The following is a 55,084-nucleotide window of genomic DNA, read 5'->3' as shown; positions in this document are numbered from 1 at the left end:
CCCATGCATTGCCCGAACGGACGCCATCGCCGGCAAGCCGGCTCCCACAGTTCGGCGGTGCAACACCGATGATTGTTGTGCCCCCGCCCCCCTGTAGGAGCTGGCTTGCCAGCGATGAGGCCCATAAGCCATGCATCGCCCGAACGGACGCCATCGCCGGCAAGCCGGCTCCCACAGTTCGGCGGTGCAACACCGATGATTGTTATGGCCCGGCCCCCCTGTAGGAGCTGGCTTGCCAGCGATGAGGCCCATAAGCCATGCATTGCCCGAACGGACGCCATCGCCGGCAAGCCGGCTCCTACAGTTCGGTGGTTCGATATCCATTACTATTGTGCCCCGACGAGTGTTGGATGGAAGATAATCCAGATATGAAACTCGTCGTTATTATTAACGCAGCGTTATGTATTGATAAAAATAATTTAATTTAAAGTGTCCGGTTGTTTCTGCTTCAATAGTCTCCTTTCCTTCAAGGCAGGCCATGCCTGCCTGTCGCTTGCCCCTGGTTGTAAAGCTCTGGCAGCCTGGGTCGTCCTGCACTTAATTCTGAAAATAATGTAATCAGCAAGTCATGTTGCTGTTAACCGCTGCTTAATATAATTGCCCGACAATATTTCTGAATTATCAGACCGCGCAGACGGTACTCCCTTTTATATACTTGGAGATTGAAATCATGAAACTGTCTACATTGGTTGTTGCCGGGTTATTGTCCGTCAGTTCTTTTGCCGCCTTTGCCGAAGGCGGTTCCGACCGCGTTATCGAGCGTTGGCAGAACTTCCAGCTCAGCCAGCAGGCCAACCGCGAGCAGGCCGAGCAGAAGACCCTGACAGCCCAGGCGCAGAAGGTCGACGCTTCGTCGACCGAGTCGAAAGAAGTCAAGCAGCAACCTGATACCTGAGCCCAGGCAACTCGGCCGTTCTAGTGTGCAAACGCCTGCCGATAGTCGCCAGGCGTTGCACCGAGGACCTGGCGCAAGCGATTGCTGAAATGGCTGGCGCTGGCAAAACCGCAGGCCAGGGCGATCTCGCCCAGGGGTTGGCTGGTAGCACGCAGCAGTTCACGGGCCCGGCTCAGCCGCCGAGCCAGGACATACTGGTGTGGCGGCAGGCCGAAGCTGGTGCGGAACATCCGCGCAAAGTGGTATTCCGACAGGCTGCACAGGCCTGCCAACTGGCCGAGGCTCAGCGGCTGGTCCAACTGGCTGTCGATGTATTCCGTCAACAGGCGCCGCTGGTACGCCGCCAATCCCCCTTTAACCCGCAGGCCCTGGCGTAGTCCGGCCTGGTTGAGCAGCATATGGCTGAGCATTTCGTGGGCCAGGCTGCTGCCCAGCAGGCGTTCGCCGGGCTCGTTCCAGTTCAGTCGCAGCAGTTGGTGAAAGCGCCGGACCTGCTGTGCATCCTCGAGAAATGTCGCCTCCTGCAAGTGCACTGCCCGCGGTTCGCGATCCAGCAGCGTGATGCACTCCAGGGCGAACTGTTCCTGGCTGATATAGACATGGGCCAGCCGCAGGCTGCCGTTGATTACCCAGCCGGACTGATGCTCGGCGGGCAGGATACAGAGCCGGTCCGGACCGCCCTTGTTGTCGGGACGATCACGGCGAAACGTCCCGGTGCCGCCGGCGATGTAGCAGGACAGGGTGTGATGGCTCGGCGCTTCATAGTCCTGGGCGTCGTGATGATTGCTCCACAGGGCCGCCGACAGTCCGTCACCGAACTCGGCGCTGTGCTCCAGGCGGGAGTTGGGCGAGCGGTTGAGGGCTTGAAAGACTTGCAGGGTATCGAGTGCGGCCATGATCGGTTCTCCAACGTCTCGCATCCTACTCCGTCGACGCCCGGCTGCCAGCCCGTGGGCCGACAAAAGCGCAAGTTTCTGCAAGCGCGGCGCAGGGCAGGGGCCGACACTGGAAGCTGTCCCTGGGAGTACGCACCTGATGAACCTGTTTCTGTACCTGCTGACCGTCCTGATCTGGGGCACCACCTGGATTGCCCTCAAACTGCAACTGGGCGTGGTGGCGATTCCGGTGTCCATCGTCTATCGCTTCGGCCTCGCGGCGCTGGTGCTGTTCGTCGTGTTGCTGCTCAGTCGGCGCCTGCAGCCGATGAACCGGCGTGGCCACCTGATCTGCCTGGCCCAGGGCATGTGCCTGTTCTGCCTGAACTTCATGTGCTTCCTGACGGCCAGCCAATGGATTCCCAGCGGCCTGGTGGCGGTGGTGTTTTCCACGGCGACTTTGTGGAACGCCCTGAACGCCCGGGTGTTCTTCAAGCAGAAGGTTGCGCGCAATGTGCTGATGGGCGGGGCGCTGGGTCTGCTAGGCCTTGGCCTGCTGTTCTGGCCGGAACTGTCCGGGCACACTGCGGGGCCGAACACGGTGCTGGGCCTGGGCTTGGCATTGCTGGGCACGCTGTTTTTCTCGGCTGGCAACCTGCTGTCCAGCCTGCAACAGAAGGCCGGGCTCAAGCCGTTGACCACCAACGCCTGGGGCATGCTCTACGGCGCGACGATGCTGGCCGGCTACTGCCTGTTCCGCGGCATTCCCTTCGAGATGGAGTGGAACACGCGTTATATCGGTTCGCTGTTGTACCTGGTGATTCCGGGCTCGGTGATCGGTTTCACCGCCTACCTGACCCTGGTCGGGCGCATGGGGCCGGAGCGCGCGGCGTATTGCACGGTGCTGTTTCCGCTGGTGGCGCTGAACGTCTCGGCCTATGCCGAGGGCTACCACTGGACTGCGCCGGCCCTGTGCGGGCTGGTGGCGGTGATGCTCGGCAACGTGCTGGTGTTCCGCAAGCCGGGGACTCCGTTGCGGCCGACACCGGCCAGGGTGGCGTGAGTCGGGTTGGAGCACGCCACATCTATGTAGATCAGTTGCGGATCAATGGCTGGATAACCTGACGCTTTCCACGGTGCATCAGGAAGTCCAGGCCATGAGCCAAACGGTTGAACACAGTATCGATACCGGTGACGAGCCCCCGCCGCCGGTCCCCACCGAAGCCGACGAGCCCTTGTTGTCGGCTTTTCTACAGCGCGACGCCGGCCTGCTGCACAGCGAGAAAAGCTGGACGCAGCAGCAGGTGGTCGAGCAATTGGCGGTCTCTTTCAAGGCGGCCATGGGGCCGCTGCATGAAGCCGAGCAACGCACCTGGCTGGGACACTACCGCCAATTCATGGCGGCCAGATCGGTACTGGACGAAGAGAGCCGGACGGTCGTCGACGCCTTCGAAACCGCCGGTGTGGCAAGGCTGCGCGCACGCCTGAAGGAGGTCTCGGGGCTGGACCTCGACCCGCACACCACCTATCTGCACACCGTGATCGACTCGCCGGCGCAGGTCCAGCAGCCCCTGGCTGAAGGCCCACCGGTGCAGGTGGAGTCGTTCGAGCGGCGCATCGGCACGGTGACGGTCTCGACCATGACTCTGTGGCAGGCCGCATGCCTGAATTTCGCCTTCTCCGACTCAAGCTATGCCAACCTCAAGCGGCGCTGGATTTCCCGCGAGCGGAAGGTCGATATCAATGATCGACGTTGGCTGCTCGCTACCGAGGCATTCGTGCGGATCGTCCGCGATCTCGACCTCGGTGCCGTGCTCAAGCCTCATGTTGAGCAGGCCATGCGCGTCGATGGGCCGCTGGATCGGTCGATACTGGCCTTTGCCCAGGCCGAGATTCACTTCGGCCTGTATGACTCGGCCCGACAGCCGGCCGCGACGGGCCTGACCTACCACGCTTTTACCGCCCTGCGGGACGAGCTCTTGATGACACATCCGCGACTCAAGGGTTCCTATGTCGCCCTGCGCCTGCCGGGCGGCCTGATGGCGGGCCTGGACCGGGTAATGGACACCATCGAGAGCAAGCTGTTGCATCTGTTCGCGATCGACTACGAGCCCCTGGAGGCGATTTACCTGCCGCTGCTGATCTTCGAGATCGTCGGGCGGGCGGGGCTCTACAGCTATTGTGTCGACCGTCCGGGCGGTGCCTTGCGCTTCCATGACTCAAGGGCGGCGTTCGAGCGCGACTTCAAGGCGCAGCTGCAAGCCGACAGTGCGGGCCAGCGACTGCGCTGGTTGATCCCGTCGCTGGCCTTCAAGCAGCAGCATCAGTTCTGGCAATGGATCAAGGCGCACAGCAAACCCAAGGGCATTACCTGGTTTTCGACCTTTGCCGATGTCTACGAATGGCTCTGGCCGGAGGACGGTATCCAGGACCTGACCTTCGAGTACGGCCCGACGACCACCGGTTTCAGCCCGGGCAAGGCCCTGGCCGCGTTCTACGCCTGGCGTTATCGCCTGAATACCCAGGCAATCGCGGTAGCCAAGAGCGAGCACGATATGCAGGCGGTGAAGGACGGTTTTCTCGCCGCCATGCACCTGCTGCTGAATGTCCTGATGCTGCCGGTGCCGGGCGGTTTCGGCATTCTGGGCAAGGCGGTGGCGAGCCTGATGCTGGCGCAGTTGGGACTGGAGTTGGTCGACGGCATCGTGGCGACGTTCCAGGGCCGGCCGAAGGCCTTGGGTCAGGCACTGGCCGATGTGGGCACGGCGATCCTGATCGGTGGCGCGCTGGGCTATGCCGGGCATGTCGTCACCCAACGCTTCCAGGCGTTGTCCCTGGAACTGGGGCGTTGGCGCAAGGTGGCGTCGACTGAGGCAGTGACTCCGTTGTGGAAAGTCGACCTGAGCAGCTATGCCGTTTCCACGAAGGGACTGATGGAGCGCTTTGCCGCCGACGAACGGGGTCTCTTCGAAGAGGAGGGGCGGGTGTACGGCGAGGTTCGCGAGCAAGGCCGCTCGATACCGGTCCGGCTTGAATACGACGCTGCCCTCAAGCGTTATGTGGCGGTTGCTGCCGACCCGACGGGATTCCGCCCGCCCATGCGTTATGACCGGGAGGCGCGGCGCTGGGTGCCGGACCTGGATGACAGCCATACCCTGAGCGATGCGCGCTGGCTGGAGCGGATGATGCTCCAGGGCACTGCCGGGGAGGGTAAAGCCGAGATCGTCCTGAGCACCAGTGGTGTGCGTCGCGAGGCGCTCCAGACGGTCTGGTCGGGGGGCTTGCCATCGGCGTCGCTGGCCGAGGCCGTGCGCCGACGGCAGGTCGACGCCGGCTTCGATACGCTGATCGCCAGCAGTGATGCACGACTGGGCTTGCCGGCGGATGCCGAGCGCGCACTGTTCTGTCTGTTGCCACGGCTGGCCGACTGGCCCGAGACGACAGGACTGTTTGTCCATGGACCTGACGGTGAATTGCTGGAGCTGCACGGCCGGCAGGAGCGACCGGGCGACTTCGCGCACAAGGTGGCGGTGCGACGGTTGGAGGACGGTGGTTACGTCGTGCAACCACCCGAGCCGAACCAGACTCCTGCTGTCCTCGCCCATGAAGACGGGGTGCAGTCCCTTATCCTCGGCTTGTTGCCCGACGGTTGTCCGCTCAAGGGCGACTTCCAGCCGTTTGTCCGCCGCCAGTGGAACAGGGCGATCCGGCAACAGCTCATCGCCCTGGCCCGGCTCGAGCGGCATTCGCTGTTCGAGATACTCAGTACCCAGGACGGCCTGCGGCGTTCGATCTCGCTGGCGCCTGCCCGTCACTATCTGTCGCTGGTCGCCCCTGTCCTGCCGCCGCAGGTGCTCAAGCTCCAGGCACTGTACCCCGGGCTGTCGCTGAGCCGGATCGCCGAGTATCTGCGGCGCATGCCCCTGGAGTCACGACAGCGCCAACGTCTCCTGGAACATGGCGAATTGCCCGGCGAACACCTGCGCGGCCTGGCCGATGCCGAGGCCATCACTCGCCTTGGCCGGGCGCTGGATGGCATCCATCAGGCCCGGGCGTCCAGTCGCGATACCGATGCCTGGCTGCAGTTGGCGGCAGAGTTGTTGGTCGAGGAGCAGTTGGGCTCGACCCTTTACCCGCGGGTGCGTTCGAGTCCGACCCACGCCGGTTTCTTCCTGGCGTTGGCGACATTATTCAAGCAACCTGAGGTGGGTCGCTTGGGCGTGGCCGTGGTGACGGATGTGCAGGCCTTGCGCAAGCTGGTCGTGGCAGGCCTGGAAAAACGCCGGGCTGAAGACGGCCGTATCCGTCTGCCGGTCGAGCGTTGCCAGGAAACGCTGACGCTGCCGTCGAGCCTGAAGGCCGATGAGGCGGGTTGTTATCAGCACGAGGGCAATACCTACCTGCCCCTTGAGGGGCGCCTCTACCGCATTGAGAATACCGGGTTGCCGGAGGACTGGCGCATCAACCCCAGCGATTTGCCCGGTGCCTATACACCACGCCTGGAAAACAATGGGGCCAGCGCCTGGTGGCATGAGTTCGAAGAGCCGCTGAAATGGGACGGCCTGACCGCGTTCCGGCGCCTGGGCGGACAGGCCGGGTCATTTTCCGAGGCGATCGCGCGGCAGATCCTCAGTGTCAGTGGGACGTCCGACAGCCTGTTGCGGCAGGCGATTTTCTGCAATCAGCGGCCTCCGGCGTTCCTGGTGGCCGTCATGCGGGACTTCAGGGATCACCTGGATATCGAGTCTCACGTCACCTCGCTGACCTCGCGTTCGGAGGCGGTGCCCGCGTTGCTGGAAATGGCCCTCGATGCGGTCACGGATGCCGATCACCAGTGGCTGTCCATCGCTCCGGAGTTGTCCGGCAAGTCGTTGGTCGACGCATTGCTGCAACGCCTGGAGAATGATCCCCGACGAGCCCGGCAGGTGCTGGTCGACGGCTTGTCCAGGCAACGAGGCAAGCTCGTGGAACCGTTGGCGGATGTGCTTGAACAAGCCTTTCCCCGGTTGCCTGCCGGGGTGGCCGAGGAGATGCTGGAACACAGCCAGGCCTGGCAGCGCACGTTGATCACGCAAACCGGGCGTATTCCCCTGGCGCTGGCCGAAGAAGCACGTTGGTGGAGTGAGGAAGCGACCCTAGGCCGAGCGCTTATGGGCTTGAGTCCCGATGCGCTGGGCAATGCCCGGAGCGATCAGGTCTTGCTCTCGGTACTCAAGCAACTGCCGGGCTGGCCAGGGCAAGTACGGATCGAAATCCGCCAAGCCGCCATCGATGGCCCATTGCTGGACAGCAGCGGCAGCACCGGCGCGGGAAAACGGCGCGTGGTGGTGAAAGTGCCAGACGGCTATGAGGCCTTTATCGTCGATGGCGAACAGGTCTCGCCCCGGGGAGCGTTGCAAAGCGACCTGCTCCTGGCTCTGTCACGACTGGTCCGGGATCTGCCCGCCCGCTTGCCCTGGGGCGGCACACGCGGGCCGGGGGCCGAGTTGAAGGCACTGGTCCAGCAGCAGGCGATTCGCCAACGGGCCGAACTGCGCCAACGGCTCGGCCTGCGCCCGGTCCATGCCTGGACGGCATTGCCCAAGCGCCTGGTCCGGCAACGCGACGGCCGCATCGGTATTGCGCTGAGTGGGCGTGGACCGGGCTTGCCGACGGTGGGCCTGTTTGACCGGCTGAGAAGGCTCTATCGCGGTGCTGCCCATCAGGAGTTGTTCGACGTACTCCAGTCGTTTGGTACCACGAGTGTGCAGCAACGGGCGGCGGTCGAGGCGCTGGAGCAGGACTACATCAGGTTGAAGAGCGAGTTGGCGATCTGGGCCGATGTCCCCCCGATTGAGGGAGGCGGTCACCTTCTGGCACGCAGGATACGCCAGGCAATGGCTTCGAGGATCAGGCGTTGCTGGCGTTGGGAAAGCCGTAACGTCCTGGGTGGCGTGCTGCTGCTCGAAGGTTTTACTGTCGAGCAGATGCCGATGCTCAATGTGAACTTCAAACACGTGACCCAACTGCTGGTTCGCGACATGAACCTGGATATCGGCTACATGAATGCCTTCTTGCGGGCCTTTCCGGCGTTGAGGCATTTGCACCTGAGCGCCGCCCATCTGAAACGGCTACCGCCCGAGGTCGCCGGGCTGCAGGCACTGGAGGAACTCGATCTCCAGGACAACCATATTGTCCTGACCGCGCCGGACGCCCTGCAATTGTCCGGACTGCGGCAATTGAAGTATGTGAATCTGCAAGGCAACCCGCTGAACCTGCTCCCCGACTTCGCCGGCCTGTCGCACCTGCAAATGCTCAACCTGAGCCGCACAGGCATCGACACCTGGCCCTCCGGCGTACTCTTGCTCAAGCACCTGATATCCCTGGACCTGACCCATAACCGGATCCAGCAGGTACCGGATGCCGTGTTGTTGTCCCCGTTGTCCCTCAATCGTGGTGTGAACCTGGGGGGGAACCCCTTGCTGCCGGATACCGTGGCCAAACTGTCGGTGTATATCCGCGAAAGAAAGGGCGCGGGTATTACCTTCGGGCTCACCCTGGACGAGCGTTCGGCACCGGTCGGCATCGAGGCCTGGGGAACGGCGGCGGAACGCACCGAAGGACAGAACGCATGCTGGCAGCGGGTCAGGGACGATCTGGATTCCGAAGAGTTCTTCGATTACCTGGAAAGCCTGAGTGCCCTGGCGACCTTCTTCGATCCGCAGTTTTCCGGTGCGCGCGGTAACCTGACACGGCGTGTTTGGCGGATGATCACGGCGGCGGCCGACAGTGAGTTCTTGTGTGAGCAACTGTTTGTCCTGCAACTGGAGTCCCTGGCGGAGGGCATGCGCCGACTGGATATTTTCAATGAGCTCGAGTTCGCGGTGCTGTGTCACCAGGCCTTCGACGAGGCCGATGAAGCCAGCGCCAAAGCCCGCTTGCTGAGCTTGTTGAAAGGCAAGTTTCGCCTGCGCGTGCTCAGGGACGAGGCTGCTGATCCGGTGATCTACCGGGAGTGTCGGGAACAGCTGGCGGCGTGCCTGGAACTGCCCGACCTGTTCAACGAACCGTTCTACAAGGAGCGGGTACAGCTCGACAGCGCCGAGATCGAAACGATGGTCGAGCGTGTCCGGCAGTTGGAAGCGACGCCGCAGGCGAACGGCCTGCAGCACTACCTGAGGTCGGCCCCGCCCTGGCGCAGATTCCTCGAACTGGCCTACGAGCGGGAGCTTGAGTCATTGTCCGTACAGGCGCGCGAGTCGTGGATCGATGCCGCCACCACGACCGCCCTGGGTGCGCCTGTCGTATGAACCGGCGCCGTGGTTCGTCAGCCCTTCCACACCTGGGGATTGACCAGGTCGTGCGGGCGCACGCCGAGCAGCGCGCTGCGCAGGTTGGCCAGGGCCCGGTTGGCCATGGCCTCGCGGGTCTCGTGGGTGGCCGAACCGATATGCGGCAGGGTCACGGCGTTCTTCAGCTTGAACAGGGGTGACTCGGCTAGCGGCTCCTTCTCGTAGACGTCCAGCCCGGCGCCGCGAATCGTGCCGGCCTGCAGCGCCTGGATCAGGGCCGGTTCGTCCACCACCGGGCCTCGTGAGACGTTCACCAGGATCGCCCCCGGCTTCATCAGGCCCAGTTCGCGCTGGCCGATCAGATGGCGGGTCTTGTCGCTCAAGGGCACCACCAGCACCACGAAGTCGGCTTCGGCCAGCAGCGCGTCTAGGCTGCGGAACTGCGCGCCGAGTTGCTGCTCCAGCTCCGGCTTGCGGCTGTTGCCGCTGTAGAGCACCGGCATGTCGAAACCGAGGCGGCCACGGCGGGCGATAGCCGCGCCGATATTGCCCAGGCCGACGATGCCCAGGGTCTTGCCGTGGACATCGGTGCCGAACAGCTCCGGGCCGATCGTGGCTTTCCACTGGCCGGCCTTGGTCCAGGCATCCAGTTCGGCGGCCCGGCGGGCACTGCTCATGATCAGGGTGAAGGCCACGTCGGCAGTGCTTTCGGTCAGCACGTCGGGGGTATTGGTGAGCATGATCCCGCGCTCGCTGAGGTATGCCACGTCATAGTTGTCGTAGCCGACCGAGACACTGGAGACCACTTCAAGCTTGCCGGCGTTTTCCAGCTGGGCACGCCCCAGTTTGCGGCCGACACCGATCAGCCCGTGGGCGTGGGGCAGGGCTTCCTCGAACTGGGCATTGATATCGCCGAGCTTGGGGTCCGGGACAACCACGTCGAAATCCTGGCGCAGGCGCTCGACCATGGCAGGGGTGACGCGGCTGAAGGCGAGTACGGTTTTTTTCATCGTAAAGCTCATCGAACGGCGGGAATGCCAAGCACGCTATCATTTTTCAGCGGATTTGTGCGGTGGATTCTGCTTTCGCCATCGCCAGCAAGCCGGCTCCCACAGGTCGGCGTTTCGACACAGGTCATCGTCATGCGAAAAAAACTTGTGGGAGCTGGCTTGCCAGCGAAGGCGTCCGGGTAGGCGGTGCGGGGCTCAAGGGTCTCTTCGTGGGCAAGCCCACTCCCACAATGAGTACCGCGTCAGGCGCATATCTTGTGCACGGCGCCATCCTTGTGGGAGCTGGCTTGCCAGCGAAGGCGTGCGGGCAGGCGGTGCAGGGTTCAAGGGGCTCTTCGTGGGCAAGCCCACTCCCACAAAATGAGTACCGCGTCAGGCGCATATCTTGTGCACGGCGCCATCCTTGTGGGAGCTGGCTCGCCAGCGAAGGCGTCCGGGTAGGCGGTGCAGAGTTCAAGGGTCTCTTCGTGGGCAAGCCCACTCCCACAAAATGAGTACCGCGTCAGGCGCATATCTTGTGCACGGCGCCATCCTTGTGGGAGCTGGCTTGCCAGCGAAGGCGTGCGGGCAGGCGGTGCAGAGTTCAAGGGGCTCTTCGTGGGCAAGCCCACTCCCACAAAATGAGTACCGCGTCAGGCGCATATCTTGTGCACGGCGCCATCCTTGTGGGAGCTGGCTTGCCAGCGAAGGCGTGCGAGCAGGCGGTGCAGGGCTCAAGGGTCTCTTCGTGGGCAAGCCCACTCCCACAAAATGAGTACCACGCCAGGCGCACATCTTGTGCACGGCGCAATCCTTGTGGGAGCTGGCTTGCCAGCGAAGGCGTCCGCGCAGGCGGTGCGGGGCTCAAGGGCCTCTTCGTGGGCAAGCCCACTCCCACAAAATGAGTACCGCGTCAGGCGCACATCTTGTGCACGGCGCAATCCTTGTGGGAGCTGGCTTGCCAGCGAAGGCGTCCGGGTAGGCGGTGCAGAGTTCAAGGGTCTCTTCGTGGGCAAGCCCACTCCCACAATGAGTACCGCGTCAGGCGCATATCTTGTGCTCGGCGCCATCCTTGTGGGAGCTGGCTTGCCAGCGATGAGGCGTGGGCAGGCGCCGATGATGTCAGGTCGCGAGCCGTACCTGGCCCATTTCATACGCCGCCAGCTCGGCTTGGTGCGCCGCGAGGATCTCCGGCAGGGAGCCGCGCAGGTACTCGACCCAGGTCTTGATCTTGGCATCCAGGTACTGGCGCGACGGGTAGATCGCGTACAGGTTCAGTTCCTGGGAGCGGTAGTTGGGCATCATGCGCACCAGGCTGCCGTTGCGCAGGCCTTCGATGGCGGCGTACACCGGCAGCACGCCGACCCCCATGCCGCTGGTGATCGCGGCCTTCATCGCGTCGGCCGAGTTGACCAGGAAGGGCGAGCTGGACAGGGTTACCGCTTCCTGGCCGTCGGGGCCGTTGAAGATCCAGTTGTCCAGGGCCGTCACCGGGCTGACCAGGCGCAGGCAGGCATGATTGAGCAACTCGCTGGGCTTGCGCGCGCAACCGTTGGCCTTCACATAGTCGGGCGAGGCACAGACGATGCTGTAGGTGATGCCCAGGCGCTGGGAGACAAAACCCGAATCCGGCAGCTCCTTGGCGAGCACGATGGACACATCGTAGCCTTCGTCCAGCAGGTCCGGCACGCGGTTGGCCAGGGTCAGGTCAAAGGTCACGTCGGGGTGGGTCTTGCGATAACGGGCGATGGCGTCGATCACGAAATGCTGGCCGACCCCGGTCATGGTGTGCACTTTCAACAATCCAGCAGGTCGTGCATGGGCATCGCTGGCCTCGGCCTCCGCTTCCTCGACATAGGCGAGGATCTGCTCGCAGCGCAACAGATAGCGCTTGCCGGCCTCGGTCAGGGCGATGCGCCGGGTGGTGCGGTTGAGCAGGCGGGTTTGCAGGTGGGCTTCCAGGTTGGAGACCGCGCGCGAGACATTGGCCGTCGTGGTGTCCAGTTGCACGGCGGCGGCGGTGAAACTGCCGGCTTCAGCCACGCAACTGAAGGCGCGCATGTTTTGCAGAGTGTCCATGGGGTGTTCTCTGGGGCGATGGCAAATTGTGACACGAAGTAACCAGGTGATGTCAGCTTGTCACAGGCCAGGAACGCTGTCTTTACGGCCAAAGGCTCAGGTCACGGACCAGGCTTCCTTGACCTTGGCCTCATAGTAGTCGTTGATATAGGCCGTCAACATGGCTTTCAAGGCCTCCCGCGCAGTGTGCAAGGTCGTGGCATCCGGGCGGTCATGCGCTGCCTGTGCCGCGCGGATCAACTGATCCACAACTGCTTTTTCAGCGGTTATTTTCTCTCTGATCGCCGCCAGTTCCCGGCTGATCAGCGTAACTTTTCCCGTTTCGGCAATGTTGTTCAGCAGGGCGTCAAAGGCCGGTGCGTGCTTGTCGACGTAGCCGTCCCACCAGGCGATATCGCCGCCCTCGGCCAGTTTGGACAGGGCAATCGGCAGGATCAGGTCCAGGGACTGGCTGCCCAGTTGCTCCTTGAGCAGGGTATTCACCTGGCTGCCGGAGGCGGCTTCCACGGTAACCGGCGTGGGCGTCGAGAAGGCCTGGTTGAAGGCATCCTTTTGCGTGAAGAAGTGCTGGGTCATCAACAGTGCCGCTTCACCGTCCTTGAGCTTCAGCGAGAACTTCGCCGAGGCCCCGTGGGATTGATAGAGCACCGTCCCGCCGATCAGGGCGACGAGTGGGGCGGTGTCGAAATCGCCGACCCCGGCGCTGGCGAGTCCGTTGGCGAGCAGCTTCTGCACGCTTTCCAGGGTGTTGAACTGGCCGGACACGGCGATATCCAGGTAGGTGCCGCACAGGTGCGGGTCATCTTCCTGGACGGACGACAGGCTGATTTTCATCCCGGCATCGAGGCTCACGCCCCACGACAGCTTCGCCTTGGGTTCGACCGCAATGGTCCGGGTCAGGGTGTCTGCCCTGGCCGTGTAGAGCTTCAGGGCGTCTGGACGGAACACTCGCGGGTGCTGTTCCAGCAGTTGACGAATGGTGCTGTCCGCGTCGGTGTCGAGGGTTCCGGCAAGCTTCAGATGGACGTACTGCTCGGTCAGTTGCCGCGACCTCTGGTCGAGTTCTTTATTGACCTGGCGGATCTGCGGTGCGCTCTCGCCGTCCAGCACGGCGCGGGTCAAGCGATGGCTGCTGTCGATGACATGGGCCTGCATCGCGCTGATCAGTTGCTGTGCATCCGGTCCGTACTCCGCCAGGCCGTCCAGGCGCTTTTCGGCGGCGGCCGGGTCGCGATCATAGACGCCGATGATATCCAGGGCCTGGGCTTTCCCGGTTTTCAGCACATCGGCCTTTGCCTCCGCCTGGACCCTGAGCATGCCAAGGCCATCGAAGATTGCCGCTGCCGTGGTCGCGACGCGCCGGCCGGATTCGATCTGGAAGGGTTGGGGCAGGGGTTGGTGGGTGTCGAACCGCGGGCAGGGGTTCCCGGTTTTCCGCAGTTCATCGCCAAGCCAGGCCTGGCTGAGGGCGGCGAGCCGGATGTTCCTCTGATAGTTGTTGCAGGTGCTGAACAAGGGTTTGCCCTGGCTCAGCAGGTCGCGCTTGGAGCCGTTCCACCAGGTCCACTTGGACAGGCTCCTGGCCCGGGTGTAGGTGTCCAGGTCGCTGTATTTTTCGGTGCGGATCGTTTCGTAACCCAGGCCCAGCTCCAGCGAGACGGCATTGATCAGGGACAGCCTGCCCTTCAGCCGTGCGTCGATGCTGGTGGTGTCCTTGATGATGCGGGTCTGGGTAGTCTCCAGTGTTGACGACAGTCCGACATTCGGCCCGATGCTGGCGCCGCCCAGTGCCCCCGTGCCGATTTGCAGCCCGACCCGCGCATCCCAGCCCTGGGAGCCGCCTTCGCCGACCGTCGCCCGGCTTTTGGCCAGAGCCTGGTCCAGCGCGTTCTTCAGGTACACGCTCAGGCTCGCGCGAAACTGCCACTTGAGCACTCGGCACAGGTGTTGTCGCTGCCGGTTTTCGGCCGAGCGGGGCTGATTGGCAAAAACGCGTTCAGATGTTTTGAAGTAACGATAGAGTGCCTGTAATTCCTGTTTGCCCAGGCTGCCGGGGTCGTTGGCGCGAAGAGCCGGCAGTGCCTCTGCGCGAAGCTTCTGCAACGGTTCGAGCGCTTTTCGTTGCGCGCACGGGAGGCTGTCCTGCAGGCGCTGCATGATGCTTTCGACAGCGGCGCCAAAGGGCTGGACGCTAGCTTCCGACGGCCCAGCGGGTGCTGTGTCGAGACCTTGCAGGTTGTCGCCGAGGCAGGTGTCGTCCGGCCTCAACTCGGGTGCCTGGTGGAAGATCGAGTTCTTTTCCCGGTAACTGATCAGGCGCGGCTCCGCGGCTGGCTGGTGAAACAGCGAAGTGGGGCGGGCGTGGAAGGCAAGGATGGCACTCATGGGCGATCACTCCTGCGCCGGCGCTGCATGGCAGCGTTGCAGGAACAGATCACAGGTATCGAGGATGGCTGTCCTGTCGGGAAACGGCAGTCTGAGAAACAGCGCCCGGGCGGCCCGGTCCTGAAACCAGGTATCGAACAGCAGGGCCATGGATCCGCCTGGACCCGGGATCACGAAGTCGGTGGCTGGCGAATCGTCGAACGGTGGTGTGAGCATGAGCAACAGTCCCTGCTGGCCGTACTCCAGCCACAACCTGCGGTCATCGTGATCCAGCGCTATCTGGAAGTAATCGGCCTGACTATCGGGTATCAGGGCGCGCAACTGGCGAATCAGGTCGTTGCGGCTGGCTTCGGACATGACTGCAGGTCCTGTTCAGTGGGCCGTGTATTTGGCGGCGTTGGAGAGATTGAAAAACACCGCCAGGTTTTTCAGGGTCTGCTCCTGGGACGGCTCCTCGCTGATCAGGCCGTCGATGACCGGTGTCGGCCCCTGGCAGTCGATGCGCATGTAGTGCCGGCACAGGCTCAGGTTCAGTCGTAGCCACTGTTGCACACCGATGCCCTCGACACCGTGCAGGGTGCGGCGCACCCGGTAGGCGTCGGCATACTCGAGCGTGCAGGGATCGCCGTCGAGGGTGCGAAAATGCAAGCGGTTGTCCCGCTGCTCGACCGCGATCCGCAGGTTTTTCACCAGGCATTCCCGCAAGGCGTGCAGGGGCGGCGGGGGGACGTGTACGCGGGGATCGTTGAAGCGGTCGCGGCGTTTCTGCAGTTCGAGGGACAGGTTCATCGGACGCCTCTGCCTTGTGTTCTTGTTGTCAGGCTGGTGCCAGGTCGGTGTAGGACGAAGCCTCGCACGCTCGCCTCGCCGGCCAATATCACATTGCGCTCATCCTCCCGCGCGCGGATTTCCAGCCGTTGCAAACTGCACTGCAAGGTCGCCGATTATCTCGGGAACGGTAACAAACATTCGCAGGAACTCCCGCTTATCGCCGCGCCGGGCGCCCCCTAGAATTGCCGCTCCAGAGCTTCTCCATCCATGTCGGGAATTTGCAGCAGTGCCGCGTCGCATCAGCAGAGAGCTGAAGACTCTCAGTGTTTGGGCCTTATCGTTAGCCATCGGCGGCTGCATCGGAACCGGAGGTATTGCCCCACAAGGCAAGACCCTGGCCGCCAACACCCTGGCCACCGATGAAGCGATCCAAGGCGCCGCCCGCGACGCGCACTGGCCGACCGCCCGCTGGTGGCAGGCCTATGGTGACCCGCAACTCGACCAATGGGTCAGCCAGGCCATGCGGGGCAGCCCGAGCCTGGCCATGGCCGCCGCGCGCGTGCGCCAGGCCCGGGCCATGGCCGGAGTCGCCGAGTCGGCCGAGTCGCTGCAGATCAAGGGCGACTCCAGCCTCAAGCGCCATCAGTGGGCCAACGATCAGTTCTATGGTCCCGGCGAACTGGCCGACTCCAACACCTGGGACAACAATGCCGCCCTGGGCCTGAGTTATTCCCTCGACCTCTGGGGCCGCGACAGCAATGCCAGCGAACGCGCCGTGGACCTGGCGCATATGAGCGTCGCCGAAGAGCGCCAGGCCCGGCTCGAGTTGCAGGGCAATATCGTGCGCGCCTATATCCAGCTGTCGTTGCACTACGCCCAGCGCGATATCGTCGAGGCCACCCTCAGGCAGCAGACGCAGATTCTCGACCTGGCGCAACGGCGTCTGGACGCTGGGCTCGGCACTCACTTCGAAGTCAGCCAGGCGCAGACACCGCTGCCCGAAACCCATCGGCAACTGGATGCACTGGACGAAGAGATCGCCTTGAGCCGCAACCAGCTGGCAGCCCTGGCCGGTTTCGGTCCGGGCGAGGGGGGGCGATTGAAACGTCCGGCGCTGTCCCTGGCGGCCGCGTTGAAATTGCCATCGGCGCTGCCCGTCGAACTGCTCGGCCAGCGTCCCGATGTGGTTGCCAGCCGCTGGCAGGTGGCGGCCCAGGCCCGTGGTATCGATGTGGCCCATGCCGGCTTCTATCCCAATGTCGACCTGGTCGGCAGCCTCGGCTACATGGCCACCGGCGGTGGCATGCTGGAGTTCCTCGCCGGGCGCAAATTCAACTACAACGTCGGCCCGGCGATCTCCCTGCCGATCTTCGACGGTGGCCGCCTGCGCGCGGAACTGGGTGAAGCCAGCGCCGGCTACGACATCGCGGTCGCCCACTACAACCAGACCCTGATCAATGCTCTCAAGGGCATTTCCGACCGCCTGATTCGTCGCGAGTCGATGGACAAGCAGCAGGTCTTTGCCGCCGAGTCGGTGGCGACGGCGCGCAAGACCTACGACATCGCCATGCTCGCCTACCAGCGCGGCCTCACCGATTACCTCAATGTGCTCAACGCGCAGACCCTGCTGTTCCATCAGCAGCAGGTCGAGCAGCAGATCCAGGCCGCGCGCCTGAGTGCCCATGCCGAACTGGTCACCGCCCTCGGCGGCGGCTTGGGCGCTGGCAACGACGTCCCGGCGCCGGATCGCACCCTGCCGGGCAAACCTCCAGCGGTGCTGGCCGCCTTCGATCACTGAGAACCGCGTGATGACTCCCTTTCCCGCCCCGGTGCGCTGGCTGTACTCCCTTGAATGGCGTCGCGGCTTCTTTGACTGGGCCCGTAGCGACGGCGTGACCTGGGTATATATCTTCAAGACCCTGGCCGCCGCCTTCCTGACCTTGTGGCTGGCCATGCGCCTGGAGCTGCCGCAGCCGCGCACGGCGATGATCACCGTGTTTATCGTGATGCAGCCGCAGAGCGGTCATGTGTTTGCCAAGAGTTTCTACCGGTTCCTCGGCACCCTGGCCGGGTCGGCGGTGATGGTGCTGCTGATCGCCCTGTTCGCGCAGAACACCGAGCTGTTTCTCGGTGCGCTGGCGATCTGGATCGGGCTCTGCTCGGCGGGGGCGGCGCGCAATCGCAACTTCCGCGCCTACGGTTTCGTGCTGGCCGGCTACACCGCCGCCATGGTCGGCCTGCCCGCCCTGGCCCATCCCGAAGGGGCCTTCATGGCGGCGGTGTGGCGGGTGCTGGAAATTTCCCTGGGGATCATTTGCTCGACCTTTGTCAGTGCCGCGATTCTCCCGCAGAGCGCCAGTGCGGCCATGCGCAACGCGCTTTATCAGCGCTTCGGTGCATTTGCCGGATTTGTCGGCACTGGCTTGCGCACGCCCCACGCCGGCGCGGCCTTCGAAACCGCCAATATCGGCTTTATCGCCCAGGCCGTGGGCCTTGAGGGCTTGCGCAGCGTCACCGTGTTCGAAGACCCGCACATGCGTCGACGCAACGGGCGCTTGAACCGCCTGAACAGCGAGTTCATGACCCTGACCACCCGTTTCAATGCCTTGCATCAACTGCTTGAGCGCCTGCGTAGCCGTGGGCCGTTGCAGGTGCCGGCGGCCATCGAACCGGGGGTGCTCGGCCTGGCCGCACTGCTCGACGGTTTTGCCGGACGGGCGCTGACCGACGCCGATGCCCAGCGGCTGGCCGTGCAATTGGCCGACTACAAGTCGGCTCTGCCCGAACAGGTCCGCCGCCTGCGTGCGTGCTTCCAGGAAAGCCACCCGGATGCAGCGGGGCAACTGGAGTTTCATACCGCGTTCGAGCTGCTCTACCGCTTTGTCGAAGAGCTGCACAGTTATGCCTTGACCCACGCGTCCCTGGCCGACCATCGCCACGCACGCGAACAGTGGGACGAGCCCTATGTGCCGAAGACCAACTGGCTCGCGGCGGCGGCGTCGGGAATCCGTGGTGCCTTTATCCTGATTGTGCTCGGCAGCTACTGGGTGGCGACCGCCTGGCCGAGCGGGGCGACCATGACCCTGATCGCCGCTGCCACGGTCGGCCTGTCGGCGGCCACGCCGAACCCCAAGCGCATGGCGTTCCAGATGGCTTGCGGGACCTTGCTCGGGGCGCTGATCGGCTTTGTCGAGGTGTTCTTCGTGTTCCCCGCCATCGACGGCTTCGCCCTGTTGTGCATGGTGCTGGCGCCGGTGTTCGTGTTTGGCGCCTTCCTCGCTTCACGCCCGGCCTGGATGGGGGTTGGCGTCGGCCTGCTGATTTTCTTCAGTACCGGCTCGGTCCCGGACAACCTGACCGTCTACGACCCCTACAACTTTATCAACGACTACATCGCCATGGTCATCGGCATGCTGGTCTGCGCAGCGGCGGGGGCGATCATCCTGCCGCCCAACAGTCGCTGGCTGTGGCGGCGCCTGGAACAGGACCTGCGTGAACAGGTGGTGTTCGCCATCAGCGGCAAGCTCAAGGGCCTGGGCTCGATTTTCGAAAGCGCCACCCGTGACCTGTTGCACCAGGCCTACGGTTTCGCCGCGGGACAGCCGAAGGTGCAGAGCGAACTGTTGCGCTGGATGTTCGTGGTGCTGGAGGTCGGCCACGCGGTTATCGAGTTGCGCAAGGAGCAGGCGAGCCTGCCGGTGCACCCCGCCTATGCCGAATCGCAGCCCTGGCGCCAGTCTATCCGCGTCATGGGCCGCTCGCTGATGCGCCTGTTCATCCAGCCCACCACGAGCAACCTGGAGCGCGCGTTGCTGGCGGTGGATCATGCGATCAGCCGGGTCCAGGCCACCGACGAACCCTTTGCCCGGCACTTCGATACCTCGGTGCTGCGCCGTGTCCAGAGCTACCTGCACTTTATCCGTACTTCGTTGCTGGACCCGCGTTCGCCGCTGGCGGCCCTCGGCCGTCCACAAGGAACTCCCCATGCCCCGTGAAATCGCGTTCCATGGTCTCTACCTGCCGACCATGACCCTGCTGTTCCTGATTGCCGCGGGTGTCGGCTGGGCGCTCGACCGCTTTATCGCCAGCCATGACCTGTACCGCTTCTTCTGGCATCCGGCGCTGCTGCGCCTGAGCCTGTTCAGCTGCATTTTCGGCGCCCTGGCGCTCACTGTTTACCGTTGAGAACGACCTGATGAAAAAGCTCTTCAGCCTGATCGCCACCTTGCTGGTCCTGGCCCTTGCGATCTGGATCGGCCGGCTGCTGTGGGTGCAGTACATGGAAAGCCCATGGACCCGTGACGGTCGCGTGCGCGCGGACATCATCAACGTCGCGGCGGACGTCACCGGTGAAGTGGTGGACGTGCCGGTGCGTGACAACCAGTTGGTGAAGAAGGGCGATCTGCTGATGCAGATCGATCCCGAGCACTACCGCATCGCGGTCAAGCAGGCGCAATCGCTGGTGGACTCGCGCAAGGCCAACTGGGAAATGCGCAAGGTCAATGCCCATCGCCGCGCCGACCTGGACAACATGGTGATCTCCAAGGAGAGCCGCGACGACGCCGGCAACCTGGCCGACGCCGCCCTGGCCGACTACCAGCAGGCCCAGGCGCAACTGGAGGCGGCGCAGTTGAACCTGGCGCGGACCCAGGTGCGGGCGGCGGTGGACGGCTACGTCACCAACCTCAATGTGCACCGCGGTGATTACGCACGGATCGGCGAGGCGAAGATGGCGGTGGTCGACATGAACTCGTTCTGGGTCTACGGCTTCTTCGAGGAAACCAAGCTGCCCCATGTGCGGGTCGGTGACTCGGCGGACATGCAATTGATGAGCGGGCAGGTGCTCAAGGGGCATGTGGAGAGTATTTCGCGGGGTATCTACGACCGCGACAACCCCGAGAGCCGTGAACTGATCGCGGATGTGAACCCGACGTTCAACTGGGTACGCCTGGCCCAGCGGGTGCCGGTGCGGATTCATATCGACGAGGTACCGGACGGGGTGCTGTTGGCGGCGGGGATTACCTGCACCGTGATCGTCAAGCCGGCAGGGGCCTGACGATCGCTGAAAGCTTCGCTGGCAAGCCAGGCTCCTGCAGGGACCGAGCGTAGCCACGAGCATTTGTGGTGAAACACCGGGCGAAGATCGTTCCCACGCTCCGCGTGGTAATGCAGCCCGTGACGCTCCGCGTCACATTCAGAGCGGACGCGGAGCGTCCAGCGAGGCATTCCCACGCAGAGCGTGGGAACGATCAATAACCAGACCGGCTCTAACCGACAGGTCGCTATGGGGATTATGCACTTGATCGAGTTGGCTCAGCGCTGGGTGGATTCGGTGTTGGAGGAGCAGCCAGGCATCGTCACGAACTGACAACAATCAGTCAGGTCTGAAACACCGACCTACTGTGGGAGCCGGCTTGCCGGCGATGACGTCCGCAAGAGCGATACAGGACTCAAGGGCCTCATCGCTGGCAAGCCAGCTCCCACAAAAGCTCGCTTTCCACACCACCATGCTCAGGCGCCGGTGATTTGGTTGACGCTGGTGATTGTGCCGTTCCAGATCATTTCGTAATGAGCGGTCTGGATGATCGATGAGACCGGACGTGGGGTCATCAGCGCCCAGCAGTGGTTGCCGGGGTGACGCACGGATCGGTAGCGCAACCCGGGGCACTTGTCAGCCTTGATCGCTTTTCCCAACGCGTGAGAGTAGGTGTAGTCATCCGGATCGTAGAGGGGATCTGCCATGGGGATAGACGCGGCATCTCTCATTGTGGCGTCGGTGAAGTGGCAGGAAAGACCACGGAAAACAAATCGCTCGTAGTTGAGCCCCCGCACCTTCGACCAGTAGCTGTTCTGGTGATGCCTGACCTCGGCCAGCGCCGTTTCCATGGTCTCGGCCAGGTACAGCACGCCGAAGCTGCCATCGCTGAAGCGCGAGCCCGCCGGATTGACGTGGGTGAAGGGCGCTGTCGCGTAGGCGCATCCGGGAATACCAAAGGGGATCTCATCCCGCGGGATCAGTTCCAGTTGACCCAACTCGTTGCGCAGCCGCGGATTGGTCAGGGCCTGGACCTGGTAAAGCACCTCGAATTCATCAGCGTCCGCCACGTCATCGAACAAGGCAATCGGCGGGAACTTGGAGTTGACCAGCCGATAGGCCTGCAAGCGCTCGCCGGACAATAGAGGTAAATGGCTTGCTGTCACCATTGCGCGCCCCGCAGGGTGTCAATCCGCCGAAACGTCTCGTACAGCGAGATCATGTCGCCCTGCGCCATGATGTCCAGAGGGGTGCGCCCGTTGAAGAAATCGTTATCGTTGGCCATCGCCGGGAAGCCATAGACGTTCTCCGGGTTATCGAAGATAACGCGCAGGGCCCCGTGGATATTCAGCACAAAGCTGATCCGTTGCATCTGGTCGGCATCCAGGCCAACGGACCAAGCGGGATCACGCTGTTTGGCACGGGTGTAGGTGCTGCGGGAAATACGCAGGATACGACAGGCGTGGTCGCTCGAGGCCTGCCACTTTTCGAGTACCCCCACGGCCGCTCTCAGACCGGTCACGCCTTGTGCCTTGGTCAGTCCTGAGGCTGCTGAAGTGACTGTCATGATCATGTCCTTGATAAAATAATCTGTAGATTCAAAAATATCAAAATTGAATCTATAGATCAAATTTCAAGCTTCTGATCGTTCCCACGCTCCGCGTGGTAATGCAGCCCGTGACGCTCCGCGTCACCTCCAGAGCGGACGCTCCGCGTCCCCTGAGGCACTCCCACATCAGACAGGCTTCGACCGGTCGCTACAAACGCGTACCCAAGCCAAAGCGTTTCATCAGCACCTTTTCCAGCAACCCCTTTGGCAGCAGGGCCGCCAGCAACGGCAATGCCCGGCAACCATTGCCCAGGCGCAGCAGACGTGGCGGTTGTGGTTTCCGGGCGGCCTTGAGCAGGTCGGCGGCGAAGCTGGCGGCTGAAGTCGGGTTGTTCTGCGAGGCGTTGGCCCGCGCGCGTATACCCTCGCGCAACGGCCACCAGGGCGACGTTTCGGCAATCACTTGCTCGGCTTCATGGCTGGCATTCCTGGCGAACTGGGTGTCGATGGCGCCGGGCTGGACTTCCATCACGCGGATGGCGAAGGGCGCCAACTCCATGCGCAGGGCATCGCTCAAGGCATGGACCGCCGCCTTGGACGCACAATAGGCGCCGGCGAAAGGCGTGACCAGGACCCCGGAGACACTGCCGATATTCACCACCAGACCCTGGTTGCGGCGCAACGCCGGCAGCAGCGCGCGGGTCACGCCGACGATGGCGAAGACATTGGTTTCGAACTGGCGCTGCATGGCCTCGACGCCACCGTCGAGCAGCGGGCCCATGGCGCCATAACCGGCGTTGTTGATCAGCACATCGAGGCCGGCGTGCTGCTGCTCGATACGTTGCGCCAGTTGCTGCAGTGCCGGGCCGTCGTTGACATCCAACCGCACGGCGGTGAAGCCGGCGGCGGCCAGGGTGGCCACGTCTTCGGGTTTGCGCGCGGTGGCCCAAACCTCATACCCCGCGTGCCTGAACGCATCTGCCAGGGCGCGGCCGATGCCGCTGGAACATCCGGTGATCAAGGCTATGGGCATGGCACATCCTTATTGGGCCTGGGAGTCGAAGACCTCCGAGAATACCTTGTCCGTGACAAAAAAGAGCGAATCGAGTCCCTGTTTGATCCTGGTCCGGTCGGTGCCATGCATGCGCGTCTGGGCACCATGGCCGTCGAGAAAGAACAGGGTGGGCACGTACTGGATTTCGATACCGGGCTGCAGCAGTTTGAAGATCGGGAAGCTGAGCTGGAAAAACGCCACCCGTTCCAGATAAGGGCCCGACGCCAGGGCTTCGAGCAGCAGCTTGATTCGATCGCAGGGAGGGCAGCCGCGGCTGTAGACCAGGACCACCGACGGTTTTGGCCGGATCAGGGGAATCTCCAGGCTGCCCAGGGCAGTACGGAATGCCCTCCGGTTCTTGATTTCGGTGACGGCGGTCTTGCTCTTCATCCTGACTCCCTGATCGGTAGCTTCACCTCCAGGGGGTATTCAACGTCAAATGCGGAGGGTTGTAACCTGTCAGAAATGACAGGTGGCAATAGGCGACTATTGTCGACATCAGCCCGAAAAACTGCCTTGCAGGCGTTCGGCACGAAACTCCAGGGTTTGGGGGCGATAGCCGGGGCGCAACGGCGGCATCGGCAGACAGTCTTCCCAGGCGCCCGCGGGCTGCAATTCGCCGGGGCCGCGATAGTGCGGCGCGGTATAACTGTTCTCGGCCAGGTTGACGGTATCGCCTGGAGCGTACGCGGCGATGCGCCAGCGCAGGTCGGTCAGGGGTACGTCGTTGTCGTTTTTCATCTTCAGTTGCAGCGGGCGATCGGCCGGGCAGTGCTCGGGCGTATAGCTGATGCGCATTTCCAGGCGTGCCAGTTGCCGGGCTTCGCGGGTATCCAGCCAGGCGACCCAGGCGGCCACCAGTCCCAGTCCGGCCAATGCGGCCATGGACACCGGCAACGCCTTGGCCGGGTAGCGCAACAACAGGACCAGCCAGGTGATGATCAGCAAGACGCCGATAAACATGAAAAGCAGCCTCGAAAAGATCGCAAGCATCATCCTAACAGTGTAGGTGCTGCGCTTCACTCCGGAGCCGGACGGCGGGCTTTGCATCGCCCCAAAAAAACACCCCCGTCCCCACCAACTGCGGATAGGGGGACGCAGCCAGCGGGGCGGGGGTGAGTGGAACGCTGGGGTCTACTGGGCGATGGTTTTCACCGAGATGCCACGTTCGACAGGGGTCGAACGCCCGTAGATATCTTCGAACCGCTCGATATCGTCTTCGCCCAGGTAGCTGCCCGATTGCACCTCGATGATTTCCAGGGGGATCTTGCCCGGGTTGCGCAGGCGGTGCACCGAGGCGATCGGGATGTAGGTGGACTGGTTCTCGCAGAGCAGGAACACGTTCTCGTCGCAGGTCACTTCGGCGGTGCCGCTGACCACGATCCAGTGCTCGGCGCGGTGGTGGTGCATCTGCAACGACAGGCACGCGCCCGGCTTGACCGAGATGTGCTTGACCTGGAAGCGGCCGCCCATGTCCACCGAGTCATAGGAACCCCATGGCCGGTAGACTTCGCAGTGGTTCTGGGTCTCGCTGCGGCCCTGTTCGTTGAGGGTGTTGACCATCTGTTTCACGCCCTGGACCTTGTCCTTGTGGGCGATCATCATCGCGTCCTTGGTTTCCACGACGACGATGTTTTCCAGGCCGATCACCGACACCAGCTTGCCGTTGCCGTGGATCATGCAGTTGCGGCTGTCCTGGATGACTACGTCGCCCTTGCTGACGTTGCCGTTCTCGTCCTTTTCATGCACGTCCCACAGCGACGACCAGCAACCGACATCGCTCCAGCCGGCGCTCAGCGGTACCACACAGGCGCGCTGGGTCTTTTCCATCACCGCGTAGTCGATGGAGTTGTCCGGGCACTGGGCGAAAGTGGCTTCGTCCAGGGTCACGGTGTCGGCGTCCTGGTGGCTGCGTTCGAGGGTCAGCAGGCAGGTGTCGTAGATATCCGGATCGTGCTTTTTCAGTTCTTCGAGGAAGCGGCTGGCGCGGAACAGGAACATGCCGCTGTTCCAGAAGTAACCGCCGGCCTCGACGAACTCGATGGCGCGTTTTTCGTCGGGCTTCTCGACGAAGTGCGAGACCCGGCTGACGCCTTCGGGCAGCAGCGCATCGTTGCTCGACTTGATGTAGCCATAACCGGTTTCCGGTTTGGTCGCCGGTACGCCGAACAGCACCATCTCGCCACGCTCGGCGGCCACGGTAGCCAGGGCCAGGGCGCGTTGCAGGGCTTTCTGGTCGTCCAGCACGTGGTCGGCGGGCAGCACCAGCATCAACTCGTCGCGACCTTCGTTGATCAGCATCATCGCGGTCAGGGCCACGGCCGGCGCGGTGTTGCGGCCGAACGGTTCCATCAGGATGCGCTGGGCCTCGAGGTGGCGGTTGCTCAACTGTTCGTTGACGATGAAGCGATGGTCCTTGTTGCAGACCACGATAGGCGTGTCCATGCCTTCGAACACCAGGCGCTCGAGGGTCTGCTGGAACAGCGTCTGTTCGCCGGTGAGGGCGAGGAACTGCTTGGGAAACTGCTTGCGCGAAAGCGGCCAAAGACGTGAGCCGCTACCACCTGACAGGATTACCGGAATCATGTTGTTACTCCTTTAAACAATGTATGGGTTAGAGCTACTGCGGTTGGTCGTTTCACTCTCTTGTTGTTGTCCGTGTCCGAATGGTTCACACAACCTTCCCTATAGGAGCCGGCTTGCCGGCGATGAGGCCCGTGAGCCTTGTATCGATCTGGCGAATACCATCGCTGGCAAGCCAGTTCCTACAGGGGATTGTGTTGACCATTCGGAAAATTCATCAGCGGGTCGATACCGGGCGCTTGACCCAGACCGGCGACAGGCTGCTGCCGCTGCCGGTGACGTAGAGCACCGCGGCTTCACCGCGCTCCAGGGCCACCGGCTTGAGGTCGCTGACCTTGGTGCTGCCGTCGTACAGGGCAAAGCTGACCTTCACCGGGTTGATCTCGCGTTCGCCGCGGCCCTTGGCGGCCACGGACTCGACCACGGCGGTCTTGCCGTCGGCGGTCTTCAGGGTCAGGGCCTTGTCACTCAGGTTCTGCACCCGCACCAGGGACTTCTGCTTGTTCTTGAACGGCGGTTCCTCGATCAGTTGCGGCTGGCCGCTGGCGTTGTTGACGAGGGTGTAATAGTGGTCGGCGGCGAGTTTCACCGGCAGGCTCTGGCTGCCGACCTTGGCGCTGTAGTCGCCACCGGGCATGAAGCTGAAATCGCTGCTGGCCAGGGGCGCGACATCGCTGAGGGCGGTGGCGCCGACGGTGGCGCTGACTTCCTGGTTGCTGGCGTTGTACAGCCGCACGAAGCTCGATCCCTTCGGTGCGGTCGGGCCGTACAGGGCGGCGTCGCCACCGGCCCAGACCGGCAGTGAGAGCAGGCTCAGGCCCGCGGCCATGGCCAGGGTCTTGACGGTGTTTTTACGAGTAGTGTTGAAGGTCATGATGCATACCTCTTTTCAGTTTTGCGCCTGTACAGGCGACTCGGATCGGGTGGTGTTCTGGACCAGGTTCTGTTGGCGGATACCAGCGGCTTTCAATTGCGCGACCCACTGCGGATCGGCATCGCCGATTTCGTTGTTGACCGGCAGGTAGCGCTCCGGGAACTCCCAGATCAGCACCTGCGGCGGGTTGTTCTTGAAGGCGTCGCTTTTCAGGTAGGCAAGCATCGGCAGGATCGGGCCGTGGCCGTCCTCGGCGTAATTCACCACATCGCTGTGCAGGGCCTGCTTGAGGGCGCCGACGAAGTTCCAGTTGGGATTGGCGCTGTAGCTGGTGCCGATCAGCGCCACCGGGACTTCGTTGTCGGCGAACAGGGCGTCGTCGCCGGCCGGCTGCTCGTCGGCGGCACGGGTGATGCGTTTTTCCAGCGGTTCCTGCGGCGGCATCAGGTTGTTGAACAGCGGGTCCAGCGGCAGGAACAGGGTCAGGTCGCCCTTGTGCGGTTCGGTCTTCTCTGCTTCGGTGACAAAGCGCTGCGGCGTACCGCTGAGCGGCGCCTGGGCGGCGATGGCGCCGGCCAACTGGGTGGCGGCGATTTGCGCGCCGTCCGGGGTCCAGTGGGTGTCGGTACGCAGGAACACTTGCCGGCCCTGTTGCTTGGCCTGTTGCAGCGGGCCGAGCAGGTCGGGGGCGAGGATCCGGTCGGCGGCGACGCGGGCGTGGAAGTCCTGGTAGAGGTTGGCGTGAATGCTCGATGGACGGACTTCACCGAGGTGTTCCGGGTACAGGCGCACCTTGGCCGGCACGATCGCCATCACCAGGTTCACGCCCTTGGCCTTGAGGGTCTGGCGTACACCTTCGACCAGGGCGTAGTTGCCCTGCAGGTTTTGCTGCTCGTTGGCGATGGGGTTGAATTCCTCGTCGCTGTAGAGCCAGTGATCGCGGCCCAGCACCACGCCCGGACGGCCTTCGTTGAACAGCTTGAAGTCCAGCGCGGCCCAGAGGTTGGTGCCCAGGCGCTTGATCGGGAACTCGCCGTCGTAGTGGGTCTCGATGGCCTTGGTCCAGCGCCCGTTGAGTACGGTCGCATCGGCATTGGTGCTGAAGCCGATGAAGCTGCGCAGGGACCAAAGCCCCAGCGCCAGCAAGGTGACGAGGAACAGGGCGATGTAGAGGATGCGTAATGAGCGGGTCATGGTCGGCTCCCTCAGAACTGGAAGTAAAGGAACGGCGAGAAGCTTTGCGCCGAGAGTTTGAGAATCGAGGCGATGAACAGCAGCAGCACCAGGGTGCGCATCAGGTAGCGTGGCCAGTCGGCCACCCAGTAGGCCGGTTGCACCTGGGCTTCGACGCCGACGTTGTAGCCGGGCTCGTGGATGCTGCCGGCCGCTTCGCCGGGGGCGGCCTTGATCAGGCCGGGTTGCGCGGTGGCCGGACCGTCGGCGGGCTTGGCCTTCGGCGCGGGCGGGTTGCTGTAGAAATCGCGCAGGCCGAAGAACGCCAGGGTCGCGTAGGCCACTACCAGGGTCGCCACCTGCAGGCCGGTGAGGCTGGCGCGGTTGAGCTCCGACAGCGACCAGTCGCTGAAGCTGAACATGGCGCCGTACATGCGGCCGGCCACGTGCAGGTTCTCGGCACGGAAGATCACCCAGCCCATGATCACCAGCAGGAAGGTCAGCGCCCAGCGGATCGGGTTGAAGCTGCGTGGCGTGGTGTTGATGCCCAGGGCTTTTTCGATCGCCAGCCACATGCCATGCCAGGCGCCCCAGACGATGTAGGTGATGTTCGCGCCGTGCCACAGGCCACCGAGCAGCATGGTCAGGAACAGGTTGCGATAGGTGGTCAGGGTGCCTTTGCGGTTGCCGCCCAGGGTGATGTAGAGGTAGTCGCGCAGCCAGGTCGACAGGCTGATGTGCCAGCGCCGCCAGAACTCGGTGATCGACTGGCTGATATAGGGCTGCTTGAAGTTCTCCATGAAGCGGAAGCCCATCATCAGGCCGAGGCCGATGGCCATGTCGCTGTAGCCGGAGAAGTCGAAGTACAGCTGCGCGGTGTAGGCCAGGGCACCGAGCCAGGCGTCGCCGGTGGTCGGGTTCTGCAGGGCGAAGCAGTGATCGGCGACCACCGCCAGGGTATCGGCGATGAAGACCTTCTTGATGAAGCCCTGCATGAACCGCGTGGCACCTTCGGAGAACTTGTCGAGGGTGTGGGTGCGGTTGTTGAACTGGTCGGCGAGGTCGCGAAAACGCAGCACGGGGCCGGCGATCAGGTGCGGGAAGATTGCCACGAAGGCCGCGAAGTCGATCAGGTTGCGGGTCGCCGGGGTATCGCCACGGTAGACGTCGATGATGTAGCTGATGGACTCGAAGATGTAGAACGAGATACCGATCGGCAGCAACACGTGGGTCAGGATGAACGGTTCGAGACCGAACGAGGTCATGATCGCGTTGAGGCTATCGACACCGAAGTTGGCGTACTTGAAGTAGCCGAGGATACACAGGTCGACGGCCACGCCCAGCAGCAGCCAGCGCTGGGCCGGCCTGGTGCGTACGCCGGCGGCGCCGACCTTGAGGCCGATCCAGTAGTTCCACAGGGTGACGCCGGCGAACAGCGCCAGGAAGTCCACCCGCCACCACGCGTAGAACACGTAGCTGGCGATCAGCAACAGCAGGTTGCGATAGCGTTGCCCGCTCAGGTAGTACAAGCCGAGAAAGATCGGCAGGAACAGGAACAGGAACACATTGGATGAAAATACCATCCCGATCTCTCCTTGTTTAATCAACGTTCAAGGGCCGAAGCCCCCCCAAACCCCCCATGAAAACCGCGGGGTATTACGTACCTGTGTCGATCGTTCCCACGCGCAGCAAAGGAACGCCTCTCTGGACGCTCTGCGTCCGTTTTGTGACGCAAAGCGTCACGGGCTGCATGCCCACGCAGAGCGTGGGAACGATCGGTAAGCTTTTAGCTCGGGGGCAAGCCCCCTCCCACAGGGGTTACGAGCCTTTGTTGCCTTTCTCGTGCGTCGGGTCGTAGACCTTGGTCAGGTCGCCGCCGAGGCGGAAGGTCTTGAACGGTTGCATCCCATGCTTGCGTTCGAGCACATCCGCCGGACAGGTGTAGAGCGTGCAGAACGGTTCGAGCCAGGCGAATTTCGAGTCGACCTTGAGGTCGGTCATGTCCTGTTCCTTGCCGTTTTTCGCCTGGAATTCCCCGGGGTCCTTGACCCCGGCCAGCACCCGGTCACCCAGGCGCTTGAGCGCACCGTTGTTTTCCTGGCGCAGGTCGACGCCGTTGACCAGGGCAAAGCTGGCGATCATCGCCAGAGGAGGCAGCGCGTAGTTGTGGTAGGCCAGGGCGCGCTGCTGGCGCTTGAGCTCGTTGGGCAGGAACCCCTGCGGGTCGACCTGGTTGGCGCCGACCTTGTATTCCTTCACGGCCCAGTCGAAGAGGTCGCGACGGTCGGTGGCGATGGCGGTCGCCATCACCGACCAGGCGGCCCAGTACGAGTGATTGTTGGTCTTGTCCAGCGGCAGGTTGTCCCAGTCGCTCACTACCTGGTCGGCCATCTTGCTGAACCAGGCCTCGATCTGTTGCGCTTCCTTCTGGTGGGTCGCCAGCGGATGGGAGTCGGAGAACTTCAGGCGGATATAGGCCGAGGCCATGCTGCCCAGGGCCCATTTGCGCATGGACTTGCCAGTGTGGTTGAAGTCCTTGGACATCAGCGCATCGGCCTGGGCCCAGGCGGTCAGCCAGCTCAGGGTACAGCTCAACTGTTCCGGGCGACCGTCACGCATGAACTGCATCACCCGCTTGCTGGTGCCACGTTCCATCTTGGTGATGTCGGCGGTGGTGTCGCGAAAGGCTTTTTCCGACTGCACGTTGAGGGTCGCGCGGGCCTTGTCGGAGCCCTCGTATTTGCTGCGGAACTGCAACTGGCCGGTGTAGGGCTGGGGCATGGCGTCGCAGCCTTCACTGTTGTCGCCGCTCTTGAACTTGTCGACGGCGGCGAAGTAACCCTGCGGCGGACGCAGCGGCGCGGCGGCCTGGGTCGTTGCGGCGAAGACCGTCAGGCCGAGCAGGGAAGGAACGAGCAATGTGCGGAGTTTCATCGGTAGGCACCTCATAACCCGGCCTGCGCCCTGTGGGGCTCAGCGCTGGGGAATACGTTGCGTTTGCAGATCTTCGCCTCGACTTTCTGCGGTGCGGTGCCCGCTTCCGGGCCCTGGACTTCGACGGCCAGCAGGTTCTGGTTGGCCCAGTCTTCGTCGGTGCGCAGTTCGAAGGCGAAACGTCCGTCCGTGTCGGAGGTTTCCGGTTTCTCGATCTTGATGTCCTCGTGGCGTCCGTTCATGTACCAGAGGGTGGCGTGCAGGGTTTTCACCGAGGTGTCGGCGAAGCGGATGTCGACCTGGTGGGCGCTGTTGCGCAGGTCGCGGTTGTTGCTGTTGACCAGCAGTTCGTTCTTGCCCGGCTTGACCGTGGTGCTGGCGCTCATGTCGGCGCTCTTGCCTTCGCAACCGTTGTCGAGCAGCGCCATCATCTGCCGGTAGATGGTTTCCTGGTCGAGGCGATACAGCGGCGAGAATTCCCAGATAAGGATCTTCGGCGGGGTCTTCTGGAACTCGTCGCTGCCCAGGTACTGCAACATCGAACCTTCCAGGCCACCGCCGGGGAAGGCGACGTTGAGGATGTCGGCGCCGATGTACTGTTGCAGAAAACCGGCGAAGTTGTAGTTCTTGCCGCTGTGACTGGTACCCACCAGGGTGATCTGCGGGTTGCCGGAATCGCCGAACAGGTCGCCGTCCGCCGCCTCGCCCTTGGGCTCGGTGCTGAACTGTTCCATGTACTGGATCGCGTAGCTGGTGCCGCACAGTTGACCGGCCATGTTGTGCAGGGTGCCGGTCTTGCCCATGCGCCCGGAGACCTTGGTCTCGAATTCGCGATGGGGAATGTCGGCGAAGCCGGGGACCTGTTTCACCGTCTCGGCGACGATCTTCGCGGTGCGCTCGGCACCGTACGGGGTCCAGTGCTGGTCGCCACGGAAGTAGAAATCGTGGGCCTGCTGTTCGTTGGTCAGGGGCGACAGGTCCGGGACGTGATAGCCCATTTTCGCGAAGCGTCCGAGCATGGCCTGGTAGTTGTGCAGGGCCTTCTCGTAGTCGAACTTGTCGCGTTCAGCCGGGAACAGTTTGTTGCGGTCCACCAGGCCACGGGTCGGCTGATAGACCACCACCAGTTCCACGCCCTTGCTCTTGAAGGCGTCGTGCAACTGTTGCATGCGCTTGTAGCCGGCCGACGTGGTGTCGAATTCGGTGCGCAGGTCTTCCTGGGTACGGAACAGCCAGTCGCCCTGGGCCTGGACCAGCGTGGTGAAGTTCTGCTGGTAGCGGGTGACGTAGTTCTTCGCGTCATGGGCCGCCGGGCACAGGCTGCAGCAGGGCTGTGCGGTGAAGTTCGGTGCCTGGACGTCCTCGGCCCGCAGGTTGCCGCTGGCGGCGAACATCGCCGCGGCGAGGCCGGACAGGCCGAGCAGTTTGATCAGGTGTGGGTTCATAAAGGTCATCCTCAATCCCGCAGTTGGGTCTGGCGTTCGACGGGGTCGATCAGCACGGCTTTCTGCTGGCGCACCAGCAGGTCGAGAATTTCATCCTGGCGATCGCCGAGAATCCCGGTGAAGCTGATGCCGCTGTTTTTCGCCGGGGCGAGCATGGACACCCGGTACAGCTCGACACTCAACGGCGAGTCGATGGACAGTGGGCCGCTGCCGTTACCGGCCAGCTCGCCGCCGACCACGATCAGCGAGACTTCGGCATCGAACGGGTCGAGCTTGATGTCACGGTCGGTGTCGGTCAGGTCCTTGATGTGGCCGTAGATGCCGGTCAGGCCGTTGGCCATGGAGACGTTCTCGTACAGGCGGATGTTCACGCTGTTGCGGATACGGATGCCGTGGCGTTTGTTGCTGATCACCTTGTTGCCATAGATCAGGTTGTCGGCACTCTCGTAGAGGGTGATGCCGTCGGTGTGGTTCTTGTAGATCTCGTTGTAGGCGATCAGGTTGTTGACGCTGTTACGGTCGATCACCAGGCCCGAGAGGTGGTTGTCGTAGCTGCGGTTGTTGAAGATGAAGCTGTCGTTCACCTCCCGGGAAATGATGATGCCGTGCTTCTTCTTGGTCCCGTGGACGGTGTTGTCGGCGATGATCAGCCGGTGCGAACGGTCGTGGGGGTCGATGCCGTAGACGATGTTGTCGCGGTAGGTGTTGCCCTTGACCACGAAGTCGCGGGTCTCGTAGCAGTAGAAGCCGTACCACATGTCCGAGAACTGCGAACCGATGATCCAGCCGGTCGGCTCGGGTCGCTTGAGGACCTTGGCCATGTTCGGCGTGTACTGGGAAATACTCACGCCGTAGGACTTGCTGTTGGCATAGCCGAAGCTGGCCATCTGGCTGTTGACGATATAGGTCTCGGTGCCGCCCCAGGCCAGCAGGAATGGGCGGAACTCCTTGGGCGAGCGGAAGGTGGCGGGGCCGTTGTCCGCTTCGCGCCAGCCGGTGACCTTGGTATTACGGATGAACAACTGACCGTCGTTGATCAGGAACGAACCGCCTTCCTGGGACAGCCGCAGTTCCTGGGTCTGCTGGTCGATTTCGAGGATGCCGTGGCGCCCGACGACGATCGGCAGCCTGGCGAGGAACACCCCCGGCGAGGTTTCGCTGATATAGTTTTTCGGCAGCTTCCTGCTCAGGTCCTTGAGGTTGATATAACCGTCGTCGACGAAGATCGCCTGGGGAATGCCGTGCTGGCGGACCACCCATTCGGCCATCTTGTTGTCGCCGCCGATAAAGTCCTTCAGGGCGTCTTCCTGCATCATCCGACGCACGCTGATCTTGCCCGGCTTGCCGCGCACGATCTTCGCCGCGACCGCCTCGGCGGTGTAGCCGGTGAGGTCCGGCAGCTTGGGTTTTTCCAGGTGCAGCGGTTCGGTCGGGGCGCTGCTGACGGTGTAGGTCTTGGCCTGTTGCAGTTCCTTGACAATGGTCGGTGCGCGCTCGGTCTTGGCGAGCGCTGGCTCGGCATTGCCGAAGGCGGCGCTGCTGGCCAGCAGCAGGGCGGCGGCCAGGACACTGAGCGGGCCTTGCATGGCGATAGGGTTCATCTCGGACACTCCCTTGGCGATCTGCATCAGAAGCGCCAGATCACGTCAATGAACGCGCGGTGCATGTAGGAGTCGACGTCCTTGCCGTAGGCATCGCCCGGCTTGAACACGCCGCCGCGAAAGCGCACCAGCGCCGAGGGCTCATCGATGGATTGGCTGAGGGCCGCCGGCAGCAGGCCCTGCTTGAAGTACTTGGTGACCACCAGATCCATCTCCTGGCCCATGTCTTTCTTGCCGTCCTGCAACGGCAGCGAGGTGCTGGAGAGCAGGGCGCCGGTGGCGTCGTCGTAGTTGTTCTGCACGGCGTTGATGCCGTTGCTGCCGACGTCCTTGTTGCCGTCGACGCGCCAGAACTTGTGGTAGACCAGGCTGGCGTCGTAGTCCTCGCGCAACTGCCAGGAACCGAACAGGGTGGCGGTCTGCAGGTTGTTCAGTTCGCCACGGAAGGCTTCGCCGAAGCGATGGGTTCGCGAGCGGGTACCGGTGAAGTTCGAACGGTTGCTTTCCAGGCCGTTCTGTTCGTAGTCGCCGCTGGCTCGGGCATAGGCGGCGCCGACCTGCCAGTTCGGGTCGAGGCGCACGCGGATACCCAGGTCGGTGGCCCAGCCGTTGATGCTGTCGCTGTGCCTGGCGTCGACCGGACGGCTGCCGTCGGCGTTGAGCGCATTGACGCTGTCGCGGTTGCCGCTCATGCCGGTCAGGCTGGCCCAGTAGTTGACGGTGTTGGTATTGCGCCAGTTGTAGGCGTCGCTATTGGCTTCCAGGCCGAGCCAGGTCAGGTCGCCGTTTTCCTTCTTGTCCAGCGGGTCGGCGGCGACACCCGGGGTCGGGTAGTCGAGCTTGCCGTCGTCGTGGGTGTGGTGGGCGCGCACGCCGACCCATTGCCCCGGTGTCCACTGGTAGGCGACATCGCCATAGACATGCAGGCGGTCCTTGTCCTTGGGCGCCAGCTCGGTGAGGTCGGTGCGGTACTCGCTGAACCGTTCCGCGGTACCCAGGTTGGCCCGCAGCAGGGTGGTGTCGAAGGTCCAGTTCAGCGCTTCGATATTGGTGTCGCGCCATTGCCCGTCATCGTTGCGCAGGCGTTGGCGACCGAACTTGAGGATCTCGCCCGGATAGGGGGTCAAGCCCTTGTAGCCGACCCAGAATTCGCGCAGGGCCAGGTAGCTCTTGTCCGGTTTGCGCGCATCGTTGCTCGAGGTTTCCTGGCTGCTGTCGGATTGCTGCAGGGTGTCGGTCTCGATGATATCGGTGGCGGTCACGGCCTGGCCCATGGCGTAGGCGCTCCAGTTGCCGCTTTCGCCGTAGACCCATGGGCGCAGGTCGAGGCCGATGCCGTTGGCGTCGCCACCCTTGAGGGTGCCGAGGTCACGGTCGTCTTCCGATTGCGCGGTGATCTTCACTTCCAGGCCAAAATTCTGGGTGTCGCTGAGCGCTGCCAGGGTCGGTGTGGACCAGGCCAGGGCAAAGCTCAGGCCGATACCGGCCTTCACGAAAGGATTGAGTGTCATAGGGTTTTTTCCTCGCTGTCGCCTTCTTGCAGGGCTTGTTGCAGGTCCAGCGGGTTACGGCTCAGGGTCCCGCGCAGTCGCTGCTCCTGTTGCAGCAGGCGCTGGGCGTCGGCGCGCTGTGCGGGCGGCAGTTGTTCTTCGAGTTGTTGGGCCAGCTCATTGGCCTGTGGTGTGTCCTGGACCTTGGCCAGCTGGCTGAAGACGTAGGCGTTGAGCGGATCGGGCTTGGTCCCGCGGCCCTGGGAAAACAGCTGGGCGATGGCGAAGTCGGCACTGTTCTGGCCGTTGCGGGCGGCCTTGAGCAGGTGATCGAGGGCCTTCTGCGGGTAGACCTGGCCGAGGTAGCCACGGCGATAGATCTGTCCCAGGTAGTAATCGGCGGCGACTTCCTTGCCGAGGGCTTTCTGGAAGTGGGCTTCGGCCTGTCTGGCATCCGCCGGCACCCATTTGCCTTCGTAGTAGAGCTTGCCCAGCAACAGTTCGGCGCGAGGCTGGTCGGCGGCGCGGCCGTTGTTCAGGTACTCCATCATCTGGTCGACATCGCCCAGGTCGGGGAAGTCGTAGAGCAGTTGTGCCAGGCTGACCCAGGAAGCCGGGTAGCCGGGGGCGACCTGTTCGAGCATCGCCTGCGCGGTTTTCGCATCCGGCTGGCCGAGGCTCGAATCGCTGAGCACGCGGGCCACGCTATCCATCCGCTGGGCACCGACGGTGCCACGGCTGTAGGCGGCCTGCAGTTGCTTGAGCAGTTCGGCCTGCTGGTCCGGCTGGGCACGTTTCTGGTACACGGTGGCGAGTTCGACGTAGCAGATATCCGTGCTGTTGAGCGCGGCCTTGCAGATCTTTTCCACCTCGTCCAGGTGCTGGTCGTAGGTGTCCTGGGTACGGTAGAGCAGCACTTGCGCCAGGCCCGCTTCCGGATAGCCGGCGCTGCGCCATTGGCTGATCTGCCGCTGGGCATCGACACCGGGGAAGCTCTGCGGGAATTGCAGGTAGAGCATCGCCAGGGGGATCAGGGTGTTGCCTTCACCGTTGGCGAAGGCCTTTTTCAGCAGGCCTTCGGCTTCGTGGTGTTCGGCCTCGGTCGCGCCGGGCTTGGCCACCAGCAACCGGCCCAGGCGTGCCTGGGCACGGGGCGAGGTGTCGGCGGCGGCGCGGTAGGTCGCTTCCGCCTGCCTGATCTGCGCCGGATCGCGGCTTTCCACCTGGATATCGGCCAGGCCGACCTGTGCGTCGCTGTAGCCCAGGTCCGCCAGCTTGCGATAATTCTGCTCGGCCAGGGCGGTATCGCCGCGCTTGAGCGCTTCGTTGGCCAGGCGCTGGTCGGGCAGGCCGGCGCAACCGGCCAGGCTGATCGCCATGGCCAGTGTCAGCGGTAGGGGCAGGGTTCGTAAGGTCGTCACAGGCATGTCCTCTGCTTACAGACCGGCGGCCATGGCTTTGTCGATCAGCCAGTTCACGCTCGGACCGCGGTCGCTGTTGACTTCCACCGGACGGCCGGCAAGGGTGCTGTCGAGGGTTTCGTCAGGCTTGATCAGGACACGGATATCCGAGGACAGGTCGTCGCTTTTCAGGCTGGTGCTGCTGACGATCTTGCCCTGGCGGACCTGGTCTTCACCGGCGACCTGGAAGTTCACCCGGGTGCCCGGACGCACTTCGCCGAACTGGCGATAGGAGAACCGCGCCTCGACGTTGGCGACGCTGTTGCGGGGCACCAGCTGGAAGATCACGTCGCCCTTGCTGGCGTATTGGCCGTTGGCGACCAGTTGCCGGGCAACCACGCAGTCGCAGGGCGAGGTCAGGGTGCCGGTCATCTGCTTGCCGAACAGTTCCTCGACCTTGGCCGGCTGCAACTGGTCTTCGTCCAGGTGGCCCTTGAGCACGTCGAGCATGCTTGTGCTGAAGGTCGCCAGCGGGGCGCCCTTGGCGGCAACGCTGTCATCCTTGATCAGGCTCTGCACGGTGCCGTCGCGGGGCATGGTGACGTTCATCCCTTGCACGCTGACCAGGCCGGCCTGGGCGTGGCTGACGAAGTACATGCCGTAGACCGATTTGAGGACAAAACCGAAAGCCGCCAGGCCGACGACGAAGACGCCGAGGCTGAAGGTCACGGCGCGCAGGCGACCGAGCGGGCTCAGGCCGCTGCCGTCATCCTTTTTCTTGCGCGCCTTGGTGAAGTTGTCGCGCTGCAGGGTGGCGAGCACGTCACCCATGCTGACGATGTCGCCGGCCAGATGCGAGGTGATCAGGTGGCGCAGGGTGGCGATATCCTGTTGTTCCAGATTCTGGAACTGGCAGCCGACACGACCGCTCTGGCGATCGTAGGAGCGGATCTGCAATTCGACGTCCATGGCCAGGCCGAGGTTGTCGATGACGAACTGCAGTCGCCCCTTGTGCACTTCGCCCGGGGTCACGGCCAGTTGCTGCGGCAGGTGGAAGCTCAGGCCGCCGGCGGACAGGTCTTCGACCCGGGCTTCCAGGGGCTTGCCCTCGGTGCCGAAGAACCGCAGCCTGGCCGGGATTTTCACCCGGGCATGCTGGCGCTGGGCTTCGGATTCGTGGACGACATTGGCGTTGACTTTCGAGTTCATGAGTAAAGCTCCGTTAGCTAATTCAGGCGAGTCGGGTCAGACCATCGTCATCAGCACGGCGACGAAGATGCTGCCGGCAGAGAAGGTCATGGTCCGAGACGACCAGGTGTTGAACCAACCTTGAAAGCTGGCGAGGTCGCGGCTCAATTTGGTGTCCTGGCGGGTCCAGGATTGACGGTCGAGGCGGAAGAACACGTAGATCTTCATCAGTGCGCCGACGATCTGGTTGTAATAGAGGATCGCCGGGTAGGCCGGGCCGATGGTGTGCCCCGAGCAGGCCAGCAGGATCGTCAGGATCAGGCGGGTGATGCCGATCCACAGCAGGTAGGCGAGGATGAACGCGATGCCGTACTTGAAGCTGGCGATCAGCGCCACGGTCAGTCCCAGCAGCGAGGTCCACATCGACACGCGCTGGTCGAACAAGACGACGCTGGTGAACAGGCCGAGGCGGCGGATCCCCAGGCCCAGGGCCCGCGAGTTCTGTCGCAGGTTGTTGCCGTACCAGCGGTACATCAGCTTGCGGCTGGATTTGATGAAGCTCTTTTCCGGCGGGTGTTCCACGGTGTGGATCGCCGCGTCGGGCACGTAGAAGGTGTCGTAGCCCAGGCGCATCAGGCTGAACCAGCTGGACTTGTCGTCGCCGGTGAGGAACTTGAAGCGGCCCAGGCGCCAGTGCTGCAGCGAGTCGCTTTCGACGTCGGCGATAAAGCCCGGGTCGGTGACCACGCTGGCGCGGAATACCGACATGCGTCCGGTCATGGTCAGCACGCGCTTGGACAGGGCCATGGAGCACATGTTGATATGGCGCTGGGCGAAGCGCAGCTTGTGCCATTCGCTCATGATGTAGCCACCGCGCACTTCGCAGAATTCGTTGGTGGTCAGGCCGCCGACATTGTCGAACAGCTGGAACCAGGGCACTGTCTTGCGCACCACGCCTTCGCTGAGCACGGTGTCGCCGTCGATCACCGCGACCACTGCGCGGTCGTCCGGCAGGTGCCGGGAGATCGCCCGGAAACCGAAGGCCAGGCCGTCGCGCTTGCCGGTGCCGGCGATCCGCACGAAGTCGAGCTTGACCCGCTCGGGCGGATTCATCCTGGCCCAGAGGCTCTTGACCAGCAGTTCGTCGGACATTTCCACCAGGGAACAGACCACGGTGGTCGGGAAGCCGCAGTCGATGGCCTCGCGGATCACCGAGCTGTAGACCTGGGCGGTGGTCAGGGCGTCGATGCGGAAGCTGGTGACCATCAGGAACACCTGGGACGGGTCCGTGGCCTTGCCCAGCTTGCGCAGTTTGCGCCGCAGGTGCGGGTAGACGATGTAGAGGAAGATCATCCCGCGCACGAAATGGGTGGCGCCCATGGAGTAGCGCCAGATGCCCACGGCACCGATCAGGAAGATGAAGTCCTTGGATTCGGCGTCGAAGGTCGAAGTCGGCAGCAATGAGGCCAGCCCCATCAGCAAACTCATGTAGAACAGCCAACCGGCGGCCTGAAGAAGGCCGTGCTTTAGCCTGTGCATAATCTGCATCCGTCTCTATCTCGGGCGAACCTGGCGGTTGGCCCGATGGGGTTAAGGCAGGCAATGCGTCCTTTCGGACGCCATCGCCGGCAAGCCGGCTCCTAAGGTGACTGCGGCCTTGCTGCAGGAGCCGGTTCGCTGGCGATCAACCGCGCAGCGGTTGCTGTTGGTTTACCAACAAATCCCTTCGGTCCGGCCACTCGCACTGGTGGCCTTGGACATGAAGCCGACCAGGTCGATGACCTGCTTGCCGTGTGGGGCGTTCTCCGCCAGGGCGCGGAACTTCTCGTCACGGTTGCCGAGGATGATCACGTCGCTGTTATCGATCACCGAGTCGAAGTCGGCGTTGAGCAGGGACGACACGTGGGGAATCTTCGATTCGATGTAGTCCCTGTTCGCGCCGTGGACACGGGCGTACTCGACGTTCTTGTCGTAGATGCTCAGGTCGAAGCCTTTGCCGATGAGCATTTCCGCCAGTTCCACCAGCGGGCTTTCGCGCAGGTCGTCGGTGCCGGCCTTGAAGCTCAGGCCGAGCAGGGCGACCTTGCGCTTGTCATGGCTGGCGACGATGTCGAAGGCGTTCTGCACCTGGCTCTCGTTGCTGCGCATCAGCGAGTTGAGCAGCGGCGATTCGACGTCCAGGGAGCCGGCGCGGTAGGTCAGGGCGCGGACGTCCTTGGGCAGGCAGGAGCCGCCGAAGGCAAAGCCCGGACGCATGTAGTACTGGGACAGGTTGAGGGTCTTGTCCTGGCAGACCACGTCCATCACTTCGCGACCGTCGACGCCGACGGCCTTGGCGATGTTGCCGATCTCGTTGGCGAAGGTCACCTTGGTGGCGTGCCAGACGTTGCAGGTGTACTTGATCATCTCGGCGACTTCGATGTCCTTGCGGATGATCGGGGCATCGAGTTCTTCGTAGAGGGCTTGCAGGACGTCGCCGGAAGCACTGTCGAATTCACCGATGACGGTCATCGGCGGGAAGTCGTAGTCCTTGATCGCGGTGCTTTCGCGCAGGAACTCGGGGTTGACCGCGACACCGAAGTCGACGCCGGCCTTTTTGCCCGAACAGTCTTCGAGGATCGGGATCACCACGTTCTTCACGGTGCCTGGCAGTACGGTGCTGCGCACGACGATGGTGTGGCGGGTGGTCTTGTCACGCAGGACAAAGCCGATTTCGCGGCATACCGATTCGATGTAGTTCAGCTCCAGATCACCGTTCTTCTTGCTGGGCGTGCCGACGCACAGCATCGACAGGTCGGTGGCGCGAATCGCTTCGGCAAAATCGGTGGTGCCGCGCAGTCGACCACTGGAAATACCCTGCGCCAACAGCGCTTCCAGACCCGGTTCGACAATCGGCGATTTGCCGCTGTTGATCAGGTCGATCTTGTCTTTGGAAATATCCACGCCAACGACATCATGGCCCCGTGCAGACAGGCAACCGGCACACACTGCACCGACGTAACCCAAACCAAATATGCTAATGCGCATCGCATTTACCTCTATCTTAATCACGCCATTAAATGGCCGGAGTTAATGTAGCCAGTAACCGTAGTGCTCTCGAAGTGTGACCATATGAAGTCACTTCCCCGAGTGCAGGCATATAAGTGTCGAGTGGCTAAATAATTGCACTCAAGTTGTGCGAAACATGGCCTTGTTATCGGGGACATGCCCCTTCATGTGGCCGGCCTTCATCGGGAAGACCCTTGCCAGTGTGCTCGAAACTCTGTTATGTCCGCGCTGGAGCCTTGTGAATCAACAGGTTATAAGTCACGTGCAAGTGCTTTGTCTGAGGGCCAGCCTTGGCCTGTATAGGGGATATTAATGGTGCGTATCTCCTGTCCTTTTGATTGAGTTCAAACTGTGGGCTGCGGTTGTAAGTCGCTGATGGCAACTTAAACATGTCATCCCGCCTCCACGTAAGTCATCTCTTACAAATTCTCCGAGAATCGTTACGGGTGGTATGAGCAATGCTTTGGAACATAAGTTCCTGTCCGCTCATCCTGTTTTCGAAAATTTTTGAAATATTATGAAAGATGGCACTGCTTTCATATTGATAGCACTTTCCGTTTCGCCCTTTAGTTACGGGGACGAAAAATGCCTAGATGGTTGTATGCCACTATGGGAAAAAAATTCTGGTGCCACTACGCAAAAAAAATCGAAATGTCGAGTGAAAGAATTTTCATGGTTGTTACAGTCATTTTATTGACGTCAAATATTTGATTTTTGGGTGCGGCGGGAGGGAGAAGGCGGGTGGTTCGCCGGAGGATTACACATTGCGTGTAATGCACCGAGTAGGTGCAGGGTAACAGAAATGTCTGGTGGATGCGCCCGGTGCCTCACTGGACGCTCTTGAGGTGACGCAGAGCGTCACGGGCTGCATTCCCACGCGGAGCGTGGGAACGATCGGCAGCGATCGGGGAGGGGCTACTCGGGGGCGTGATCGCGCAGGAACACCAGGTTGTCGGGCTTGGAGAGTTCGCTGCTGAATCGGTAGCCTTGTTCGTCGAACGTCTGTAATTGCTCGGGGTTCTTGAGGCGTTCTCTGATCACGAAGCGGGCCATCATGCCGCGGGCTTTTTTCGCATAGAAGCTGATGATCTTGTACTGGCCGTTCTTCTGGTCACGGAATTCGGTGTTGATGATCCGCGCCTTCAGGGCTGGGCGCTTGACCGCCGAGAAGTATTCGTTCGAGGCCAGGTTCAGCAGCACGTCGTCGCCCTGTTCGGCCAGGGCTTCGTTCAGCCATTCGCTGATGCGCGTGCCCCAGAAGGCATAGAGGTCCTTGCCTCGGGCGTTGGCGAACTTGGTGCCCATTTCCAGGCGATAGGGCTGCATCAGGTCCAGCGGGCGCAACAGGCCGTAGAGGCCGGAGAGCATGCGCAGGTGGGTCTGGGTGAAGTCGAAGTCGGCGTCGCTGAAGTCTTCGGCGTGCAGGCCGGTGTAGACATCGCCCTTGAAGGCCAGCAGGGCCTGCTTGGCGTTGTCCGGGGTAAAGGCCGGGTTCCAGCTGCCGAAGCGCGCGGCGTTGAGGCCGCCGATCTTGTCGGAAACATGCATCAGCTCGCTGATCTGCGCCGGGCTGAGGGTGCGCAGTTGTTCGATCAGCTCCTGGGAGTGGTCGAGGTATTGCGGCTGGGTGAAGCGTTTCGTCACCGGTGGTGTTTCGAAATCGAGGGTCTTGGCGGGGGAAATCACCATCAGCATGAAGTCGTCTCCTGTAATCGTCGGGGGATTCTAGGGGCTTGGGCGGTTTGACTCCACCTATGATGGCGATAGCCGCTGTGTGGTTTGTCCGGGAGGTATTTGGTGATCTTGAGGGCCCCATCGCCGGCAAGCCGGCTCCTACAGTTTTTTTGCGTCCACAAATCTTGCGCGCGACGGACAACTGTAGGAGCCGGCTTGCCGGCGATAGGGTCATGACAGGCACCACAAAGGCCTCGGCCAGCAGATCGGCTATAGTGCGCGGCGGGTTCTGAAATGGAGTCACCCTTTTGCGTATCGTTCTTTTCTTCTCGACCCTGCTGGCCTGTCTCGCTGCCGTCGCCGCGCCGAACGACGCAGCGACCGTGGATCGCGGCACCTGGCCCGAACAACTGAGCAGCCCGGCGCTGTTCGATGTCGCCTCGCGGGCGGAAATCCTCACGTTTGCCCACGCCCTGCTGGTCAGCGAAATGACCGACGAGGCGGCGCTCAAGCAACGCCTGGGCCTCAAGCAGATCAACCTGGCGTCGATCAACCGGGTGCGCGCCCGTCTCTGGCAGCGTCTGCTGGAGAACTACAATTTCGCCCAGCAGAGCTGCGAGCAGGACGCTTCCTTCTGTTATTACATCGAGGACATGGACAGCCTGCGTGAGCAGGCCGGCAAGTTCCGGGTGGCCGAGGATTCCTTCTATGCACGCTGGGCCGAACCGAGCCGGGCGTTTCATGAGCGTTATCTGGATGAACTGCTGCGCCTGGCCGCACTGTTTCCCCAGACCAGTAGCGAAATCGCCCTGTTCGGCGAGCCGGAGCGTAACGGCGAGGCGTTCCATGACCGACTGTTCCTGCTGAGCTTCGACGGCGGTCCGGGCGTTTCGGCGGGTAACACCGACGAACTGGCCGAATACCTGCGCCGGCAAAAGATGAACGGTCTGTTCTTTGTCCTCGGCAGTGCCTTGCAGGCGCGGGTGGACAGGACCTCGATCATGGCCGTGCGCGACCTCTATAAAGAACAGTGCGTGGGCATCCAGGGCTGGCAATATCGTTCCCACAGCCATTGGCAGGACTGGCAGGACTCGGTCCAGCGCAGCGCCATGCTGGCGCAACGCGTGTTGCCGCAGAGCTACCAGCCATTGTTCCGTCCGCCCTACGGGCAGCGCCAGGCGGACAGCGGGGCATTCTTCAAGTCCGAGGGGTTGCAGGTGGTGTTGTGGGATATCGATTCCGCCGACGCCACCGGCAAGCTCACCGCCGAACAATCGGCCCAACGGGTGCTGACCCTGATGCTGTTGTGGCGCCGTGGCGTGATCGTCTTCCATGACACCCAGGACAAGGCCCTCGGTGCATTGCCCTGGCTGCTCAGGCAGACCGCGCAAAGCGGGCTTGGCTGGAAAGACTGCAGTGAGGCGTTTCGATAGGAAGAGCGAGAGGCCCGTATTTGCTGGGCTTGTAGGAAATTTCGAGTGAAATTCGATGCAGGCGGACTTCCGACTTTAACGGTGTCGGGCCGGCTCGCCAAGGGCTATTCGTCACTCTGAAAAATAAACTTCAAAAAAGCGTCAAAGTGCTTTTTCCTGTAACGGGTTTTGCGGTATTACGGAGTCAGACCGCCGAAACCTGCGACACAGGTGGCGTCTCCCAAGGCCCTACCTTGTGCACAGAGCGCCTGTCCCCTCCAGGCGAATTCGGCGGTCACTTCGAGGCGCGATACCGTCAAGGTCTCGCGTCGACTGGCTCCCACAAAGGTGACCGAGTATGGATGATCACGGACGCACTCCTTCTTCCAACCAGCCAATCCTTTACGTGCTCGATACCAACGTACTGATCCACGATCCAAACGCACTGCTCAACTTCGAAGAACACCACGTCGCCATCCCGATGACCGTCCTGGAGGAACTCGACAAGCTCAAGAGCGGCCACCACAGCGTGGCTTCCGAATGTCGCCAGGCGATCCGTCTGATCGACAAGACCCTGGGTGACGCCAGCCCCGAGGATGTCGAGCTGGGGGTGCCGATCCAGCGCGGCAAGAGTGGGCCCAAGGGCTTGCTGTCGATCCTGATGAGCAAGCGCAGCGAACCCAACGTGTTGCTGCCGGAAAACCTCAACGACAACATCATCATCAACCAGTTGGTCGACATGCACGCGCGCGACAAGGGGCTGCGCCTGGTGCTGGTGACCAAAGACATCAACATGCGCCTCAAGGCGCGCGCCTGCGGTATCGCGTCCGAGGACTACAGCACCGACCAGTTGGTCGACGACATCGACCTGCTGCCCAAGGGCTTCCACAATGTGGTCGGCTCTTTCTGGGACCGTGTCAGCAAGGTCGAGACCCGTCAGGACCATGGGCGCACCTGGCACCAGGTGCAAATGACCGACAACCTGCCGGCCGTGCACGTCAACGAATTCATCATCGATGAGCAAGGGTTTGTCGGCTGGGTCAAGGAGATCAGTGCCGATGTGCTGTTGATCCTCGATCTGCATCAGGAGCCCCTGTTGCACCAGGAGGCCTGGGGCCTGAAGCCGCGTGACATCTACCAGAGCCTGGCGCTGTTCGCGCTGCTCGATCCGGATATCCACCTGGTCAACCTGACCGGCGCCGCCGGTTCCGGGAAAACCATCCTGGCCCTGGCGGCTGCCATCGAGCAGACCATGGTCAGCAAGCGTTATCGCCGCATCATCGCGACCCGTAGCGTGCAGGGCCTGGATCAGGAGATCGGCTTCCTGCCCGGCACCGAGGCGGAGAAGATGGAACCCTGGCTGGGGGCGATCACCGACAACCTCGAAGCCTTGCACATGGATGACGAAAACACCCATGGCAGCGTCGACTATATCCTCAGCAAGGTGCCGTTGCAGTTCAAGTCCCTCAACTACATCCGAGGTCGCAGCTTCCAGCAGAGCCTGATCCTGATCGATGAATGCCAGAACCTCACGCCGCACCAGATGAAGACCATCATCACCCGTGCCGGCGCCGGTTCCAAAGTGGTGTGCCTGGGCAACCTGGCACAGATCGACACCCCTTACCTGTCCGCGACCAGCTCCGGGCTGACCTACCTGACCGAGCGTTTCAAGGACTTCCCGAACGGCGTGCACATCACCCTGCAGGGCGTGCCACGTTCGATCCTGGCCGAATACGCCGAATCCCACCTGTAATTTCATCCACACCGAAGGGCGGCCAGGCGGCCGCCCTTTTTATTGTCCGTGCGCTCTCTTGTTTTCTGTGGGCGCCGGTTTGCCGGCGATGGGGCCCTTGAGCCTTGTTGTGCCTATCCGCACGCCATCGCCGGCAAGCCGGCTCCTGCATTGAGTCCGCGTACCGCCTCGGGTTTGTGGTGGTCGCGCAAAGCTGACCCGCGGGTTTACAATCGACGCTCCTGATCAGGAGTATCGCTGTGCTGACTCATCTCGATTCCCAAGGCCGCGCCAATATGGTCGACGTCACCGACAAGGCCGTGACGTTCCGCGAAGCGGTGGCCGAAGCGCGGGTGCGCATGTTGCCCGAGACCCTGCAAATGATTGTCAGCGGCGGTCACCCGAAAGGGGATGTGTTTGCCGTGGCGCGAATTGCCGGTATCCAGGCCGCGAAGAAAACCTCCGAACTGATTCCCCTCTGCCATCCGCTGATGCTCACCAGCGTCAAGGTCGAGTTGAGCGCCGAGGGCCGCGATGCGGTGCGGATCGTCGCCCGCTGCAAGCTGTCCGGGCAGACCGGGGTGGAAATGGAAGCGCTGACCGCGGCCAGTGTCGCGGCGCTGACGATTTACGACATGTGCAAGGCGGTGGATCGCGGCATGATCATCGAGAATGTGCGCCTGCTGGAGAAGCTGGGCGGCAAGAGCGGCCACTATCAGGTGGATGCGTCATGACGTTCGATGTGCAGTTTTTTGCCCGCTACCGGGAGGTGCTCGGGGTCGACGCCGAGCAGGTCCAAGGCCGGTTTGCCGATATCGACCAGTTGCGCCTGCACCTGCTGCAGCGGGGCGGGGCCTGGGAAGTGCTGGCCGAGCAGAGCCTGATGTGCGCGCGCAACCAGGAGCTGTGCTCGTTGGATGAGCCGTTGGTCGATGGCGATGAAGTGGCGTTTTTTCCTACGGTGACTGGAGGCTGACATGACGGTTCGTGTCCAGGCCGAGGCCTTCGATCCCGGTGTTGAAGTCAATGCGCTGCATGCGGCCAATGTAGGGGTCGGCGCGGTGGTCGGTTTTGTCGGCTATGTGCGCGACTTCAATGACGGGCGGGATGTGGCGGGCATGTTCCTCGAACATTACCCGGGCATGACCGAGAAGGCCCTGGAGAAAATCGTCGACGAGGCGGGGCAGCGCTGGCCGTTGCTCCGGCTGGAGGTGTTGCACCGGGTCGGCGCCCTGGAGCCGGGCGAGCCGATTGTGTTTGTCGGCGTGGCCAGCGCCCATCGTCAGGCGGCATTCGACGCCTGCAATTTCGTCATGGACTACCTCAAGACCCGTGCGCCGTTCTGGAAGAAGGAAAATACCGCCGAAGGCCCGCGCTGGGTCGAGGGTCGGGACAGCGATCAGGCGGCGGCTGAACGCTGGAAGTAGCGTTTTCCTCAAGGGCCCTAAGCGGACGCGGAGCGTCCAGTGAGGCATTCCCACGCAGAGCGTGGGAACGATCAAACTTTGTGAGCGACGGCTAACTGTAGGAGCCGGGCTTGCCCGCGAAGACGACCGTGAAATCACTGCCAATTTCCCCTCCTTGCACCTTCGAGCAGGACATATTTGTTCGTTGACGGAGTGTACATAAAAGTCCAGTATGGATTTATAAGTACAAAATAGACTTGTCCTCTTCTGTCCACTGCCGTGCCACAACACCTCCAATAACCAGCGGGAGCCCCAGCATGAAGAAGTTCACCCGGATCTGTGCCGTTACCCTGAGCCTGCTCGCCAGCGCCAGCCCGTTCGCCGCCGAGAAGACCTTGCGTATCGGCATCGAGGCGGCCTATCCGCCGTTTGCGTTCAAGACCGCCGAAGGCAAGATCGGCGGCTTCGACTACGACATCGGCAATGCCTTGTGCGCGCAGATGCAGGTCAAGTGCGAATGGGTCGAGGGCGAGTTCGACGGGCTGATTCCGTCGCTCAAGGTCAAGAAGATCGACGCGGCGCTGTCGTCGATGACCATTACCGACGAGCGCAAGAAATCGGTGGATTTCACCCACAAGTACTACTTCACGTCCTCGCGGCTGGTGATGAAGCAGGGCGCGGTGGTGGATGACCAGTACGTCAGCCTCAAGGGCAAGACCATCGGCGTGCAGCGCGCGACCACCACTGACCGCTACGCCACCGAGGTCTTCGAACCGCGGGGAATCAAGGTGGTGCGCTACGGCAACAACGAAGAGATCTACATGGACCTGGCGTCGGGGCGCCTGGATGGCATCTTCGCCGACACCATTCCGTTGAGCGATTTCCTGGCGATGCCACGGGGCGCGGGCTACGGGTTTGTCGGGCCTGAACTGAAGGATCCGAAATATGTCGGCGAAGGTGCCGGGATCGCCGTGCGCAAGGGCAACAGCGAGTTGCTGGGCCAACTGAACAAGGCCATCGACGGCATCCGCGCCAGTGGCGAGTACCAGAAGATCGAAGGGAAGTATTTCAAGTCGGATATCTACGGCGACTGAGTGTCAAAGCACCGCGTTCCCTGTAGGGGCCTGGCTTGTCAGCGGAGTTTTTGGCGGCTTCAAGGGCCTCTTCGCCGGCAAGCCGGGTTCCTACAGCGATGAGGCCTCATGGATCATGCAGCGCCTGAACGGACGCCATCGCCGGCAAGCCGGCTCCTACAGGCTTGGTGTTCATATCAGGATCCGGTTGTTCTCAGGCTTCGGTCTTCAATTCCTTCAAATGCTTGTACACGGTTGCCCGGCCCATGTTCAGCACGTTGGCCACATAGTTGGCCGCGCTCTTGCCCTTGAAGGCGCCTTCGGCATACAGGGCCAGCACCAGCTCGCGCTTGTGGTCGCGGGTCAGCAGGTTGAGCCCCAATTGTCGGTGGCGCAGCCAGCTGTGCAGGAAGGTGTTGATCCGTTCCTGCCAGTCATCGCGAAACAGCGCGTCCGGCTGCGGCACCAGCTTGCTCGGTGAGAGGAACAGGTCCAGCGCGGCCTTGGCGCTTTCGAACAGAGAAATATTCAGGTTGATGCACAGCACCGCCAGCGGTGTGCCCTGGCTGTCGCGCAGGACCGTGCTGACACTGCGAATCTTCTGGCCATCCCAGTTGAGCTTTTCATAGGGGCCGATAGTGCGCTCGCTGACTTCCTCGTCAAGCATGTCCTCCAGGGCCGCATCGTCGCCGATCTCGCGTTTGGAGATGTTGTTGGCGATGTAGTCGACCTTTTGCGTGCGCAAGTCATGCAGCACCACTTCCGCATGGGGAAAGAACAAGGTGGCAATGGCGTCGGCAATCGCTCGGAAATTATCCAGGGCGGGATCCTGTCGGGGTGTCATGGTCATTCTCCAGGCTGCGTCAGCGCCCCGGTAAGGGCGCTGGCAGTGTGCCGTAATCGCCGGCGGTCGTCATCCCAGGCGGGCAGGCGAGAGCATCGCCGCGGTCAGGCCGAAGTGTTCGAGGTGTGCGGGCAAGGCCAGGTCGCGCACCAGGGCGGCACTGGCCTGACCCATGGCGGGTGAGGTCTGGATGCCGTAACCACCTTGCGCCGCCACCCAGAACAGGCCTGTTACCGAGGGATCGAAACCGGTCACCAGGTTACCGTCGCTGACAAAGCTGCGCAGGCCGGCCCAGGTGCGGGTCGGGCGGCGGATGCTCAGGGTGGTGGCTTCCTCTATCTGGTAAATGCCCATGGCAATGTCCAGTTCCTCGGGCTGCACGTCGTGGGGTTCGACCGGATCGGCATTGGCCGGCGAGCCGAGGAACATGCCGGCATCCGGCTTCATGTAGAACGATTCGTCGAGGCTGACCAGCATGGGCCAATGATGAATTTCCAGGCCTTCGGGCGGGGCGAAGATAAAGGCGGCTCGACGCCTGGGTTGCAGGCCCAGCGGAGCGGCGCCGGCCAGTTGGCCGATATGGTCGGCCCAGGCACCGGCGGCGTTGATGATCACCGGGGCGCTGAAGGTCTGCCCGTTGGTCCGCACCTGCCATCGGTCGTCGGTATCACGCTCCAGGCCGAGGACTTCGCAGTCGGTATGGATTTCCCCGCCCTGGCGACGAATGCCGCGCAGGTAGCCCTGGTGCAGGGCATCGGTGTCGATATCGCTGGCACTGGGGTCGTAGAGCGCGCCATGGACCTTGTCCCGGCGCAGGATCGGCAGGCGGGCGCAGGCTTCGTCGGCGCTGAGTTTCTGCACCTCGGGGACGCTGGCCTTGGCGCTCAGGTATTGCGACTGCAGTTCATCCGGGTCGCCGTTGAAATCCACGGTCATCTCGCCGCGGGGCGTGAGCAGCGGGTGTTCGGCGAAGCCGGCGGGTGGATGGTCGAAAAAGTCCCGGCTGGCGAGGGTCAGGGCGCGGACCTGGGCGGTGCCGTAGGCGGCGGTATAGAGGGCTGCCGAGCGGCCGGTGGAATGGTAGGCGGGGTGCGACTCGCGTTCGAGCACGATGACCCGGCCATGCGCGGCCAGCCAGAAGCCGGTGGACGCGCCGGCAATGCCGCCGCCGATGATGATGAAGTCTGCCTGGTTCATTCGAGGCCTCCTGCTGATAGGTCTAACGGCACTGCGTGCAACCTGTAGGAGCCGGCTTGCCGGCAATGCCGCCGCCGATGATGATGAAGTCTGCCTGGTTCATTCGAGGCCTCCTGCTGATAGGTCTAACGGCACTGCGTGCAACCTGTAGGAGCCGGCTTGCCGGCGATAGCGCCCCTGAGATCAATGCAAGGCTCACGGGCCCCATCGCCGGCAATCCGGCTCCTGCAAGGTCTGCTGTTCAGTGAGTCTTGTGGTGCAGATGATAGAGCGCATTGGCCAGGGCGATATCTTCCAGGCCGAGGCCGATGGATCGGAAGAACACGTGTTGCGCGTACTGCGGGCGCAGAACCCGTCCGCTGAGCAATTCGGCCAGGTCGCCGCGAATGCTCTCGGCATCCCAGTCGTGCTTGCAGCTGGCAATCAGCATCTCTCCCGCCGAATCCGGGGTGGTCTTGCGGTAGTCGCAGTAGACCTGCATCTCGCCCAGGGCTTGCGGTGTGACTTCATGGGCGCGCGGTGCATTGGTGCTGATGGAGGTGATCAGGGCCGGCTTGCCCAGGGTGCGCGGGTCGATGACCGGGGTCGCGGAGGAGGTGCAGAGCATGATCACATCGGCACCCTCCAGGGCAGCGTCGAGGTTGTCGACGATTTCCAGGTTGGCTTCGATCCCGTGCAGTCGATCCCGGGTCTCCGCACCGAGGCTGGGCGAATACAAGCGGATGTCTTGCCATTCGCGCAGGTTCCTGGCGTAACGCAGGTGCGCCTGGGCCACCGGGCCGCTGCCGACTATCGCCAGGCGGCTGGCGGTCAGTGGGGCCAGGGCATCCACGGCCACGGCGGTGGTCGCCGCGGTGCGGGCGGTGGTCAGCTCGCCGGCGTCGCAGAGCAGCAATGGCTGGCCGCTATCCATGGACATCAGCAGGGTCCAGGCCGTGACCAGTGGACCTTGCTCGCGCACGATGTAGGGCGAGGTCTTGACGCCGTAGACACGCTCTTCGGCCAGCACCCCCAGGTAGTTGATGAAGTCGCCGTCACCTTGGGGAAAACCGACCAACTGCTGGGGCGGTTGCACCGCCTGGCCGGCCGCGAGATCACGAAAGAGTTTGCGCATGATCTGCGGTACGTCGAGTTGCTGCAGTAACCGATGGGCCTGCGGTTGGGCAATCACATAAGGGGTGGGGCTGGACATGCGGGAGGCTCCCTTGGATTTTTTATAAACTATTTTGTCTATTATGGACTTTTAGTTTGATTCAGCAATCGGCAGGCGAAAAAAAACGCCGCCTGGGGACAGGCGGCGTTCTTGCGTGGCGTAGGCAGTGTGCGTCAAGGACGCTGGCGGACTACCGGGCGCAACAGTTCGGTCGGTGGGGTTTCGCAGCTGATCTTGCGCCCCAGCAACGCCTCGATCGATGGCAACTGGTAGGAATCATCTTCGCCGGCGAAGCTGATGGACACGCCGTCGGCCCCGGCACGACCGGTGCGGCCGATGCGGTGCACGTAGTCATCCGGCACTTCCGGCAGGGTGAAGTTGATCACGTGACTGATGCCGTCGATGTGAATCCCGCGACCGGCCACGTCGGTGGCGACCAGGACGCGGATCTTGCCTTCGCGGAAACCTTCCAGGGTCTTGATGCGCTTGTGCTGCGGGACATCGCCGGACAGCTGGGCGGCATTGACGCCGTCACGCACCAGGCGTTCCTCGATGCGGCGCACTTCGTCCTTGCGGTTGGCGAAGACCATGACCCGTTCCCAGCCGTTGTCGTTGACCAGGTTGTACAGCAGCTTGTACTTGTCGGCACCGGCCACGGCATAGATGTGCTGTTCGACGTTCTGGCTGGCGACGTTCTGCGATTCGATCTCGACGATGGCCGGGTCGGTGGTCCACTGCTTGGCGAGGTTCATCACGTCTTCGGTGAAGGTCGCGGAGAACAGCAGGGTCTGGCGTTCGCTTTTCGGCGGAGTCTGGCGAATGATCTGGCGGACCTGGGGGATGAAGCCCATGTCGAGCATGCGGTCGGCCTCGTCCAGCACCATCACCTCGACCATGTCCAGGTGCACTTCGCCGCGCTGGTTGAAGTCCAGCAGGCGGCCCGGAGTGGCCACGAGGATGTCGCAATGGCGGGCTTCGAGGTGCTTGAGTTGCTTGTCGAAGTCCATGCCACCGACGAACTGCATGACATTGAGGCCGGTGTACTTGGTCAGGTCGGCGGCGTCCTTGGCGATCTGCACCACCAGTTCGCGGGTCGGCGCGATGATCAGCGCCCGTGGCTCGCCCATGTAGCGCTCTTTCGGTGGCGGGGTCTGCAACAGCTGGGTGATGATCGAGATCAGGAACGCGGCGGTCTTGCCGGTACCGGTCTGGGCCCGCCCGATGGCGTCCTTGCCGGCCAGGGTATAGCCGAGCACCTGCGCCTGGATCGGCGTGCAATAAGGAAAGCCCAGGTCCTGGATGGCGTGCATCAGTTCCGGCGACAGCTTGAAGTCATGGAAGCGGGTCTTGCCTTCCTGGGGCTCGACGATGAAGTCTTCGAGTTTCCACGGCAAGGGCTTGGGTTTCGGCGCTCGTTCACGGCGCGGTTGTTCTGCCTTGGGCTTTTCGCTGCGCGGCTTTTCGGCCTGCTCTGGCGCAACGGAAGGAGTTACCGGCTGGGCTTTCGGTTTGGCGGCAGGCTCGGCGCGCCCCGACGGTTGGCCGGCGGGGCGGCTGTCTGGGCTGGGGGTGGGAGCGCTGGAACCTGGTGCGAGCTGCTCAGCCTCGCTTTTACCGAATATTTTTTTGAGTGCTTTGAGCACGGTCATCTCATCAATTGGTTAAGGAATGTACGCCGGCCAGTGTAATGCAAGAATCGGGCGCGGCGTAGTGTGTTACGGCGATCAACGCAAACGATCGGCCAGCCAGGTACCGATGTCCTTGATTTCCTCAGGTAACACTTCGTGCCCCATTGGGTATTCCTGCCATGTCACGGTGACATCAAGGCGTTTCAGGTGTTCGTATGCCGTGCGACCCATGGCGTTCTGCACCACCTCGTCGTAATGGCCGTGCAGGCAGTACGCCGGAATTCGCTGCTGGCTGGCCGAAAGCTGCAGGGTGTCGCTGAAGGTCGGGGCGTAGGTCGACAGGGCGAGCACGCCACCCAGGGCGCCCTGCCATCTCAGGAAAGCGGTGTGCAGGACCACGGCGCCGCCCTGGGAGAAGCCGGCCAGGAAGATCCGCGACGGGTCGATCCCCGCGGCCCGCTGGGCTTCGATCAATTCGATGACGGTATCGGCGGAGGCTTCGAGCTCTTCGAAGCTGATGGAGCGGGCCGGGCTCATGGCCAGGATGTCGTACCAGCTGGGCATCGCGTAGCCGCCGTTGATCGTCACGGCGCGGGTCGGTGCCTGGGGCAGCACGAAGCGGGTAGTCAGCAGGCGCTCCTGCAGGGCCTCGGCCACGGGCAGGAAGTCATAGCGGTCCGCGCCCAGGCCGTGAAGCCAGATAACACAGGCATCCGCGGGTTTTGCGGGGTGAATGATCAGTGGGTCGGTCATGTCTGCTCCATTGATGTGCGTGCGCTCCGAATGAGTGCGCTATTGCGGTGCGCTGATGGTTGATCTGTTAATAATATGTCGCAACTTTGAAAGTTTTTCGGTTGACCAATGGCTGAATCGCTTTAGCCACCACTGTGGTACGGGCTTTGCTATGGGAGATTCGAGTGTGTGCTTTCTCCCCTGGCGGTAACACTATCAGGCTAACGCCAGCTGTGGGATAGCACGAATCCGGGTAACGGATTCAGATTGACGTTCGCCAATGGCCGGGAAGGCTTCGCGAACACACTGGGCGCAAGCCCGCTCGGCCGATTGGTGAGCAATGAGTGCCCCTCGGGGGATTTTCCCCCACTAGACTCATGGCTCAAGTTCTTTGCCGCTTGACCCAAAAATAAGCCAACGCGGGTCAACAGCGCCTCATAAGGGTGCGGCAGGACTCTAGCTCCGACACAACAAGAGCAAACTGGAGGTTTGAATGAAGATGTTGAAATCCACCCTGGCAGTCGTGACTGCTGCAGCCGTTCTCGGTGTCAGCGGTTTCGCGCAAGCGGGCGCTACCCTCGATGCCGTACAGAAGAAGGGCTTCGTACAGTGCGGTGTGAGTGACGGTTTGCCAGGTTTCTCGGTGCCTGATGCCACCGGCAAGATCCTCGGTATCGATGCTGACGTCTGCCGTGCCGTTGCCGCCGCCGTATTCGGCGACGCGACCAAGGTCAAGTTCAGCCAGTTGAACGCCAAGGAGCGTTTCACCGCGCTGCAATCCGGCGAAATCGACATCCTGTCGCGTAACACCACCATGACCAGTTCCCGTGACGCGGGCATGGGCCTGAAATTCCCTGGCTTCATCACTTACTACGACGGCGTGGGCTTCCTGGCCAACAACAAGCTGGGCGTGAAAAGTGCCAAGGAACTGGATGGCGCGACCATCTGTATTCAAGCCGGTACCACCACCGAGCTGAACGTTTCCGACTACTTCCGCGCCAACGGCCTGAAGTACACCCCGATCACCTTCGACACCTCCGACGAAAGCGCCAAGTCGCTGGAGTCCGGTCGTTGCGACGTACTGACCTCCGACAAGTCCCAGCTGTTCGCCCAGCGCAGCAAGCTGGCTTCGCCGAAGGACTACGTGGTTCTGCCGGAAACCATTTCCAAGGAACCTCTGGGCCCGGTCGTGCGTAACGGCGACGACGAGTGGCTGGCCATCGTTCGTTGGGTTGGCTACGCGCTGCTCAACACCGAAGAAGCCGGTATCACTTCGAAGAACGTCGAAGCCGAAGCCAAGTCCACCAAGAACCCGGATGTTGCCCGTCTGCTGGGCGGCGACGGTGAATATGGCAAGGACCTGAAGCTGCGCAAGGACTGGGTCGTCCAGATCGTCAAGCAAGTCGGTAACTACGGCGAAATCTTCGAGAAGAACCTCGGCAAGAGCACCCCGCTGGAAATCGACCGTGGCCTGAACGCTCTGTGGAACAACGGCGGCATTCAATACGCACCACCGGTGCGCTGATTGACCTATCGTCCGGCGGGCCAACCGCCGGGCGATGTTTCTGTTCCGTTTTTTCTGGGGCACTACATG

The 55,084-nt window shown here is 62.6% G+C and carries 43 protein-coding genes; 14 read left to right on the top strand and 29 right to left on the bottom strand.

All coding sequences use genetic code 11. From position 1 onward, the window contains the following. Positions 1-670: 670 nt before the first annotated feature. Complete coding sequence (locus HX851_RS26790; protein WP_177060521.1) at positions 671-895, top strand: co-regulatory protein PtrA N-terminal domain-containing protein; 225 nt, start codon at positions 671-673, stop codon at positions 893-895. A 20-nt stretch (positions 896-915) separates the two neighbouring features. Here HX851_RS26790 and HX851_RS26785 read toward each other — a convergent pair whose 3' ends face one another. Then, the gene (locus HX851_RS26785) at positions 916-1,791 is read right to left on the bottom strand and encodes a helix-turn-helix domain-containing protein (protein WP_177060519.1); all 876 of its coding nucleotides are present in this window, start codon (positions 1,789-1,791) and stop codon (positions 916-918) included. Positions 1,792-1,930: 139 nt separating this feature from the next. On the opposite strand from HX851_RS26785, the gene HX851_RS26780 reads away from it, so the two are divergent. After that, positions 1,931-2,833, top strand: coding sequence for a DMT family transporter (locus HX851_RS26780; RefSeq protein ID WP_177064405.1), 903 nt, complete (start codon positions 1,931-1,933; stop codon positions 2,831-2,833). 94 nt (positions 2,834-2,927) lie between these two features. Further along, positions 2,928-9,059, top strand: coding sequence for an NEL-type E3 ubiquitin ligase domain-containing protein (locus HX851_RS26775; protein ID WP_177064406.1), 6,132 nt, complete (start codon positions 2,928-2,930; stop codon positions 9,057-9,059). A 17-nt stretch (positions 9,060-9,076) separates the two neighbouring features. Here the strand turns inward: HX851_RS26775 and HX851_RS26770 are convergent, their stop codons facing one another. From HX851_RS26770 to HX851_RS26750, 5 genes are all read right to left on the bottom strand, one after another. Then, on the bottom strand, positions 9,077-10,051 hold the full coding sequence (locus tag HX851_RS26770; protein ID WP_177064407.1) for a 2-hydroxyacid dehydrogenase: 975 nt from the start codon (positions 10,049-10,051) through the stop codon (positions 9,077-9,079). Positions 10,052-11,152: 1,101 nt separating this feature from the next. Further along, positions 11,153-12,109, bottom strand: a complete 957-nt coding sequence (locus tag HX851_RS26765) for a LysR family transcriptional regulator (protein ID WP_017124135.1) — start codon at positions 12,107-12,109, stop codon at positions 11,153-11,155. A 96-nt stretch (positions 12,110-12,205) separates the two neighbouring features. After that, complete coding sequence (locus HX851_RS26760) at positions 12,206-14,494, bottom strand: hypothetical protein (protein ID WP_177064408.1); 2,289 nt, start codon at positions 14,492-14,494, stop codon at positions 12,206-12,208. 6 nt (positions 14,495-14,500) lie between these two features. Next, positions 14,501-14,851 (bottom strand): hypothetical protein, encoded by a 351-nt coding sequence (locus HX851_RS26755; RefSeq protein WP_017124133.1) that lies wholly within the window; start codon positions 14,849-14,851, stop codon positions 14,501-14,503. Positions 14,852-14,866: 15 nt separating this feature from the next. Next, positions 14,867-15,283 carry a hypothetical protein gene (locus HX851_RS26750; protein ID WP_017124132.1) on the bottom strand — a complete coding sequence of 139 codons (417 nt, stop codon included), beginning with the start codon at positions 15,281-15,283 and terminating at the stop codon, positions 14,867-14,869. Positions 15,284-15,551: 268 nt separating this feature from the next. Between HX851_RS26750 and HX851_RS26745 the strand changes: the two genes are divergently transcribed. Genes HX851_RS26745 through HX851_RS26730 form a run of 4 tightly spaced genes read left to right on the top strand, consistent with a single transcriptional unit; the run spans position 15,552 to position 20,321 of the window. Next, positions 15,552-17,063: an efflux transporter outer membrane subunit gene (locus HX851_RS26745; RefSeq protein WP_177064409.1), complete on the top strand. Its 1,512-nt coding sequence runs from the start codon at positions 15,552-15,554 to the stop codon at positions 17,061-17,063. Positions 17,064-17,073: 10 nt separating this feature from the next. Beyond that, positions 17,074-19,260, top strand: a complete 2,187-nt coding sequence (locus tag HX851_RS26740) for an FUSC family protein (protein WP_177064410.1) — start codon at positions 17,074-17,076, stop codon at positions 19,258-19,260. Next, complete coding sequence (locus tag HX851_RS26735) at positions 19,250-19,450, top strand: DUF1656 domain-containing protein (protein WP_177061724.1); 201 nt, start codon at positions 19,250-19,252, stop codon at positions 19,448-19,450. Before HX851_RS26740 ends, HX851_RS26735 begins: the two co-directional genes overlap by 11 nt. A 10-nt stretch (positions 19,451-19,460) precedes the next feature. Then, the gene (locus tag HX851_RS26730) at positions 19,461-20,321 is read left to right on the top strand and encodes an efflux RND transporter periplasmic adaptor subunit (RefSeq protein ID WP_177064411.1); all 861 of its coding nucleotides are present in this window, start codon (positions 19,461-19,463) and stop codon (positions 20,319-20,321) included. A 455-nt stretch (positions 20,322-20,776) separates the two neighbouring features. Here HX851_RS26730 and HX851_RS26725 read toward each other — a convergent pair whose 3' ends face one another. The 18 genes from HX851_RS26725 to yaaA all read right to left on the bottom strand — a co-directional run bounded on the left by HX851_RS26725 (position 20,777) and on the right by yaaA (position 42,334). Further along, the gene (locus HX851_RS26725; RefSeq protein WP_177064412.1) at positions 20,777-21,469 is read right to left on the bottom strand and encodes an RES family NAD+ phosphorylase; all 693 of its coding nucleotides are present in this window, start codon (positions 21,467-21,469) and stop codon (positions 20,777-20,779) included. Then, positions 21,463-21,867, bottom strand: a complete 405-nt coding sequence (locus tag HX851_RS26720; RefSeq protein ID WP_177064419.1) for a hypothetical protein — start codon at positions 21,865-21,867, stop codon at positions 21,463-21,465. The genes HX851_RS26725 and HX851_RS26720 overlap by 7 nt, the downstream gene beginning before the upstream one ends. 190 nt (positions 21,868-22,057) lie before the next feature. After that, positions 22,058-22,882: an SDR family oxidoreductase gene (locus HX851_RS26715; RefSeq protein WP_177061734.1), complete on the bottom strand. Its 825-nt coding sequence runs from the start codon at positions 22,880-22,882 to the stop codon at positions 22,058-22,060. Positions 22,883-22,891: 9 nt separating this feature from the next. Continuing rightward, positions 22,892-23,293, bottom strand: coding sequence for a thioredoxin domain-containing protein (locus HX851_RS26710; RefSeq protein ID WP_177061735.1), 402 nt, complete (start codon positions 23,291-23,293; stop codon positions 22,892-22,894). A 108-nt stretch (positions 23,294-23,401) separates the two neighbouring features. Beyond that, positions 23,402-23,866: a multidrug transporter gene (locus HX851_RS26705; protein WP_177061736.1), complete on the bottom strand. Its 465-nt coding sequence runs from the start codon at positions 23,864-23,866 to the stop codon at positions 23,402-23,404. A 171-nt stretch (positions 23,867-24,037) separates the two neighbouring features. Further along, positions 24,038-25,489 (bottom strand): mannose-1-phosphate guanylyltransferase/mannose-6-phosphate isomerase, encoded by a 1,452-nt coding sequence (locus HX851_RS26700; protein WP_017124124.1) that lies wholly within the window; start codon positions 25,487-25,489, stop codon positions 24,038-24,040. Positions 25,490-25,703: 214 nt separating this feature from the next. After that, positions 25,704-26,360: an alginate O-acetyltransferase AlgF gene (locus tag HX851_RS26695; protein ID WP_177061738.1), complete on the bottom strand. Its 657-nt coding sequence runs from the start codon at positions 26,358-26,360 to the stop codon at positions 25,704-25,706. 15 nt (positions 26,361-26,375) lie between these two features. Then, positions 26,376-27,554, bottom strand: a complete 1,179-nt coding sequence (locus tag HX851_RS26690; RefSeq protein WP_177061739.1) for an alginate O-acetyltransferase — start codon at positions 27,552-27,554, stop codon at positions 26,376-26,378. An 11-nt stretch (positions 27,555-27,565) separates the two neighbouring features. Then, positions 27,566-29,116, bottom strand: a complete 1,551-nt coding sequence (locus HX851_RS26685) for an MBOAT family O-acyltransferase (protein WP_017124121.1) — start codon at positions 29,114-29,116, stop codon at positions 27,566-27,568. A 235-nt stretch (positions 29,117-29,351) separates the two neighbouring features. After that, positions 29,352-30,467 (bottom strand): mannuronate-specific alginate lyase, encoded by a 1,116-nt coding sequence (locus HX851_RS26680; protein ID WP_177064413.1) that lies wholly within the window; start codon positions 30,465-30,467, stop codon positions 29,352-29,354. Positions 30,468-30,478: 11 nt separating this feature from the next. Continuing rightward, entirely contained in the window at positions 30,479-31,912 is a 1,434-nt protein-coding gene (locus tag HX851_RS26675) for an alginate O-acetyltransferase (RefSeq protein ID WP_177064414.1), read from the bottom strand. Between the two features lie 11 nt (positions 31,913-31,923). Further along, positions 31,924-33,513, bottom strand: a complete 1,590-nt coding sequence (gene algG / locus HX851_RS26670) for a mannuronan 5-epimerase AlgG (protein ID WP_177064415.1) — start codon at positions 33,511-33,513, stop codon at positions 31,924-31,926. Between the two features lie 26 nt (positions 33,514-33,539). Further along, positions 33,540-35,024: an alginate export family protein gene (locus HX851_RS26665; protein WP_177064416.1), complete on the bottom strand. Its 1,485-nt coding sequence runs from the start codon at positions 35,022-35,024 to the stop codon at positions 33,540-33,542. After that, the gene (gene algK / locus HX851_RS26660) at positions 35,021-36,430 is read right to left on the bottom strand and encodes an alginate biosynthesis TPR repeat lipoprotein AlgK (protein ID WP_177061747.1); all 1,410 of its coding nucleotides are present in this window, start codon (positions 36,428-36,430) and stop codon (positions 35,021-35,023) included. The genes HX851_RS26665 and algK overlap by 4 nt, the downstream gene beginning before the upstream one ends. A gap of 9 nt (positions 36,431-36,439) precedes the next feature. After that, positions 36,440-37,612: an alginate biosynthesis protein Alg44 gene (locus HX851_RS26655; RefSeq protein WP_177061756.1), complete on the bottom strand. Its 1,173-nt coding sequence runs from the start codon at positions 37,610-37,612 to the stop codon at positions 36,440-36,442. Between the two features lie 36 nt (positions 37,613-37,648). Then, entirely contained in the window at positions 37,649-39,130 is a 1,482-nt protein-coding gene (gene alg8, locus HX851_RS26650; RefSeq protein ID WP_370590491.1) for a mannuronan synthase, read from the bottom strand. 171 nt (positions 39,131-39,301) lie between these two features. Further along, on the bottom strand, positions 39,302-40,618 hold the full coding sequence (locus HX851_RS26645) for a nucleotide sugar dehydrogenase (protein WP_177061758.1): 1,317 nt from the start codon (positions 40,616-40,618) through the stop codon (positions 39,302-39,304). A gap of 936 nt (positions 40,619-41,554) precedes the next feature. Then, positions 41,555-42,334 (bottom strand): peroxide stress protein YaaA, encoded by a 780-nt coding sequence (yaaA, locus tag HX851_RS26640; RefSeq protein WP_177064417.1) that lies wholly within the window; start codon positions 42,332-42,334, stop codon positions 41,555-41,557. 287 nt (positions 42,335-42,621) lie between these two features. On the opposite strand from yaaA, the gene HX851_RS26635 reads away from it, so the two are divergent. The 6 genes from HX851_RS26635 to HX851_RS26610 all read left to right on the top strand — a co-directional run bounded on the left by HX851_RS26635 (position 42,622) and on the right by HX851_RS26610 (position 47,957). Beyond that, complete coding sequence (locus HX851_RS26635) at positions 42,622-43,746, top strand: polysaccharide deacetylase family protein (protein WP_177061762.1); 1,125 nt, start codon at positions 42,622-42,624, stop codon at positions 43,744-43,746. Positions 43,747-44,083: 337 nt separating this feature from the next. Then, on the top strand, positions 44,084-45,478 hold the full coding sequence (locus tag HX851_RS26630) for a PhoH family protein (protein ID WP_177061764.1): 1,395 nt from the start codon (positions 44,084-44,086) through the stop codon (positions 45,476-45,478). Between the two features lie 239 nt (positions 45,479-45,717). After that, entirely contained in the window at positions 45,718-46,191 is a 474-nt protein-coding gene (gene moaC, locus HX851_RS26625) for a cyclic pyranopterin monophosphate synthase MoaC (RefSeq protein ID WP_177061766.1), read from the top strand. Then, entirely contained in the window at positions 46,188-46,433 is a 246-nt protein-coding gene (locus HX851_RS26620; protein WP_177061767.1) for a MoaD/ThiS family protein, read from the top strand. The genes moaC and HX851_RS26620 overlap by 4 nt, the downstream gene beginning before the upstream one ends. A 1-nt stretch (position 46,434) precedes the next feature. Beyond that, on the top strand, positions 46,435-46,884 hold the full coding sequence (moaE, locus tag HX851_RS26615) for a molybdopterin synthase catalytic subunit MoaE (RefSeq protein ID WP_177064418.1): 450 nt from the start codon (positions 46,435-46,437) through the stop codon (positions 46,882-46,884). A 296-nt stretch (positions 46,885-47,180) separates the two neighbouring features. Next, entirely contained in the window at positions 47,181-47,957 is a 777-nt protein-coding gene (locus tag HX851_RS26610) for an ABC transporter substrate-binding protein (RefSeq protein WP_177061771.1), read from the top strand. Positions 47,958-48,150: 193 nt separating this feature from the next. On the opposite strand, the gene HX851_RS26605 is transcribed toward HX851_RS26610, so the two are convergent. The 5 genes from HX851_RS26605 to HX851_RS26585 form a co-directional block, all read right to left on the bottom strand. Beyond that, positions 48,151-48,780: a helix-turn-helix transcriptional regulator gene (locus tag HX851_RS26605; RefSeq protein ID WP_177061773.1), complete on the bottom strand. Its 630-nt coding sequence runs from the start codon at positions 48,778-48,780 to the stop codon at positions 48,151-48,153. Positions 48,781-48,849: 69 nt separating this feature from the next. Further along, positions 48,850-49,977, bottom strand: a complete 1,128-nt coding sequence (locus tag HX851_RS26600) for an NAD(P)/FAD-dependent oxidoreductase (protein ID WP_017124104.1) — start codon at positions 49,975-49,977, stop codon at positions 48,850-48,852. A gap of 241 nt (positions 49,978-50,218) precedes the next feature. Further along, complete coding sequence (locus HX851_RS26595) at positions 50,219-51,169, bottom strand: ornithine cyclodeaminase family protein (protein WP_017124103.1); 951 nt, start codon at positions 51,167-51,169, stop codon at positions 50,219-50,221. Positions 51,170-51,303: 134 nt separating this feature from the next. Further along, positions 51,304-52,779, bottom strand: a complete 1,476-nt coding sequence (gene rhlB, locus HX851_RS26590; protein ID WP_042934517.1) for an ATP-dependent RNA helicase RhlB — start codon at positions 52,777-52,779, stop codon at positions 51,304-51,306. Between the two features lie 75 nt (positions 52,780-52,854). Continuing rightward, positions 52,855-53,511: an alpha/beta hydrolase gene (locus HX851_RS26585; RefSeq protein ID WP_017124101.1), complete on the bottom strand. Its 657-nt coding sequence runs from the start codon at positions 53,509-53,511 to the stop codon at positions 52,855-52,857. Between the two features lie 472 nt (positions 53,512-53,983). On the opposite strand from HX851_RS26585, the gene HX851_RS26580 reads away from it, so the two are divergent. After that, positions 53,984-55,015, top strand: a complete 1,032-nt coding sequence (locus HX851_RS26580) for an amino acid ABC transporter substrate-binding protein (RefSeq protein WP_017124100.1) — start codon at positions 53,984-53,986, stop codon at positions 55,013-55,015. Positions 55,016-55,084 lie beyond the last annotated feature (69 nt).

This window comes from Pseudomonas gingeri, from assembly GCF_013385635.1.
In the GTDB taxonomy this organism is placed as follows: domain Bacteria; phylum Pseudomonadota; class Gammaproteobacteria; order Pseudomonadales; family Pseudomonadaceae; genus Aquipseudomonas; species Aquipseudomonas gingeri_A.
This window is presented reverse-complemented; position numbering and strand designations above follow the sequence as displayed.

Excerpts from the sequence above, each read along its gene's own strand:
- HX851_RS26600 (WP_017124104.1), bottom strand. The coding sequence starts at position 49,977 with ATGAACCAGGCAGACTTCATCATCATCGGCGGCGGCATTGCCGGCGCG.
- algK (WP_177061747.1), bottom strand. The coding sequence starts at position 36,430 with ATGCCTGTGACGACCTTACGAACCCTGCCCCTACCGCTGACACTGGCC.
- HX851_RS26715 (WP_177061734.1), bottom strand. The coding sequence starts at position 22,882 with ATGCCCATAGCCTTGATCACCGGATGTTCCAGCGGCATCGGCCGCGCC.
- HX851_RS26680 (WP_177064413.1), bottom strand. The coding sequence starts at position 30,467 with ATGAAACTCCGCACATTGCTCGTTCCTTCCCTGCTCGGCCTGACGGTC.
- HX851_RS26720 (WP_177064419.1), bottom strand. The coding sequence starts at position 21,867 with ATGACAGTCACTTCAGCAGCCTCAGGACTGACCAAGGCACAAGGCGTG.
- HX851_RS26645 (WP_177061758.1), bottom strand. The coding sequence starts at position 40,618 with ATGCGCATTAGCATATTTGGTTTGGGTTACGTCGGTGCAGTGTGTGCC.
- HX851_RS26765 (WP_017124135.1), bottom strand. The coding sequence starts at position 12,109 with ATGGACACTCTGCAAAACATGCGCGCCTTCAGTTGCGTGGCTGAAGCC.
- alg8 (WP_370590491.1), bottom strand. The coding sequence starts at position 39,130 with ATGCACAGGCTAAAGCACGGCCTTCTTCAGGCCGCCGGTTGGCTGTTC.
- HX851_RS26595 (WP_017124103.1), bottom strand. The coding sequence starts at position 51,169 with ATGTCCAGCCCCACCCCTTATGTGATTGCCCAACCGCAGGCCCATCGG.
- algG (WP_177064415.1), bottom strand. The coding sequence starts at position 33,513 with ATGAACCCTATCGCCATGCAAGGCCCGCTCAGTGTCCTGGCCGCCGCC.
- HX851_RS26710 (WP_177061735.1), bottom strand. The coding sequence starts at position 23,293 with ATGAAGAGCAAGACCGCCGTCACCGAAATCAAGAACCGGAGGGCATTC.
- HX851_RS26655 (WP_177061756.1), bottom strand. The coding sequence starts at position 37,612 with ATGAACTCGAAAGTCAACGCCAATGTCGTCCACGAATCCGAAGCCCAG.
- HX851_RS26725 (WP_177064412.1), bottom strand. The coding sequence starts at position 21,469 with ATGGTGACAGCAAGCCATTTACCTCTATTGTCCGGCGAGCGCTTGCAG.
- rhlB (WP_042934517.1), bottom strand. The coding sequence starts at position 52,779 with ATGACCGTGCTCAAAGCACTCAAAAAAATATTCGGTAAAAGCGAGGCT.
- HX851_RS26675 (WP_177064414.1), bottom strand. The coding sequence starts at position 31,912 with ATGAACCCACACCTGATCAAACTGCTCGGCCTGTCCGGCCTCGCCGCG.
- HX851_RS26735 (WP_177061724.1), top strand. The coding sequence starts at position 19,250 with ATGCCCCGTGAAATCGCGTTCCATGGTCTCTACCTGCCGACCATGACC.
- HX851_RS26685 (WP_017124121.1), bottom strand. The coding sequence starts at position 29,116 with ATGGTATTTTCATCCAATGTGTTCCTGTTCCTGTTCCTGCCGATCTTT.
- HX851_RS26780 (WP_177064405.1), top strand. The coding sequence starts at position 1,931 with ATGAACCTGTTTCTGTACCTGCTGACCGTCCTGATCTGGGGCACCACC.
- HX851_RS26665 (WP_177064416.1), bottom strand. The coding sequence starts at position 35,024 with ATGACACTCAATCCTTTCGTGAAGGCCGGTATCGGCCTGAGCTTTGCC.
- HX851_RS26695 (WP_177061738.1), bottom strand. The coding sequence starts at position 26,360 with ATGACCTTCAACACTACTCGTAAAAACACCGTCAAGACCCTGGCCATG.
- HX851_RS26605 (WP_177061773.1), bottom strand. The coding sequence starts at position 48,780 with ATGACACCCCGACAGGATCCCGCCCTGGATAATTTCCGAGCGATTGCC.
- moaE (WP_177064418.1), top strand. The coding sequence starts at position 46,435 with ATGACGGTTCGTGTCCAGGCCGAGGCCTTCGATCCCGGTGTTGAAGTC.
- HX851_RS26740 (WP_177064410.1), top strand. The coding sequence starts at position 17,074 with ATGACTCCCTTTCCCGCCCCGGTGCGCTGGCTGTACTCCCTTGAATGG.
- HX851_RS26630 (WP_177061764.1), top strand. The coding sequence starts at position 44,084 with ATGGATGATCACGGACGCACTCCTTCTTCCAACCAGCCAATCCTTTAC.
- HX851_RS26790 (WP_177060521.1), top strand. The coding sequence starts at position 671 with ATGAAACTGTCTACATTGGTTGTTGCCGGGTTATTGTCCGTCAGTTCT.
- HX851_RS26750 (WP_017124132.1), bottom strand. The coding sequence starts at position 15,283 with ATGAACCTGTCCCTCGAACTGCAGAAACGCCGCGACCGCTTCAACGAT.
- HX851_RS26770 (WP_177064407.1), bottom strand. The coding sequence starts at position 10,051 with ATGAAAAAAACCGTACTCGCCTTCAGCCGCGTCACCCCTGCCATGGTC.
- HX851_RS26610 (WP_177061771.1), top strand. The coding sequence starts at position 47,181 with ATGAAGAAGTTCACCCGGATCTGTGCCGTTACCCTGAGCCTGCTCGCC.
- HX851_RS26620 (WP_177061767.1), top strand. The coding sequence starts at position 46,188 with ATGACGTTCGATGTGCAGTTTTTTGCCCGCTACCGGGAGGTGCTCGGG.
- HX851_RS26690 (WP_177061739.1), bottom strand. The coding sequence starts at position 27,554 with ATGACCCGCTCATTACGCATCCTCTACATCGCCCTGTTCCTCGTCACC.
- yaaA (WP_177064417.1), bottom strand. The coding sequence starts at position 42,334 with ATGCTGATGGTGATTTCCCCCGCCAAGACCCTCGATTTCGAAACACCA.
- HX851_RS26785 (WP_177060519.1), bottom strand. The coding sequence starts at position 1,791 with ATGGCCGCACTCGATACCCTGCAAGTCTTTCAAGCCCTCAACCGCTCG.
- HX851_RS26730 (WP_177064411.1), top strand. The coding sequence starts at position 19,461 with ATGAAAAAGCTCTTCAGCCTGATCGCCACCTTGCTGGTCCTGGCCCTT.
- HX851_RS26585 (WP_017124101.1), bottom strand. The coding sequence starts at position 53,511 with ATGACCGACCCACTGATCATTCACCCCGCAAAACCCGCGGATGCCTGT.
- HX851_RS26775 (WP_177064406.1), top strand. The coding sequence starts at position 2,928 with ATGAGCCAAACGGTTGAACACAGTATCGATACCGGTGACGAGCCCCCG.
- HX851_RS26705 (WP_177061736.1), bottom strand. The coding sequence starts at position 23,866 with ATGTTTATCGGCGTCTTGCTGATCATCACCTGGCTGGTCCTGTTGTTG.
- HX851_RS26700 (WP_017124124.1), bottom strand. The coding sequence starts at position 25,489 with ATGATTCCGGTAATCCTGTCAGGTGGTAGCGGCTCACGTCTTTGGCCG.
- HX851_RS26760 (WP_177064408.1), bottom strand. The coding sequence starts at position 14,494 with ATGAGTGCCATCCTTGCCTTCCACGCCCGCCCCACTTCGCTGTTTCAC.
- HX851_RS26580 (WP_017124100.1), top strand. The coding sequence starts at position 53,984 with ATGAAGATGTTGAAATCCACCCTGGCAGTCGTGACTGCTGCAGCCGTT.
- HX851_RS26755 (WP_017124133.1), bottom strand. The coding sequence starts at position 14,851 with ATGTCCGAAGCCAGCCGCAACGACCTGATTCGCCAGTTGCGCGCCCTG.